The organism is Mesorhizobium sp. B1-1-7, from assembly GCF_006442705.1.
In the GTDB taxonomy this organism is placed as follows: domain Bacteria; phylum Pseudomonadota; class Alphaproteobacteria; order Rhizobiales; family Rhizobiaceae; genus Mesorhizobium; species Mesorhizobium opportunistum.
In genome coordinates this window covers 170384-227460 of the sequence record NZ_VFWQ01000003.1, presented here as the reverse complement: position 1 = coordinate 227460, position 57077 = coordinate 170384, and the positions used below count along the sequence as shown (strand labels likewise).

The window sequence follows — 57077 nt, the reverse complement described above, 5'->3', positions numbered from 1 at the left end:
GGCGCCGCTTTTTTTTGCGTTTGCTGGGTGGATGAAAAGGGGCTTTGCCCTGACGCTGCTCGAATCCGGCAGCGGGATACCTCTTTTTGCCCTCGGGAGGGGCCGAGCATGAATTGGTTTAGCTTTATCTAAATAAGTAATATCTTGTTAAGCAACATCGAACATATTTTGGCGAGGCTCAATCACGGGCACATGCTCCCAATCCCGCCTCGTCTTCTCCTGGGACCATCGAAAAAGGACCTCGCCGGATGTGGCGGAAAACAGCAGCGTGCCTAGCGATCCTGGCAATTACCGGCGGCGAGGCGCGCGCCACGACAACAACCGCTTCCATGGCCGTGCAGATGACGATCACCGCGTCCTGCACCATCAACAGCGCGTCAACCCTGAACTTCGGCTCGTCCGGCGTCATTGCGGCCAATGTCGACCAGACGTCCACGGTCCAGGTTCAGTGCACGAACACGACTCCATACAATGTTGGCCTGGACGCAGGCACCGGATCGGGCGCGACCGTCGCCGCCCGCAAGATGACCAATGGTGCCGCCACGATTTCCTATTCTCTCTATAGCGACAGCGGCAGAACGACCGTCTGGGGCAACACCATCGGGACAAATGCGGTTTCGGCGACCGGTTCCGGCGCCGCGCAAAACTTTACCGTCTATGGACGCGTGCCGGCGCAATCAACGCCTGCGCCAGCCGTCTATACAGACACCGTGACCGTCACGGTAACCTACTGAAGTCGGCCTCATTGACGGTCGACGCCATGGGGGTGGCAATGAATTGGGCAAGGCTGGCTTCGGCCCTGGCGGGGGCATTGCTGTTCGGCGCTGTGCAGGTCCGTGCGGAGTCGCTTCAAGTGCAGCCCGCTCTGGTCGATGTCGTCGCGCCGAGCGCGGCGTCGACCATTACGCTGCGCAATGAGGGGACAACGCCGACCAACGTGCAGATTCGTGTTTTTCGCTGGTCGCAGGTCAATGGCGAAGAATCCCTTCAGCCCACGGATGATGTGGTTGCCTCGCCTCCTGCCGTCACGCTCCTGCCGGGTACCGACTATGTTGCCCGCATCGTGCGAGTGGTCAAGCGACCGGTTGCGACCGAGGAGGCCTATCGCCTGCTCGTCGACGAGCTTCCAGACGCCAGTCGGGCCAAGACAGGCACGGTGAGGCTGCTGGTTCGCCACTCGATCCCAGTCTTCTTCGGTTCGCAGGCAAGAACGCCACCCAGCTTGGACTGGACGATATCGAGACAGGACGGCCGTTTGATCGTTTCAGCCCACAACAGGGGCGGTACCCGCTTGCGCATCTCCGCACTCTCGCTACGCGACGTCAGCGGGCACAAGATTTCATTCGGTGGGGGTTTGGTCGGCTATGCGCTCGGTCAGTCGACCATGCGGTGGGCGGCACCGGCCAGCGGGCGCAAATTCGCCACCAAGGGATCGGTCTCGATCTCGGGCCAAGGCAATGATGGCCCGATCAATGCCGTGGCGCCGGTTGTCGCCGCGCCGTGAATGCGGCTTGGCTCCTGACATTGTCGATATTGGTTGCGACGCTGATACAGTCCAATCGAGCGGACGGAGCAGCGCAGCAGCTTCAGCTCGAAGTCTTCATCAACGGCGCCGCCACCAACCAGATCGCGGCATTCGAGTCTTTCGACGGCCGGCATCTCGGCGCCGCTCCCGACGAACTGCACGCTTTGGGACTGGATCTCGGGAAGCAAGCCCGACCTCGGGAAGCCATCGTCATGCTCGACACCGTGCGGGGGCTGGGCTACCGCTACGAAGAGCGGGAGCAACGCATTTTTCTAACGATCAATGATGGCCTGCGCGGCATGATATCCTATGACGCCGCGCCCGGCCGGGAGGCTCCCCCTGACGTTCGAGCGGGGTTCGGCGGGGTTCTCAACTACAATCTGTTCGCGGCATCGCGGCAGGAGCCCGACGCCAGTGGCTTCGCCTTCAGCGGCGCTTCCACCACCCTCGATGCACGGGCCTTTTCGCCGGTCGGCACCTTCGGCCAATCGGCGATCCTGCGGCTGGAGGACAATGGCCGCGCCGATGCATTGAGGCTCGATACCGCCTACACTTATTCCGACCCGGCAACGCTAACCACGTACCAAGCTGGCGATGCGATTTCCGGCGGGTTCGCCTGGACCAGGCCGATCCGCATCGGCGGGCTTCAGGCGCGCCGCGACTTCGGCCTTCGCACCGATCTGATCACCCAGCCGCTTGTATCGGCGAGCGGCAGCGCGGCGGTGCCGTCGACGGTCGACGTCTATGTCAACGAGTCGAAGACCTATTCGCACCCCGTCGACACCGGACCGTTCCAGATCACCGACATCCCCGTCACCACCGGCGGTGGGCAGGCGGTTATCGTCTTGCGCGATGCGGCCGGCCGTGAAACGCGCACGAGCGTGCCATTCTACGCCTCGCCTAACCTACTGAGGCCGGGGCTCTTCGACTTCTCGCTGGAGGCAGGCCTGCCGAGGTTGGGATACGCGACGACGTCCGACGCCTATGCCGTCAACCAGCCAGTCCTGTCGGCAAGCCTGAGAAAGGGCATCTTCGACTGGCTGACGCTCGAAGCCCACGGGGAGGCCAGCAGCGGCCTGCTCAATGGCGGTCTCGGCATGGTGACGCGCACCGGTTCGCTCGGCGTCGCTTCCTTCGCGGTGGCCGGCAGCCATGGCGCGGCGGGCGGCGGGCTGCAGTCCTATGCCTCCTATGAGATCAGAATCGGGACCCTCAGTGTAAATGCCAGTTCGCAAATGACGTTCGGGTCCTATGACGATCTCGCCTCGGTGAGCGACCGGCTTCAAGACGGCGGAACGTCCGGCCACGCCTTCTTTAGGCTGCTGTCCTTCGACCCCATGGCCGTGGGTGCGTCGACCCGATCCAGGCCGCCGAAGATGGTCAACAGCATTTCCTTCGGAACGCCGCTGCCCTTCGACAGCGGCAGCATTAGCGCAAGCTACATCGATCTGACGCCGGCCTGCGGTGAAGGTTCCAGGATACTCACCGCTTCCTATTCGCGGGCGCTGCCATTCGGCTATCTCAACGCGACCGCCTTCGCCGCCCTTGGCGGGCGACGGAATGCCGGCCTCTTCGCCGGCCTGTCGATCCCGATCGGCGGCAATGTAATGGCTTCGACGGCCATTTCAGCCGACAAGCACGGTGTCGATGTGATTGCCGATGTTAGCAAACCGCTCGGCGAGGACCCGGGCAGCCTTGGCTGGCGGACGAGCTTCAGTCAGGACGGGTCCGCCGAGGGCTCCGCGGCAGTCTCCTATCGCTCCTCCCATGGGCATGCCGAGGCCGGCGTCGGCCGTTCAATCTCGGGCACAGCGGCGACAGCCCAGTTCGAGGGGGCAATCGCAACGATGGGTTCCGGCATTTTCCTGACAGACCGAATTGACGACAGTTTCGCCGTTGTCGAGACGGGTTTGCCGGGTGTCGGCGTGCTTTTCGAGAACCGGCCGGCCGGCGTCACCGACGCGAAAGGAAGGCTTCTGGTGCCGAGCCTGCGCTCCTATCAGCGCAACAAGATCGCCATCGACACGACCAATCTGCCCGTCGACGCCGACGTCACGACCACGCAGGATATCATCGCGCCAGCCGACCGGGCTGGCGTGCGGGTCGATTTCCGAGTTCGCACCGACGTCAGCGCCGCGGTCCTCGTCTTGTCGGGGCCGGACGGACAGCCGCTCGAGGTCGGGTCGCACGGCACGGTCAACGGCACGCAGGACTTCGTCATCGGTTACGACGGACGCGCTTATGTGAAAGCACTGGCGCGAAACAACACTGTCGTTGCCGAGACCGCCAAGGGTTCGTGCCGCGCATCATTCGGCTACATGACAAAAGCAAACGAGCAAGTGGTCATCCCGGTTGTCTGCCGCTGATCCCGGATCGGCTGTCTGTGGGTCATCAATACGTAACCGTCACGACGATTGTGTCGGTGTAGGCTCCGGGCGCGGGCGTCGTCTGCGCGGGCGCGCGGGCGTAGACGGTGTATGGTTGATCGAGCCCGGTGCCGGTGCCGCTAGCGGTGTTAATGCCGATCGTGGTTCCCCAGACACTGGCCCTGCCGCTGTCGCTGTAGAGCGAATAGGTCACGGTCTTTGCGCCGCTCGTCATCTTGCGGCTGGCAACCGTGGCACCGGAGCCGGCCCCGGCGCTCAGTCCGATATTGTACGGCGTCGTGTCGGTACAGCGAACGGTGACCGAACCGGTCGAATCGACATTGGATGCCAGCACTCCGACGGAGCCAAAGTTCACGTTGGTGGCCGAGACGTTGCAGTTCGCGTTGATTGTCGCGGTCCAGGTGGAGCCGCTGGACGTGGCTTGCCGGCTGCCTGTCGGACACGCCGAGGCGGTCTTGTAATCATAGCTGGCAGCCGGTGCGGTGGTCATGGTCCAGACATACGATCCGGGTCCAGCGGCGGCCTGGTTGGAGAATACTCTGCCGTAAACGGTCAACGCAGTGCCGGCGCTGCCCGAGGAACCCAAAGCAAGATCGTAGGTCGCCCCAATGGGATAGAGCCCGTAACTGGTCGTGGCCAGACCCCAGGACCCCCAGATCGTCGTTCGCGACGCGTCGCTGTAGAGCTCGTGGACCAATCGCTCGGACCCGGAAGCCAGCCGGCGGTTGCCGGCCGCGTTGGTCTGGCCAGGTGAAAGTTCGACGCAAAGGCGCACGGTCTGGTTGGCTGTCCCGGTGCAGTTGATCGAGAAGGTTGCCGTCGTGTCGTCAACGGCTCCGCTCAGAATGTCCAACACGCCGTACGATCCGTTGGCGGCCGTGACGGAGCAGCTCTGGGACCAAGCCCCTTGCAGGCTGCAAGCGAGGATCATTGTGACTAGCGCTGCTCGCAACTGAATTGTCCAGCGAAGCCAATGGTATCGCGAACGACGTATGAACCCTGATCCGCTGCCTTCCACCTTGGTCCGCTTATCAAGGTCCGAGGCCAATTCAAAAACGGGGCGTGTCGCAGCCATTTTGCCCGCTTATCCGGCCAGGAGCTGGCCAAAGCGATCGACTTCCTCGGTCGTCGTGGCAAAGCTGGTGACGAAGCGGTAGAGCAACTCGTCCTCGCCGATATGGCCGTCGAAACCATGCGGCTTGTGCCAGTCGTAGAAGGCGGCGCCCGCCGTCTGCAGCCTGTCGGCTTCGGTCTTCTTGATTACCGCGAACACCTCGTTGGCCTGCGGCAGCCAGGCGAGCTTCGCCGTTTCCGAATCCTCGATCGCCGCCGCGAGGCGCGCGGCCATGGCGTTGGCGTGCCGGGCCGTGTCGAGCCACAGCCCGTCCTTGAAATAGGCCTCGAATTGCGCCGCCACGAAGCGCGATTTCGAAAACAGTTGAGCCGCGCGCTTGCGCAGAAAGGCCAATTCCCTGGCGCGGTCGAGGTCGAACAGCACGATCGCCTCCGCGCACCAGCAGCCGTTCTTGGTGCCGCCGAAGGACAGGATGTCGACGCCGCGTTTCCAGGTCATTTCGGCCGGCGTCGTGTCGAGCGCGGCCAGCGCGTTGGCAAAGCGGGCGCCATCCATGTGCAACGGCACGGAATGTTGCTTGGCGATGGCCGCGATCGTCTCGATCTCTTGCAGGCCGTAAATGGTGCCGACCTCGGTCGACTGGGTGATCGAAACGGCCATCGGCCGGCCCCAATGGACGATCTCTGGCGCGAAGCGGCCGATGGTCCGTTCCAGATTGTGCGGGTCGATCTTGCCGAGGGGGCCGTCGACGGCATGAAGCCGCGAGCCGCCGGAAAAATATTCCGGCGCGCCGCATTCGTCTTCGATGACATGCGATTCGCGGTGGGCGAAGGAAATGCCGCCGGGCTTGTTGTAGGTGGTCAGCGACAGCGAGTTGGCGGCGGTGCCGGTTGCGACGAAGAACACCGCGACTTCGCGTTCGAAAATCTCGCTGAAGCTGGCGTAGACCGTCCGGTCGAGCGCGCCGTCACCATAGGCGGTGGAAAAGCCGCCGGCCGCGGCCGACAGGCCGGCGACGATATTGGGATGGGCGCCTGCCCAATTGTCGGAAGCGAAGAACATGTATCTGCCTGTGCTGGGGAAATCAGCGCGAAGTTGACCGGTTTCGCAAGCCGACCGCAAGGGCCAGACGCCGAAAAAACCACCGGCCCGATCAACTTGTCAGCGCGGCGGCTGGCGACCGAAGCTTACGTTTTCGGTCGACTTCGCGACATTTTCTGTCGTGTAAGGCCCAAGTTTTTTGTGAATCGGTCTTGTGTGCGCCGGGGAATTCTGCCATAAAAATTTAGGACAGTAGTGCTGTCTTATTTTGTCGCACAAAACAGGCTGGATTGGCGTAACATATGGGCCTCTCCGGCTGTTGCCGCGAGCGACAGGTGGACGGCCAGACACTGGCCTGTACGATACCAGATGCGGACCATGCGAAAAGCCGCATGATCCGGCAAGGATTTCGCAAGACGTGCCGCAAGGATCAGGGTGAGCAAGACGCTTGCCGAGGCAAATTAGCGACCGAAGAAATGGCCAGCGCCCGAAGGGCTGGGAACGGAGGATAGGACAATGACGGACATGACGCTTGCTGCGACGAACGGCCAGGCCGCGCAGACGAAAGCGGCTGCCGTCAAAACTGCGCCTCGATCCAACATCGGCCGAACCACCAATGGTTTTGCCGCTCAGGGCCTCTACGATCCGCGCAACGAGCATGACGCCTGCGGCGTCGGCTTCATCGTCAACATGAAGGGCGTGAAGTCGCACCAGATCGTCAAGGACGGCCTTGCCGTGCTCGAGAACCTGACGCATCGCGGCGCCGTCGGCGCCGATCCGCTGGTCGGCGACGGCGCCGGCGTGCTGGTGCAGCTTCCGGACCAATTCTTCCGTGAGGAGATGGCGGCCCAGGGCATCGAACTGCCGCCTTCTGGCCAATATGGCGTCGGGCACTGGTTCATGCCGCAGGACGCCGCCCTTCGCGCCCATATCGAAGAGATCATCGCCGAATCGGCGCAGTCCGAGGGACTGCCGCTCATCGGTTTCCGCGACGTGCCCGTCGACAATTCATCCCTGTCGAAGGCGGCCGACATCGTGGCGTCCGAGCCGTTCCATCGGCAGGTCTTCATTGGTCGCACCGCGGATATTCCCGACGACGAGGAGTACGAGGCCAGGCTTTACCTGCTGCGCAAGGTGATATCGGGCCGCATCTACGCCGAGAACGACAACAAGGACATCGGCGCCTATTGCGTGTCGCTGTCGGCGCGCACCATCGTCTACAAGGGCATGTTCCTGGCCTATCAGGTCGGCGCCTATTACAAGGACCTCAAGGACCCGCGCTTCGAGACCGCGCTGATCCTGGTCCACCAGCGCTTCTCGACCAACACCTTCCCATCGTGGAAGCTGGCGCATCCGTACCGCATGGTCGCCCACAATGGCGAGATCAACACGGTGCGCGGCAACAACAACTGGATGGCGGCCAGACAGGCTTCCGTCGATTCCGAGCTGTTCGGCAACAACATCTCGAAGCTGTGGCCGATCTCCTATGACGGCCAGTCCGACACCGCCTGCTTCGACAATGCGCTCGAATTCCTGTTCCAGGGCGGCTACAGCCTCAGCCACGCGATGATGATGCTGATCCCGGAAGCCTGGGCCGGCAACAAGCTCATGGGCGCCGATCGCAAGGCTTTCTACGAGTACCATGCAGCCCTTATGGAGCCATGGGACGGCCCGGCGGCGGTCGCCTTCACCGACGGCCGCCAGATCGGCGCCACGCTCGACCGCAACGGACTGCGCCCGGCACGCTATATCGTCACCGACGACGACCGCGTCATCATGGCCTCGGAAGCCGGCGTGCTGCCGGTGCCGGAGGAGAAGATCGTCAAGAAGTGGCGGCTGCAGCCCGGCCGCATGCTTCTGATCGACCTTGCCAAGGGCCGCATCGTTCCCGACGAGGAGATCAAGTCGGAGATCGCGACCAAGCATCCGTACAAGACCTGGCTTGCGAACACGCAGCTCATCCTCGAAGATCTGAAGCCGGTCGAGCCGCGCGCGTTGCGCAAGGATGTCAGCCTGCTCGATCGACAGCAGGCGTTCGGTTACACCCAGGAAGATACCAAGCTGTTGATGTCGCCGATGGCGACCACCGGCCAGGAAGCCGTGGGTTCGATGGGCACCGACACGCCGATCTCGGCAATGTCGGACAGGTCGAAGCTGCTCTACACCTATTTCAAGCAGAACTTCGCCCAGGTCACCAATCCGCCGATCGACCCGATCCGCGAGGAGCTGGTGATGAGCCTGGTGTCCTTCATCGGTCCCAGGCCGAACATCTTCGACCTGGTCGGCAATTCGCGCCGCAAGCGGCTCGAAGTGCGCCAGCCGATCCTGACCAATGGCGATCTGGAAAAGATCCGCTCGATCGGCCATACCGAAGACCGCTTCGACACCAAGACGATCGACATCACCTACGGATCGAGCGAGGGCGCTGCCGGCATGCAAGGCGCCATCGACAGGCTCTGTGAGCGAGCGGAGGCAGCGGTCGCCGGCGGCTACAACATCATCATCCTGTCCGACCGCCAGCTTGGCCCCGACCGGATCGCCATTCCGGCACTGCTGGCGACGGCAGCCGTGCATCACCACCTTATCCGCAAGGGGCTGCGCACCTCTGTCGGTCTCGTCGTGGAATCCGGCGAGCCGCGCGAAGTGCATCATTTCTGCTGCCTTGCCGGCTATGGCGCCGAGGCGATCAATCCCTATCTCGCCTTCGACACGCTGCTCGACATGCACAAGCGCGGCGAGCTGCCGGAGGAGGTCGACGCCTACGAGGTGGTGTCGCGCTACATCAAGTCGATCGGCAAGGGCATCCTCAAGGTGATGTCCAAGATGGGCATCTCGACTTACCAGTCCTATTGCGGCGCGCAGATTTTCGACGCGATCGGGCTGAAGTCCGACTTCGTGCAGCAATATTTCACCGGCACAGCGACGCTGATCGAAGGCGTTGGGCTGGACGAGGTCGCCGGCGAGACGGTCAGCCGTCACACGGACGGCTTCGGCAGCGACCCGGTGCTGCGCAACAGCCTGGATGTCGGTGGCGAATATCTGTTCCGCATGCGCGGCGAGGCGCATATGTGGTCGCCCGACGCGGTCGCCACCTTGCAGCATGCCGTGCGCCAGGGTTCGTGGGAGACGTTCAAGGACTATTCCGCGCAGATCGACAGCGAGACGGCGCGCGCCCAGGCCATTCGCGGCCTGTTCAAGATCAAGCTGGCCGAGGAGACCGGACGCAAGAAGGTCGCGCTCGACGACGTCATGTCGGCAGCCGATATCGTCAAGCGCTTCTCGACCGGGGCGATGTCGTTCGGTTCGATTTCGCGCGAAGCCCACACCACGCTGGCACGCGCCATGAACCAGATCGGCGGCAAGTCGAACACCGGCGAAGGCGGCGAAGAAGCCGACCGCTATCTGCCGCTGCCCGGTGGTGGCAAGAACCCGGAACGCTCGGCGATCAAGCAGGTCGCTTCCGGCCGGTTCGGCGTTACGGCGGAATATTTGGTCAATTCCGATGTCATGCAGATCAAGGTCGCGCAGGGTGCCAAGCCTGGCGAGGGCGGCCAGTTACCCGGCCACAAGGTCGACGCGACCATCGCCAAGGTCCGGCACTCGACGCCCGGCGTCGGCCTGATCTCGCCGCCGCCGCATCACGACATCTATTCGATCGAGGATCTGGCGCAGCTGATCTACGATTTGAAGAACGTCAATCCGGCGGCCGACGTGTCGGTCAAGCTGGTGTCGGAAGTCGGTGTCGGCACGGTTGCGGCGGGTGTCGCCAAGGCACGCGCCGACCATATCACCATCTCGGGCTATGATGGCGGCACCGGCGCCTCGCCGCTGACCTCGCTCAAGCACGCCGGTTCCCCGTGGGAAATGGGCCTGGCCGAGACGCATCAGACGCTGGTGCTGAACGGCTTGCGTTCGCGCGTGGCGCTGCAGGTCGATGGCGGCCTGCGCACCGGGCGCGACGTCATCATCGGCGCGCTGCTCGGCGCCGACGAGTTCGGCTTCTCGACCGCGCCCTTGATCGCGGCCGGCTGCATCATGATGCGCAAGTGCCACCTGAACACCTGTCCGGTCGGCGTCGCGACGCAGGATCCGGTGCTGCGCAAGCGCTTCAAGGGCACGCCCGAGCACGTCATCAACTTCTTCTTCTACGTCGCGGAAGAGGTGAGGGCGCTGCTCGCCGAAATGGGCTTCACCCATCTCGACCAGATCATCGGCGACACCGACCTTCTGGAAAAGCGCGACCTGATCGTGCACTGGAAGGCGCGCGGACTCGATTTCTCGAAGATGTTCTACAAGCCCGATGCCCCGCATGAGGCGGTGCATTGGACCGAGCGGCAGAAGCATCCCATCGACGATGTGCTCGACCGCAAGCTGATCGAATTGGCCAAGCCCGCGCTGGAGGCCAAGCAGCCGGTCCAGATCGAGGTCGACATCCGCAATGTCGACCGTTCGACGGGCGCCATGCTGTCGGGCGAAGTCGCCAAGCGCTTCAAGCACAAGGGGCTGCGCGAGGACACGATCCAGGTGAAGCTGACCGGCACCGCCGGCCAGTCGTTCGGCGCCTTCCTGGCGCGCGGCATCTCGTTCGAGCTTGTCGGCGCCGGCAACGACTATGTCGGCAAGGGGCTGTCGGGCGGCCGCATCGTCATCCGGCCACCGGCAGAAGCCAAGATCGTCGCGGCCGAATCCATCATCGTCGGCAACACGGTGCTCTATGGCGCAACAGAGGGCGAGGCTTATTTCGCCGGTGTTGCCGGTGAGCGCTTCGCCGTGCGCAATTCCGGTGTTGCCGCCGTCGTCGAAGGCGTCGGTGACCATGGCTGCGAGTACATGACCGGCGGCATCGTCGTCGTCATCGGCAAGACCGGCCGCAACTTCGCCGCCGGCATGTCGGGCGGCGTCGCCTATGTGCTGGACGAGGCGGGCGATTTCGCCGAACGCTGCAACATGGCCATGGTCGAGCTGGAACCGGTTCCGGAAGAAGACGATCTGATGGAAAAGCTGCTGCACCATGGCGGCGACCTCGATCACAAGGGCCGCGTCGACGTGTCCGGCGACATGACCAGCCACGACGAGGAACGGCTCTACCAGCTGATCTCGAACCATGTGCACTATACGGGTTCGGTGCGCGGCCGCGAGATCCTCGACGACTGGACGACGTTCCGGCCGAAATTCCGCAAGATCATGCCGGTCGAGTACCGCCGTGCGCTGATCGAGATGGAACGCATGCGCATGGGCGTTGCCGCCGAATAGATTTTGCAACGGCCGGGAGGCCCAGGCTTCCCGGCTTCATGTCACCGACAATTTGACCTCTTGCCGAAGGTTGCCATGGCTGCCTCAAGAGGTTAACGGGTGCGGCGAAAACCGCACCATCTGGACAGCAGGAACTGGACTATGGGCAAGGTAACAGGCTTTCTCGAAATCGACCGGCAGGTCCACAAGTACCAGCCGGCGTCCGACCGCATCCGGCATTTCCGCGAATTCACGCTGCCGATGTCGGACAAGGAGGTCGAGAAACAGGCCGCGCGCTGCATGGATTGTGGCATTCCGTTCTGCCACGGGCCGACGGGCTGCCCGATCCATAACCAGATCCCCGACTGGAACGACCTCGTTTACAACCGGGACTGGGACAACGCGATCCGCAACCTGCATTCGACCAACAATTTCCCGGAATTCACCGGCCGCATCTGCCCGGCGCCTTGCGAGGAAGCCTGCACGCTGAACCTCGAGGACATTCCGGTCGCCATCAAGACGGTGGAGCAGGCGATAGCCGACAAGGCCTATGAGACCGGCCATATCAGGCCCTATCCGCCGGAGAAGAAGACCGGCAAGCGGGTCGCCATCATCGGTTCCGGCCCCGCGGGCATGGCAGCAGCCCAGCAGCTTGGGCGCGCCGGCCACGACGTTCACGTCTACGAGCGCGAAAGCCGTCCAGGCGGGCTGATGCGCTACGGCATCCCCGACTTCAAGATCGAGAAGCACTATATCGACCGCCGCATCGAGCAGATGCAGGGCGAGGGCGTGACTTTCCATTGCGGCGTCAATGTCGGTGTCGACAAGCCTGTTGCCGAACTGCTCGCCGAACACGATGCCGTGCTCTATTGCGGCGGTTCGGAAACGCCGCGCGCGGCCGGGATTCCCGGCGACGATCTCGGCGGCGTGCATGACGCGATGCCCTATCTGGTGCAGCAGAACCGCCGCGTCGGCGGCGAGCCGATCCAGTCGGTGGCCTGGCCCTCGCATCCGATCATCGCCGGCGGCCAGCATGTCGTCGTCGTCGGTGGTGGCGATACGGCCTCCGACTGTGTCGGCACGGCTTTCCGCCAGGGCGCGGTGCGCGTCACCCAACTCGACATCCGCCCGCAGCCGCCGGAGAAGGAAGACAAGCTCGCGGTCTGGCCCTACTGGGCGACCAAGATGCGCACGTCGTCCTCGCAGGCCGAAGGCGCCGAGCGCGAGTTCCAGGTGGCGACGCTCGAGTTCATCGGCGAGGAGGGCCAGCTGACCGGCGTCAAATGCTGCGAAGTCGACGAGAAGCGCAAGCCGATCCCCGGCACCGACTTCGTCATTCGCGCCGACCTCGCCTTCATCGCCATCGGCTTTGCCGGGCCGGCGACGGCCGGCGTGGTGACGGAACTGGAGGGGGAGATGAAGGTCACCACCGACAGCCGCCGCTCCCGGAATGTCGAGGCCAATGATCGCGACTACAAGACCAGCGTCGACAGGCTCTACGCGGCGGGCGATGTACGCCGCGGCCAGTCGCTGGTGGTCTGGGCGATCCGCGAAGGCCGCCAGGCGGCGCGGTCGATCGACGAGGCCTTGATGGGAACGAGCGTACTGCCTCGTTAAGGCGCGATCGCCGTCGTCGTGTCAGCCGAGGCGGCCGCGGCGGCGGAGCTTGTCTTGGGCGGCCAGGAAAAATCGTCGGCACGGCCGGGTGAAGCCGCCGGCGCCTTGCCCTCGATCACCAGTCTTTCGCCGGGAAGAGCCGGATTGGCCTTTGCCGGCGGCGCGGCGCCGAGCAGTTCGGTGCCGCCGTCGAGCGCCGGATCGCTGAGCAGCATGGGCACGGTGCGGTCGATGACGATGGGTGCGGCGGCCGGCGCCGGGGCCTCGACAGGGGCGCCTGCCGGTGCGGCGGCCGGCGCCACGCTTCCGGGCGCGGCGAGACCGAGGATCTTCATCAGCGACTTTTCGGTGTAGAAGGCGAGCTTGCGCTTGCCAGCTTTCGAGACGTTGATGCCGTCATCGGCGCGCAGCCGCACCGGCTGGCCGTTCATGTCGGGGCCGCTGGTGATGAAGGCGCCATTCTCGTCGACGAAGCCATCCCAGACATCGACGAACTCGCCGCCGTTCTTCTCGGCCGCCGAGTGGTAGATGTCGTTGAAGGCCAGCATGTCGGAGGTCATCTTCGACACCCGGAAGGCCGGCATGCCGACCCAAAGGAACGGCACCTTGGTGCTGGCGATGGCTTTGCCGAGTTCATCGGTGCGGCGTTCGTATTCCTTGGTCCAGTTCTCGGACCGGGGTTGCTCGCGAACGTCCCCCACCATCATCTGCTGACGGTCGTTGGACCCCAGCATGACGACCACGGCGGTCGGTTTCTCGGTCTCGATCAGCGACTTGATCTGTTCGGGCCAATTGTAGACATCGTCGCGCACGAAACCGGACGAACCATTTGAGCGAACGACGATCCTGACGCCGGGATTCTCCGCGAAGGCGGTGTCCAGGCCTTCGGAGAGGCCGGTCGCCATGAAGTCGCCGACCACCAGGACGGTACGGGCATCCGGTGCCTTGTCGACCACCGGGATTTCCGGTTCCGCGGGCGGACGGGGCGCGCGCGGCTTTTTCGCCTTGGGTCTTGCCTTCTGGATGGTCGGCGGCGGCTCAAACCGCTCGCTGCGGCGCGGAAACAGAAGGTCGCGCAGCGACCAGCCACGATTTTGCTGCTGCTCCTGCGCCATGGCCGGCGCATGGAAGGCACTGGCAGCGCCTATCACCAGCAGGACGATCGCCAGAATCAGGATCGGCATGCGGCGAACAAGGATCGCGATACGCGCGGCCGAAACCAATCACTCCTCCTCCCCTTGCGCCCACCCACAAAACGAGCCGGTTTTGGGACCGGGCGCAAGTTCAAAGTGCCGTTGCGCCCGGTGGCTCCGCCAAAAACGCGCACGGCGCCACGGCCGGCCCTATTTTTGCCGGAGCCATTTGAGCACTTCCATGCTCGGATACCCGTCCTGGGTCAAGCCGACCTTCGCCTGATAGGCCATGATGGCGGTCTTCGATCCGTCGCCGATCTTGCCGTCGAACTTGCCGTCGTAAAGTCCATGTTGCGAAAGCCGCTTCTGCAGCTCCTGCCGTTCCTCGAAACTGAGCTTGGTGAAAGGCCGCTTCCAATCCTGCACAAGACCGCTGGAGCCGGCGATCTCGTCGGCGAGAAGGCCGACGGCAAGGGCATATTTGTCGGCGTTGTTGTAGGCCTTGATCACCGAGAAATTCCTGATCATCAGGAACGCCGGCCCGCCGCGGCCATCCGGCACTTTGAGCGTCGCCTTGTCGGTGAGGTTCTTGAACGGCTTGCCGCTGGCCCTGATGACGCCGAGCGCCTGCCATTGCGCCAGCGTTTTCGAGCCGGCCGGCAGTTTTCCCGCCGGCAAGGCGACTTCATAGCCCCAGGTCTTGCCGGCCTGCCAGCCATTCTTCTTCAGCAGATTGGCCGATGTCGCCAGCGCGTCGGGAATGGAATTCCAGATATCGCGCTTGCCACTGCCGTCCATGTCGACGGCATAATGCTGGTAGCTGGTGGGAATGAACTGGGTCTGGCCCATGGCGCCGGCCCAGGAGCCCATCAGGTGGCCTTCGTCGATGTCGCCGGTCTGCAGGATCTTCAGCGCCGCGACCAGCTGGGTGCGGGCATATTTGGACCGCTTCGGATCGCCATAGGCAAGCGTCGCCAGCGAACGCACGACATTGCGCATGATGTCGTCGCGCTTGAGGATTTCGCCATAGTTCGATTCCATCGACCAGATGGCCAGCAGAATGTAGCGGTCGACGCCGAACTTCGCCTCGATCCTGTCCAGCCACGGCTTCCATTTCTTGGCCATCTGTTGCCCGACGGCGACGGATTGGTCATGGACGCGGTTGTCGAAATAGTCCCAGGCGGGCGCGGTGAATTCGGGCTGGGTGCGGGCTTTTTCCAGCACCACCGGATCGGGTTCGTTGATACTCCTGAACGCCTGATCGTAGACAGAGCCGGCAACGCCGCCCGCCACGGCCGTGGCGCGGAAGCCGGCGACCCATTGCCGGAAACCGGCGTCGGCGAAGGCCGGCCCGGCAGGCATCAGCATAGCGAACGAGAGGCTGGCCGCCGTCATGACGCTGGTGAAACGTTTTGCGGCATTGCGAACGGACATCTCTTCCTCCTTCTCTGTCTCAGGAAAGACCATTCATCGCCGAACCGGGTTATGAATTAGTTTACCATAGGCAATGCCTGGAACGAAAAGACGTCTCGATGCTTTACGGATGGGAGTTTCCCCTCGGTCTTGCCAGTAATCCTCAAATCCGGCATGAAAATGTCGTCGGACGGGGATTGCGGAGCCAGCCATCAAATGGATAATTGGCGTATGAAGAGAGTTCGCAAGGCAGTTTTTCCAGTCGCTGGTCTCGGCACGCGGTTTCTCCCCGCCACCAAGGCTGTTCCCAAGGAAATGCTGACCGTCGTCGACCGGCCGGTCATCCAGTATGTGGTGGATGAGGCGCGCGAGGCGGGCATCGAACATTTCATCTTCGTCACAGGCCGCAACAAGGCGGTCATCGAGGATCATTTCGATATCCAGTTCGAGCTCTATGACACGCTCGCCCAGCGCGGCAAGGACGAGCAGCTTGCCCGGTTGCAGCGGCTGCAGCCGGCGCCGGGACAGACCAGCTTCACGCGCCAGCAGGTGCCGATGGGGCTTGGCCATGCCGTCTGGTGCGCGCGCGAACTGGTCGGCGACGAGCCATTCGCGCTGTTGTTGCCCGACATGATCATGCAGTCGGAAAAGAGCTGCATGAAGGAGATGGTCGATCTTTACGCCGAGACCGGCAACAACATCATCGCCGTGCAGGAGTGCGATCCGGCCGAAGCCCATAAATACGGCATTGTCGGCCGGGGCGAACCGACCCATCACGGCTTCCGCATCACCGAAATGGTCGAGAAGCCAAAGACGGGCACCGCGCCGTCGAACCTGTACATCAACGGCCGCTACATCCTGCAGCCCGAGATCTTCAAGATCCTCGAAGGGCAGGAGAAGGGCGCCGGCAACGAGATCCAGCTCACCGACGCGATGCTGAAGCTGGAGAAGCAGCAGGCCTTCTACGGCTACCACTATCAGGGCCGCACCTTCGACTGCGGCTCCCCGGAAGGCTTCGTCGAGGCCAATGTCGCCTTCGCGCTGTGGCGAAGCGACATGAACCACAGCATGGCCACCGTCATCCGTACGCTTCTCGACGAGATGAAGCCATCGGAGCGGCGCGGGGCAGCATTCTAGGCCCCACACTTTCGTCATCCTCGGGCGAAGCAGGAGCGTAGCGACGTCGCGGAGACCCGAGGATCCATTCCGTTACATGGACCCAGAGTGAAGCGGTCCGGAACGAGCCCACCACCGCAGAGGCGCTCATAAGTCGCGGCATGGATCCTGGGGTCTGCGCTGCGTCGCTTCGCTCCTTGCTACGCCCCAGGATGACGAAGTGTAGCCTTCACTGCTGCACCTTCACGCCGAGATAGATGCTGTTGGCGGTGTAGTCGCGGCCTGGCAAATTGCTGGTCAGCTTTTCGGTCCTCACCTTGCTGGTGAGCCCGGCATAGCGGTTCAGCCACCAGGTCAGCCCGGCCTCGGCGCTCAAAATCCTGTCGTGGCCGTCGATGCCGACATAGTTGCGCCAGTCGAGGCCCAGGGCCGCGTTGCCGGTGAGGTTGGCACGGATCTGCCGCTCGCCGGTCAAGCGGCCGGAATAGAGGATGTCGCCGCTTTCACCTGCGGTGGTCGTGGTCTCGACAGTGGTGCTGCCGGTCAGGCCGATCGTGGTGCCGCGCTCGGGCGACCATTTGAGGGCGGCGTTGACGGTTGCGCCTGAAATAGGCTCCAGGCTCTTGTCATCGATCGCTTCGCGCAGCCAGCCAGCGGAAAACTCACCCGACAGCTTCTCACCCATGTCGAGTTGCAGGCCGGCACGGGCGCCGAGCCGCGTCGAGGAGCGCTCGAAGCCTTCATTGTCGATGCGCTGATCATAGGTCCGGCGGCCAACCTCGATTTCGGTAAATGGGGTGAGGGCGGGGGAGATTTCGTAACCGGTGCGCAAAGTCGCCGTGTAGAGCGTGTTGTCCTGGTCCTTCTGCGACAGCGAGGTGCCGTCCGAAAGCTTGGCGTTGCCGTAGAAGTCGTGCGCAACCGCGCCGGTCAGCGTGTATTGCATCTTGCCGACCGCCTTTTCGACGGCAAGGCTGCCGTCGACGGTCTGCCGCAGCGGCTGGGTGCTGACGCCGGCGATGGCGTCCGGCGATGACGCCGATTCCGGCACGGCCTCGTAGCCGAGCTTGGCGATGGCGCGCAGCTCGTTGTCGAGATCGACATTGTACTGGCCTTCGATGCGGCCCTGCGCATTGTGAACGGGATAACCCGACACCGTCTCGCGGAACAGGCCATAGCCATCGATGACGGCGGAGTTCTCGCGCCAGTCTGAAGTGGCGGAAAAGCGCAGCGCCGTCTCCGACAGCAGCGCCGATTTGCCGGCACTGCTCGAATCGCCGTTCGACGTGGCGGTCAGGCCCTGTTCGATCGTCGGCCGGATGACGAAGGAACCCCATTTGACGCCGGGGGCGGCGAACGGGTCGTCCTCTGGCTTCTTCTTCTGGCCTTCGATGGCGTCGGTGCGCTCGGCACCGGGGTCGAGCTTTTGCTTGTCGGCGCTGTCGATGGTGCGGGCACGGCGGTTGGCTGTCTCCTCGCCCGTGTCCGTCGTATCGGCTGCATCCGTCGTGGAAACCGTCGTTGAAGCGGTGGTATCGGTGGACGTCGTTTTCTTCTTCTTTTTCGACTTGTCTGTCGACTTGTCGGAAGTCTTGGAGCCCGCCTTGGTCTTGTCCCGATCCGCCTGTCCGGCAGTCGATGGACGGCGGCGAGGCTTGGGCGGTGTCGAAGTATCGGCGGAGGTGTCGTCGCTCGACTGCGGCGGGTCGAAAATGCTGCCGGACGCGCTTGCGTCGTTGCTGTCCGTATCGTCAGGCACGGCGCCGGCGCTGGCCGGCAGATAGGTGTCGGCCTGTGCGTCCTGCACGGCGTTGGCCGGTGCCTGCTGGCCCGGTCTTGCCAAGGCAAGCTGCCGTGCCTTGCGCTGCTGGTCGGACAGGATCGCCGATTCGGACACCTCGCCGCGCAGTTCCGTCTCCTGGGCATGCAGCGGTGCCGGGCACAGCAAGGCAAACATGCTGGTCGCCAGCAGCAAGGCGCAGACCGCCTTGCCCTGTCGTCCTGTCGATTTTTCTGGCTGGACCCCGGACATCGCCACCACTGCTTGCGCGGCGCCTTGAGCGCCATACTTACCGAACCGTAAATGGGGATGGTTAACGGAGGGTTGAGACGGGCCCCTTGCCGGGTTCCGGACGCCGATTTCGAAAGGGAATCATACCGCCTTCGTTAAGCTTCCTGTTTTCATGCCTGTCGCTGGCCCATTCGTCCCGCAGCTCGGCCGATATCCGTGGGGCCATTTCTGTTGGACAGGCGGGCGGCAAAGCGCTAATCGCATCACCCATGCATGTGAAATCCCTCGATAAGAAGCCCCTGGACAGGCAGGCGTCGATCGCTTCGGCGCTGAGAACGGTGGCGACCGAACAGGCCGGGATCGCAGCCTTGGCCGAAGCGCTCGAGAACGGCCTGGCCGCACCTTTCGCCCAGGCCGTCGACATGATCTCGAAGATCGAAGGCCGGCTCATCGTCACCGGTGTCGGCAAAAGCGGCCATATCGGTTCGAAGATCGCGGCCACGCTTGCCTCGACCGGCACGCCGGCTTTCTTCGTCCATCCCGTCGAGGCCAACCATGGCGATCTCGGCATGATCGCCAGGGACGACGCCATCATCGCCATCTCATGGTCTGGCGAGAGCAAGGAGATGCTGGGCATCGTCGCCTATTCCAGGCGCTTCTCCATTCCGCTCATCGCCATCACCTCCGGCGAGACATCGGCGCTGGCGCGGGCCGCCGACGTCGTGCTGCTTTTGCCACGCACCCCGGAGGCCTGTCCGCACGGCCTGGCGCCGACGACGTCGACCCTGCTGCAACTGGTCATTGGCGACGCGCTGGCGATCGCGCTGCTCGAGGCGCGCGGCTTCACGCCGGACCATTTCCGCACTTTCCATCCAGGCGGCCAACTCGGCGCCAACCTGACCCTGGTCTCGGAGATCATGCGGGTCGGCGACCAGGTTCCGCTGGCTTCGCTCGGCACCAAGATGCCGGAAGCGGTGATGACGCTGTCGCAGAAGAAGGTCGGCTGCGTCCTGATCGTCGACGCCAACGGCGAACTGGCTGGGATCATCACCGATGGCGACGTTGCCCGCAACCTGCACCGTAACCTGGCCGACGTCATCGTCGACGAGGTGATGACCCGCACGCCCAAGACAGTCGACCCGCAGACGCTTGCCGGTACGGCGATCGCGCTGCTCAACGAGCACAATATCGGCGCCCTGGTGGTGACCAAGAACAACATGCCGCTGGGCGTGGTTCACTTCCACGACCTGCTTCGCATCGGCGCCGCCTAAGGTATCGATATTCAGGTGAGGCCGGCCTGCAAACGACGGCTTTCTGCGCTTCCGGCCTTCGCCGACCGAAGCACGCATGAGTGGCTGCGGCAATTGAGGCTACGGCCGGCATAGGCCGGTGCTCATGGACCCAAATGTCCGCTCCGCTCCAGTTCTCGAAAGCCATCGTTTTCGACGCGGCCTGACCTGAATCTCAATACCTTAGCGCAGTCTGAAGATTCAGACCCGCTCCACCGTGAGTTCCAGGTCGGTATCCGCCGCACTCGTGACACGGACCTGCGTGCCGGCCGGCAGATCCGGGCCGGAGACGCGCCACAGCGTATCGCCGAGCTTGATGCGGCCACGGCCGTCCTTGATCGGCTCGGCGAGCGTCGCCATCTTGCCGATCATCTGGGCGCCGCGACGATTGAGCAGCGGCTGGTCCGTCGGATCATGGCGCCCGCCGACCAGTTTCTTGCCGACATAGGCAGAGACCAGCGAAAGCGCGAGGAAAGCGAGTACCTGGACCTGCCAGGTCCAGATGGCCGCATCCCAGATCAGCAGCGACACCGCGCCGATGATGAGCGCCGCGATGCCGATCCACAGCATGAAGATGCCCGGCGCGATGATTTCCATCACCAGCAGGACGAAGCCCAGGACCATCCAGCTCCACGGGCCGAGTTCGGAAATGACACGGTCGATCATGGCCTACTCCCAACCGCAGATATCAATTGTCGCTTGGCTTGACGACGGGCGGGCGTGAAACCTGCCGCTGCGTGCCGGCCGGGCCATCGCCCTTGAACACTTCCCTGGCGATCTCGCCGATACCGCCGAGCGAACCGATCAGCGACGACGCCTCGAAAGGCATCAGGACGATCTTGCTGTTGGTGGCCGAGCCGATCTTGCCCAGTGCCTCGGTGTATTTCTGGGCGACGAAGTAGTTCAGCGCCTGCACGTCGCCCTTGGAAATGGCTTCCGACACCACCTGGGTGGCGCGGGCTTCCGCTTCGGCCGAGCGTTCTCGCGCCTCGGCGTCGCGGAAGGCGGCTTCCTTGCGGCCCTCGGCTTCGAGGATCTGCGACTGCTTGAGGCCTTCGGCGGCGAGAATCTGCGCCCGCTTGTTGCGCTCGGCGGTCATCTGGCGGCCCATCGATTCGATCAGGTTGGCCGGCGGGTTGATGTCCTTGATCTCGACGCGGGTGATCTTGATGCCCCACGGATGCGCCGCCTCGTCGACGACACGCAGCAAGCGCTCGTTGATGGCGTCGCGATTGGACAACAGTTCGTCGAGGTCCATCGAACCCATGACGGTACGGATGTTGGTCATCGTCAGGTTGAGGATCGCGTTCTGCAGGCCGGCAACCTGGTAGGCGGCCTGTGCCGCGTTGAGGATCTGATAGAAAGCGATGCCGTCGACACCGACAATGGCATTGTCGCGGGTGATGATCTCCTGGCTCGGAACGTCGAGCACCTGCTCCATCATGTTCAGCTTGGCGCCGATGCGGTCGACAAACGGCGTGATGATGTTGAGGCCCGGGCTCAGTGTTCTGGTGTAACGGCCAAAACGTTCGACGGTATAGTTGTAGCCTTGCGGAATTGTCTTGATACCTTTGAACAGCACCAGCACGACAAGCGCGACCAGAACGACGACCGCAATATCGAAACCACTGAAATCCATTTGGCTCTCCCTCAGAGGCAAGCCGCGCGAGCCATTCCCGCGCAGCCGGCTTCAGCAAAGACTTAAGTGTGTTTCAGCAATGTTACAATCAGGTGATGAGGGATTGTTTGCGGGTCTGCAGCTAGCGGTTGAAGGCAAACAGGCCTGCATCCGTGTCGTCGAAGCCGCCGATGGAGGCTGAGACGATCTCCGAGGCAATCCGCGAGAAGGTGATGCCGTTGCCGCCGTAGCCCATCACCGCATGGATGCGCGGGTGCCTCGGAATGGCGCCGATATAGGGCAGGCCCGTGGTCGTGGTGCCGAAGGAACCGGTCCAGGCAAATTCAGGCCTGACGTCGAGACGTGGAAACAGCCGGCTAAGTTTTGCGGCGATGCGCGCGCTCTTGTCGGCGATCAGTTCGTCGCGGCGTGCCTCGTCGATGAAGTCCTCGTCCTCGCCGCCGCAGATGACCCTGCCGTCGGCTGTCGCCCTGGCGTAGAGATAGGGCTCGGATGCTTCCCAGATGAAAGCTGCCTGCGGCCAGAGCTTTCGCGGCTGCGGGCGTGTCGCTATGGCCCAGGTCGAGATGATCCGGTGAGCGGCCGCCGGCACGATGTCGACCAGTTCATAGCCGGTGGCCAGAACAACATGCCGCGCCGTGATCGTCGGGCCACCCTTGGTCGCCACGACCACCGCGTCGGCATTATCCTCGATCGTTGTTGCCTCGACGGGGGCGTGGAAACGTGCCTTGCGCTCCAACGCCTTCAACAGCAGCCCGGCGGTCAGCTTGCGCGGGTCGAGCGCGATATTGCCGTGGCTGAGGATGGCGCCGCCGCGCTCGATGCCGTAGCGCTCGGCCAGCGGCTGCGGAGTGAGATAGGTTGCGGCGATACCCGCTTGCCGGCGCGCTTCGGTTTCGTCCCGCAGTTCCGAAGCGCTGAGCATGGTGCCGGCCAGATAGAGCGATTGGGTACGGCACAGGCGGCAGCCGATGGCCAGGTCCTGGATACGACCGGCCAGATTGGAAATGGCGAGCCGCGAGCGTCTCCAGGCCTGCTGCGCTTTGGACTCGCCGATCATCTTGATCAACACTGAAAGCGGCTGGTCGAGTTCGAATTCGACCAGTGCCGTGGTCGCGGCGGTCGAGCCTTTCACCGGTCCGCGCCGGTCGATGCAGATCACGGAATGGCCGTCCGCCGTCAGTACTTCGGCCATCATGGCGCCGCTGACCCCCATGCCGACGATCAGCACATCGGCCTTGGCGTCACGGCTCAGCGCGGTCGTCGGCACCGCAGGCGCCCGATAGGCGGACCAGACGGGCCGGCCAGTTCTCAGGTCGAGTTGGCGGGGCATCGAACGCTCCGGAAGGTGCGCCTCAACGCCCCGGAGTGGCCGTTGTTCCGAGGTCAGGCCCAGCCGGAGAGTTCGCGCCGCGCCATCGCCTCGATCACCGCCATGCCCTCGGCGCTGTCGTTGAGACAAGGGATGTGGGCGAAGTTCTTGCCGCCAGCATGATGGAAGGTTTCGGCGGCCTCGCGACCAATCTCGTCCAGTGTCTCGATGCAGTCGACGGAAAAGCCGGGATTGACGATGGCGATCGACTTCACGCCGTCCTTGCCCAGTTTCTCCACCGTCTTGTCGGTATAGGGCTGCAGCCATTCCTGCGCGCCGAAGCGCGACTGGAAGGTGATGATCAGTTTCTTGTCATCCCAGCCGAGCCGTTCGCGCAGCAGGCGTGTCGTCTTCTGGCAGTGGCAATGATAGGGATCGCCCTTCTCGAAATAGGGCTTCGGGATGCCGTGATAGGAGGTGATGACAACCTCGGGTTCGAAATCGAGCGTCGCCAGATGCTGTTCGATCGAACGCGCCAGCGCCTCGATGTAGACCGGCTCGTCATGGTAGGACGGCACGCTGCGCACCGCAGGCGCGCGACGCATCTTCATCAAGGCGCGAAACAGCTGGTCATTGGCGGTCGCGGTGGTGGTCGCCGAATATTGAGGATAGAGCGGGAATGAAAGAATGCGATCGCAGCCTTGCGCGACCAGCCTCTCTACGACGCTAGCCGTCGACGGATTTCCGTAACGCATCGCCCAATCGACCACGACATTGGGCAGGTCGCGCAATGCCTCGGCCAGTTTCTCGCTCTGAGCGCGCGTATAGGTGCGTAGCGGCGATTCGTTCTTCTCCCGGTTCCAGATCCTGGCGTAGTTGGCGCCCGACTTCTTCGGCCGCATGGTGAGCACTAGGCCATAGAGGATCGGATACCAGATCGCCTTGTTGAGCTCGATGACACGCGGATCGGACAGGAATTCCCTGAGATAGCGCCACATTGGCTTGAAATCGGTACCGTCCGGCGTGCCGAGATTGACCAGTACGACGCCCACCTTGCCCGTCTTGACCGGCAGGTGGCCGGCAGGCAACGGGCCGATGGCTTTCGCGGCCTTGGCATCGACGAAGGTGGAAAGCGTCATAAGAGTTCTCCAGGAGACGCGAACCTAACCATCTTGCGCGCGCTTTCAATGCAGCGTCTGGCCGCACCTTAGCCTGAAAACACAAAACCCGCCGGGTTTCCCAGGCAGGCTTGGTGCTGGAAGAGGTAAAGTGAGGCTACTTCGCCGGGATGGTCAGCGATGCGCCGGGCATAAGCCGGTGCGGCTTCTGACCCTTGTTGGCATCATAGATGAGCTTCCACTTGGTCGCGTCGCCATAAGCCTTCTTTGCCAGGTCCCAGTAGGTGTCGCCGGCAACGATCACATGATTGCCCGTGGCCGGCGCGGCCTCGGCGGGTTTTGCCGGCTCGGCGGGCGCGGGGGCTGCCGGGGCGGGTGCTGCCGGTGCAGGAGCCGTCTCGGCCGGTTCAGCAGGTGCCGCCTCTGTCGATATGGCCGGCGGCTTGTTGGCGATATCGCCGGAGTTGGCGGGCAGTTCAGGCATTGCCGGCGCCGCGTCCGCGGGCTTTGCCGGTTCAGCCGGCTTGGCGGCTTCGGCCGGCGTTGGCTTCGCCGGTTCGGCGGGCTTTGCCGGTTCGGCGGGCTTTGCCGGTTCTGCCGCCGGTGCCGCCGCGACGGTCGCGGCAATCTCGGTGATGCGGCCGTCGAGCTTGGGCGTGTAGGGCCGATGCGCGCCGAGATAGTCGGCAACCACCTGTTCGAGGCCGGGGCCGTAGTCGTAGGCCTTCTTGGCCTTTTCGGCGAAGACCTTGTAGCCGTCGCCACCCTGGCGGACATAATTGTTGGTGGCGACCAGATAGTCCTTGTCGGGATTGATCGGCGCCCAGGCGCCGTTCTCCATCACTTCGACCGACTTGACCCGGCCGGCATTGGGCGCGACCGACTTGTCGAAGGAATATTTCAGGCCGGCGACCTGCGGGAAGCGGCCGGCGCCGTCCTCGATCTGGCTGAGGCCGCTTTCGAGGCCGACGACCAGGTCCTTGCCGGAGATCTGGAAGGTCGCCAGCGTGTTCTGGAACGGCAGCACCGTCAGCACCTCACCCATGGTGACGGTGCCCTTGTCGATCGAGGCGCGCAGGCCGCCGCCATTGGAGATCACGATCTCGACGCCCTGTCCCTTGACGCGGTCGAGGATGGCGTCGGAGACGAGGTTGCCCATCGCGCATTCATGGACGCGGCAGCTCTCGCGGCTGCCGTCGATCACGTCGGTGGTCTCGGCGACTTCCTTGTTCTTCAAGGCCTCGATCGGCGCTCCAAGCTCCTTGATGCGGGCGAGCACGGCAGGATCCGGCGTGATCGACTTGTCGAGGTAGATCGGATCGCCGCTCGCCGATTTGACGACGCCATTGTCGTCGAACACGACCTTGAACTCGCCGAGATATTTCGAATAGGACGCCGCCTGCACGACCGGCACCTTGTAGCCGTCGGGATTGTCCGCCATCGTCGGATAGGGGCCTGCCGCCTTCGGATCGGTATTCGACAAAAGCGTATGGCTGTGGCCGCCGACGACCACGTCGATGCCCGGGATCTTGGCGATGACGTCGCGCTCCCGGTTGTAGCCGATATGGGTCACGGCGATGATCTTGTTGACGCCTTGTGCCTTCAGCTTCTCGACCTCCGCGGTGATCGACTTGACGTCGTCCGCGATGGCGATGTTGGGCCCGGGGGAGGCGAGTTCGGGCGTGTCGTTGGTGACGGCGCCGACAATGCCGATCTTCTGGCCGCCGATCTCCACGACGATCGACGGCTTGATCTTGCCCGCTGCGCCGGACTTGTCGTTGGGCACGACATTGGCACTGACGACCGGAAACTTCGCCTTGTCGAGGTAAGGCACCAGCGCGCTCTCGCCGTCGTCGAATTCGTGGTTGCCGAGCGTCACAGCGTCGGGTTTTATCTGATTGAGGAATTCCTCTTCCACGGCGCCCTTGTAGGTGGTGTAGAACAGCGATCCCTGGAAGCTGTCGCCTGCATTGAGCAGCAGTATGTTCTGGCCTTCGAGCTTCTTGCGTTCCTGGGCGATCGCGGTGATCAGCCGGCCGGCGCCGCCAATGCATTCGCCCTTGGTCTCCTCATCGGCCGAACAGGTCGATTCATATTTGTTGTTGCCTTCGATACGGCTGTGCCAATCGTTGAAATGCAAAATGTTCAGTGTGTAGTCGGCAAAGGATGCGCCGGCCGACAGGCCAAGCGTCGATGCGGACAGGGCGGCAATGGCGGTAAGCTTTTTCATCTTCGTCTCCCGGCAGGCTGATCCGAGGCGTTTAACGCCCTTGCTTGACTGGCACATAACAGCCAGCATTTTGGCCATGTTCCCATCGCGTTTCGGCTGACGCAAGCGGAAATGCCGGCTGTATTTTCCGGCGAAAAACCCGGGGTGTTTTCTGGCGCAAAAAAGGGACCGCGGCTTGTTGACCGCCGTCCCTTGTGGGGCGCTATGAGGCGAACGCCCGCTCGTTCAGGTGCGTCGCGTCAGCACGAAGTTCTGGCCGGACGAACTGGTGCAGTTCAGTTGGCTGGTCGACACCAGCAGGCAGTTGAAGCTGACACCGGTCTGGCGGATCAGCGATGTGCCGTTGATCTGCACCGATGTGGCGCCGGTCATCGTGTAGCTGCCATCCGCCAGCTTCTGGCCGGTGTCGGTGGCCACAGTCGTGAATTTCCCGGCGGTGAAGGTCGACAGTCCGGTGCCCTTGGCGTCGATCCAGGAGCCTTCGACGCCTTTCGGCGAGGTTGCCATCGGCGGCTCGCCGGGACCGCTGGTGGCACAGGCAGCAAGCATCGAGGCCATGGCACCCGCCATGCCCATCGAAAGAACTTTGCGTGCAATAGTCATATGAAATCCTCTCCAAACGCATCGGCCCAAAAATCGGGTTCGATTTTGGAAAGCGCGATGCGAACGCCCAAAATGCTAGAGTGTGCCTTGTGCGCTCAACGGACGCACAAAGCTGTCTAGGCCGCATCCCTTCAATCGCCCGATTTCCGGGCGATTGCAAGGTAATGGGGCATGCTATCGGACGAGGATGTTGCGGAATTGCCACGGGTCACTGCGGTCGAGGTCCTCCGGGAACAGGCCTGGACGCCTGTCGAGCGGGGTCCAGTCGGTGTAGTAACCCTTGACCGGTCCGAGATAGGGCGACTGCACGTCGAGGCAGCGCCTGTAGTCCATTTCGTCGGCCTCGACGATGCCGGCGTCCGGATTTTCCAGAGCCCAGACCATGCCGGCGAGAACCGCCGAGGTGACCTGCATGCCGGTGGCGTTCTGATAGGGCGCCAGCTTGCGCGCCTCGGCCAGCGAAAGCTGGGAGCCGTACCAGTAGGCATTCTTGTCATGGCCGTAGAGCAGGACGCCGAGCTCGTCGACGCCGTCGACCAGTTCGTTCTCGTCGAGCACGTGGTGCACCGGCTGAGGCTTGCCGGCAGCGCCGAACATCTCGTCCAGCGACAGCATCGCGTCGTTGCAGGGATGGTAGGCATAGTGGCAGGTCGGGCGGTACTGGACCTTGCCCTTCTTGGAATGCACGGTGAAGAAATCGGCGATCGAGATGGCCTCGTTGTGCGTCACCAGCAGGCCGTACTGGGCGCCCGGCGTCGGGCACCATGAGCGCACGCGCGTGTTGGCGCCCGGCTGCTCCAGATAGATGGCGGCCTTGGAGCCATGCTTGTGCTTCTTGCCGTTCTTCGGCATCCATTTTTCGTGCGTGCCCCAGCCAAGTTCGGCCGGCTGCAAGCCTTCGGAGATGAAGCCTTCGACCGACCAGGTGTTCCAGAACACATCCATCGGCTTCGGCTTCTTGGTGCGCTGCGTGTCGCGCTCGGCGATGTGGATGCCCTTGACGCCGGCCTTCTTCATAAGCTTGGCCCAGCCTTCGCGGTCTTCCTGCGCTGGCTCCGAGAATTCCAGGCCAAGATCGGTGGCGAGATTGACCAGCGCCTGCTTGACGAACCACGAGACCATGCCGGGATTGGCACCGCATGTGGAGACCGCGGTGGCGCCGCCGGGCTTGTCGTGCTTTTCCTTGATCAGGGCTTCGCGCAGCGCATAGTTGGTGCGGCTGGCATTGTCGGCCTTGGTGTCGAAATAGAAGCCGAGCCAGGGCTCGACGACAGTGTCGATGTAGAGCACGCCGAGCTTGCGGCAGAGCCGCATCAAGTCGACCGAGCCGGTATCGACCGACAGGTTGACGCAAAAGCCCTGGCCGCCGCCATTGGTCAGAAGCGGCGTCAGGAGCTTCTTGTAATTCTTCTCGGTCACCGCTTCCTGGACGAAGGCGATGCCGCGCTCGTCGAGCAGCTTGCGGTCGGTGTCGCGCGGGTCGAGGACCGTCATGCGCGACTTGTCGAACTTGAAATGGCGCTCGATCAGCGGCAGCGTTCCCCGTCCGATCGATCCAAAGCCGATCATCACCACAGGGCCGGTGATCTCACCGTAAACGGGCCAGTTTTCAGTCGCCATTTTATCGAGCACTCCTCAAAAAACACTCCAGAACAGCCGCTTGGCCGCGGCGCGACAAACCATAGATCATTGTCACAATAAAGGGAAAAGCGGCGAAACGCTTGGGAGCGCCGCCGTGGAGGTGCTCGGCGATGCCACCGGGAGGCCATGGCCTGCCGGTGGCGGATGTTGAGCCGGCGTCGTATCAGCGAGCGCCGCCGGACGCGTTGATGCGTTCGCCGGTCAGCCACGCCGCCTCGTCCGAGGCGAGGAAGGCCACGGTCGGGGCGATGTCGTCCGGCTTGCCGAAGCGCTGGCCAAGGGGGACGCCAGCGATCAGCATATTGCCGAAATCGGTGCCAACCATGCCTTCGGTCATTTCTGTATGGGTATAGCCGGGCGCCACGATGTTGACACGGATGTTGCGGGCTCCGAGTTCTCTCGACAGGCTAAGCGTCAGCGTATCGATCGCCGCTTTGCTGGCGGAATAGAGGCTGGTGTTTGGCACTGGGTTCCAGCTCGAGATCGTGCCGATGTTGACGATGCTGCCGCCGGTCTCGGGGAAGTGGCGCATGGCCGCCTTCGTGGTCAGGATCGTGCCCAGTACGTTGGTGTCGAAGAGCCGCCGATAATCCGCCTCACTGGCTTCCTCGAAAGTGCCGAAGCTGGCGGTCGCGGCATTGTTGATCAGAATGCTTGGCTTGCCAAATGCGATCTCGGCGGCCTCGAACATCTTCTCGACTTCGGCGGCATCGGCCACGTCGCCCCGGACCGCAGTAGCCTTGCCACCGGCGGCGACGATCTCCTCGACCGTGCGTTCCGCAGCCTCACGGCTGGAGGCGTAGTTGACGATGACGGCGGCGCCTTCCGCCGCCAGTCGTTTGGCGATGCCCGCACCGATGCCTCGCGCGGCACCGGTGACGATGGCGACCTTGTTGTTGAGCTTGCCCATTTTGGTTCTCCGAATGGATGGATGGATTTGACAACCGCCCAATTGGCCATTCCTGAGTGGGTCAGGTAGAGTGAACAAAAACATATTACTAATTCCAAGGTGGAATAGATGGACAGGCTCATGGTGATGAACACCTTTATAAGAGTCATCGAAACCGGCTCGTTCTCGGCGGCCGCGCGGCATTTGCGCGTCGGGCAGCCAGCCGTCTCGAAGGCCATCGCTCAGCTCGAGGAGCGGCTCGGCGTTCGCCTGCTGTCGCGCACCACCCGAGGTCTCTCGCCGACCGATGCGGGCTTCAGCTTCTATGAAGGCGCGAAGCGCGCGGTCGATGAGGCCGACGAAGCAGAGAACGCGGCGCGTGGCACTGCGGCGGCGCTTACCGGGTTGCTGCGCATCGGTACGTCGGTAACCTTCGGCCGCCTGCATGTCGTGCCGAGGCTGAAAGCCTTCCTGGACGCTCATCCGAGGCTCGACGTCGAGGTGGCGATGGACGACAGGAACGTCGACCTCGTCGAGGAAGGGGTAGATGTCATGCTGCGTCTGGGTGAAAGCTTCGCCCCTGCTCATATCGGGCGCAAGATCGCCACCTGTCGTCGTCTCGTGGTGGCGGCACCCTCGTACCTAGCACGCGAGGGCGAACCCATCGCGCCGGATGAGCTGTCGCGGCACGAGGCGATCCTTTTCGTCCGAGCAGGCACTTCCAATCGCTGGACGTTCCGGCGAGGCGCCGAAGAGATTTCGCTTGCCGGCCAAGGGCGGCTGCGCGTGACTTCCGCCGAAGGGATACGTGAGGCAGTACTTGCCGGCATCGGCTTCACGGTCGGCTCCGAATGGATGTTCGATGCAGAACTGCGCAGCGGTGCGGTGCGGCCGATCCTGGTCGACTGGGCGCTGCCGCCTGTTGAATTGTGGGCGCTGTTTCCGGCCGGACGCAAGGCCAGCGTCAGGGCAAGGACCTTCGTCGATTTCCTGGCGGGCAGCCTGTAGGCGGCTTCAGCCGGCCATTGTCTTCAATCGTTCGATCAGCCGGTCGCGATCCGATGTCAGGCCCTTGTAGTCGAGCTGGGCGAGGTCGAGCGCTTCGAGTTGGGCGGCGAAAGACAGCGCCAGCGTCGCCCGGTCCGGGTGCCGCGCCAGTACGGCGAGCGGGTCGAGGTGGATGCGGACGGTGAACAGGATATCGCCCGACACGGGAAGCTTGCGCAGCGTCTGCCGCTCGACACGGATGAAGGCGTGCGCGTTGACGTCACCGTCTGGGAAGCGTGTCGGCCGGTTCGTGGCGCGGTCGATGCGCTCGACATTGGACAGCGGATGGTAGAGTGCATTGTCGGCCTGGATCGACCAGTTGAAACGCACGACCGCTTGGCCCTGCAGGCCGTCGAACATGCGGTTGATCAAGTCGGCCGGACGTGTGCCCGGACCAAAGCCCGGCACCGGGGCGTGGATCTGCTGCAGCGGCTTGCCGAACTTCTCCAGGAGCGACCAGGACGAGGGAAAGCACAGCGAACCCGCGGCGAGCCGCCAGCCGCTGTCGTCGCGGCGCATCAGGATCAGGTCTTCCTGGACCAGCAGCGATGCCGCGACGAGCGGCGCGTCGGCAAGATCCGGAGGCAAGGCAGGGCGGTTCACAGCGCCCATCACCTCGATACCCGCATCGGTGCGGCCATGGCTGTTTGGAAATCGCTCCGGCAGATAGGCGCCGAGCAAGTCGAGCACTTCCTGCTGTGCGTCCCACGTGCCGTCCTCCTCGACGAAAACCCGCTCCGGGATTTCGGCATAGAGCCGGCGCTTCTCGGCGAGGTAGGGCAGAAGATGGCCGTCGACCTCGATCCAATCCGCCGGATCGAGCGGCTTCAGCCCGATGGTGAAGAGTTTCGACGAGCCGTCATAGGGCGTGTGGGTGGGCAAGGAGGTCATGGTTCAGATCAATTTTGCCGGGATCAGTCCGCGCAGCGAATTGCCGACGAACAACGCCTTGGCGGATTTCAACTCGTCCAAGCTGTAGATCGCTTCCCGGGCGCGGCCTTCGTCCAGAAGCTCGGCGCGCAATACGCCAGGCAGCAAGCCGCAGTCGAGTCGGGGCGTTGCCAGCACGCCGTCGCCGAAATCGGCGAAGACATTGGTGATCGTGCCTTCGCAGATTTCGCCACGCTCATTGGCCAGGAGCACTTCGTCGGCCTGGGTGACGAGATATTCGGAGCGGGCATGCGTGTAGAGCTGTCGCCGGCTGGTCTTGTGGCGCAGCAGCATATTGCCTGAATCGAGCTTTGTCCGCGCCAACCGCAGCACCCAGACTTTGTCGGCGGCGAGCGGTTCATAAGGTTGCGCGGAGGCGCTCGCCTCGCCACGGCGCGACAGAGCGAGCCGCGTGCGCATGGCGATAGGGGAGCCGCCGGCCGCGCTGCTCAGGGCCTCGCCGATCCTGTCCGGATCATGGCTGAAGCCCAGTTCCGCCGCCGAGCCATAGAGGCGCGCAAGGTGGCGATCGAAGCGCAGGAAACCGCTCTCCGGCTGCCACCGCATGGTCTCGATCAGCTCGAAATCGGCGGCGTCCCCGTCGCGAAGCGGGCCTTGAGCAGACACTCCTGATACTCCTCTTGCGCCGTCGAATCGAAGACGATGCCGCCACCGACATTGTAGACGGCCTCGCCGCTGGAAAAGAGCGATATGGTACGGATCGCCACCGAAAAGCGCATCGTGCCGCCGGGTGCGATCCAGCCGATGGCGCCGCAATAGACGTCGCGGGGCGTGCTTTCCAGATCGTGCAGGATTTCCATGGCGCGGATCTTCGGCGCGCCGGTGATCGAACCGCAGGGAAACAGCGCCGCGAAGATCTGGCGGATCGAGAGCCCGGGCAGCAGTTTCGCCCTGACGTCGCTCACCATCTGGTGGACGGTCGGATAGCTCTCGATGCGGAACAGCGCCGGCACGTCCAGCGTGCCGACCTCGCTGATCAGCGAGATGTCGTTGCGCAGAAGGTCGACGATCATCCGGTTCTCGGCCTGGTTCTTCTCGTCGTTGCGCAGGAAGTTTCTCTGCCGTTCGTCCTCGGCTTTGGTCGCGCCGCGCGGTGCGGTGCCCTTCATCGGATGCGTCTCGATCATGCCGCTGGCGTCGATCTCGAAGAACAGTTCGGGCGAGCGCGACAGCACGACGGGGTCACCGAGCGCGACCAGCGCGCCATACTTCACCGGCTGGCGTTCGGTCAGCGCATCGAAGGCGGCAAGCGGGTCGCCCGACCATTGCGCCTGCACCGGAAAGGTCAGGTTGCCCTGGTAGCAATCGCCTTGCCTGATGTGCTGGTGCAGCCGTGCGAAGCGCTTCTCGTAGTCCTCGAACGACCATGCCGCCCTTGCATCGAAGATTGGGCCATTGGTCGGCGCGGCGCGCTGAGGCACCGCTTCTTCGACCGGGGCATCGAAGACGCCGAGGCAGACCAGCGGCGCGCGGCGTCCGCTTGGCAGCAAGGGAACCAGCTTCGGCTCGAGCAGGTAGCCCGCCTCGTAGGAGAAATAGCCGGCCAGCCACCTGCCGGCATCATGCGCGGCCTGCGCGGCCTCCAGCGCCGGCAAGAAGTCCTTTGCCGCATGCGCCACGATGATATCGGCCGGCCGGTCGAAAACGAGCTGGCGCGCGCTTTCGTCGTTGCGGAAAATGGCGGCGGGCAGGGACATGGGACTCTGGTGCTGCGGTCAATGAAGCCGTTGACCGCTCTATATGGGGGGCCGTTCGCGCGCAATCGAGGGAACGGCACGCTGCCACTCAAAGCCGACCTCTGTTGGGCCGACCCTGCTGGGCCGACCTCTGCTGGCCTTGTCCGCCAAAAACAAACCGGCGGCGCCTTGGCGCCGCCGGCTAATCGCTGTTTCTCTCGCTCAAGTGTTGCTGGCGGTTCCGGCTGTCGGGAACTGCTTGGCGAATTCCTTTTCGTTGCCGGCGGCGAGCAGCTTGGCCTGCTCGATCCAGCGTTCGCGCTCGATGCGGCCGTCGAAGTTCATCACGTCCTCGATGCGCTTGATGTCGGCGGCGGTCCAGGCGGCGATCTGGGCGAAGGAGGTCACGCCTTGCGCCTTGAGAAGTTTCTCGTTGACCGGGCCGATACCGATCAGCCGGCGCAGATTGTCGGGTTTGCCGGATGCGGGCTTTGCCGCGGCCGGCGTGGCCTTCTTCGTTGCTGCGGCCTTGGGAGCGGCCGCGCTCTTGGTTGCCGAGCCAGCGGCCGCGGATTTGCTCGCAGCGGGTTTGGCTGGTGCCTTGGCCGCTGCCGGCTTTGCCGCGGCCGGTTTGGCTGGTGCGGCCTTGGCCGCTGCCGGAGCAGATTTGGCCGTGGCCGGCGTCGACATCAGGGCGGCCGACGGTTGACTTGCGGCCTTTGCCGCGCCGGCTCCGGCGGAAGCCTGCGCGTCACGCAGCTGGCGCTCGAGATCCGAGCGGGTCTTGCCGCAGGCATTCAGTTCACCCGTCAGGCGGTCGCTGTCGGCACGCAGCCTGTCGCGCTCGCTGCGGGTGCGGTCGAGATCGCCGCGCAAGCTGTCGAGCTCACCACGCAGACGTCCCCAGATGAACCAGCCAACCAACACACCCACAAGGAACGCCAGGAGCATGTAGAAAAAAGTGCCCATTGTCTCTCTCCAGTCAGATCCGTCTGCCGCGGTATGGATTCATGACCTTCGGCGAAGGACTACTCGATGGTGATTCCGCGGCGCGCGGAACAGCCGGCTTCGGTCGAGCTGTCGGCGATCGGCTTGCAGCCATGCCAACGGCCGGTGTCGCGTTCGCCAGAGCGCCACGGTCGGCCGAGATTTTTCCTCGCCGATCCGCGTGCGCTCCGGCTGAGCTTGGAGCGAAGGCTACCATAGGGCTTGCGGAAAGCTATCGGAAAACTTGCCGTCGAGAGTTGTTGAAGAACAGATATTTAGCGCAGGAATGGTGCTGTCCCACATGCATTCCGGCTAAACTGTTCCGTGCCGGCGCGAGACGTCAACCGTCGAGCGCTTCCAGCTCGTCGATGAGGCCGCCGATCACGCCGAGCCCGATCTGCCAGAAGGCCGGATCGGTGGCGTCGAGACCGAACGGCGCCAGAAGTTCGGAGTGATGCTTGGTGCCGCCGGCGCGCAGCATCTCGAAATATTTGTCCTGGAAGCCGCGCTCGGCGTTCTGGTAGACGGCATAGAGCGAGTTCACCAGGCAGTCGCCGAAAGCATACGCGTAGACGTAGAAGGGCGAATGGATGAAGTGCGGGATGTAAGTCCAGAACACTTCATAACCCTCGCGCAATTTGATCGCGGGTCCCAGGCTTTCCGCCTGCACCTCGAGCCAGAACTGGCCGAGCCGGTCGGATGTCAGTTCTCCGTTGCGGCGCTCGGCATGCACCTTGCGCTCGAATTCGTAGAAGGCGATCTGGCGCACCACCGTGTTGATCATGTCCTCGACCTTCTGGGCGAGCATGGCCTTGCGCTCGCGCCTGTCGGTGGTCTGCTCGAGCAACGAGCGGAAGGTCAGCATCTCGCCGAAGACGGAGGCCGTCTCGGCCAGCGTCAGCGGTGTCGAGGCCATCAGCGCGCCCTGGCCAGCGGCCAGCACCTGGTGCACGCCGTGACCAAGTTCATGCGCCAGCGTCATCACGTCGCGCGGCTTGCCCATGTAGTTGAGCAGCACATAGGGGTGAGCCGACGGCACGGTCGGGTGGGCGAAGGCGCCGGGCGACTTGCCCGGGCGCACCGGCGCATCGATCCAGTTGCGGTCGAAGAAGGTCCGGGCGATCTCGGCCATATCGGGTGAGAAACGCTGATAGGCCGACAACACGGTGTTCCTGGCCTCGTCCCAGCCGATCACCGCTTGCGGCGTCTCCGGCAGCGGTGCGTTGCGATCCCAGTGGTTCATCACCTCCATGCCAAGCCACCGCGCCTTCATCTGGTAATAGCGGTGCGACAGGCGCGGATAGGCCTCGCGTACGGCGGTGGCGAGCGCATCGACCACGCTGCGCTCGACCCGGTTGGCGAGGTGGCGTGAATCGGCGATGTCCTCGAAGCCGCGCCAGCGGTCCGAGATTTCCTTGTCCTTGGCCAGCGTGTTGGTGATCAGGGTGAAGGTGCGCAAATTCTTGCGGAAAGTCGCGGCCAGCGCCTCGGAGGCCCGACGCCGGACTTCACCATCAGCATCCTGCAGGCGGTTGAGTGCCGGCTCCAGCGTCAGTTCCTCGCCATCGACATCGAAGCGAAGGTCGGTCATCGTTTCGTCGAACAAGCGGTTCCAGGCGCCGCGTCCGGTGATCGACTTCTCATGGAAAAGCTGCTCGACGCGGTCCTCGAGCTGATAGGGCTTGTCCATCCTGAGGTCGAGCACCCAGGGCCGGTAGTGGCCGAAAGCGGGGTCGCCGGCCAGCGCGCCCTCGATCGCCGCGTCGTCGATCAGGTTCAATTCGAGCGCGAAGAACAGAAGATGCGCACTGGCGTCGGTCATCTTCTCCTGGATGTCGCCATAGAGCTTGGCGCGCTGCGGGTCGGCCGTGTTGCCGGCATAGACCAGGCCGGCATAGGAGACGATGCGGCCGATCAGTTCCTCCAGCGCCTCGTAGGCGACCAGCGCCTCGCCCAGCCGGCCGGCGCTGCCGCGCTCGGCTTCGGCGGCCAGCGTGCCCTTCCAACGGGCCTCGAAGGCGATCGCATCGGCGGCGGCCCTGGCGATGTCACGCTTCAGCTCCGGCGCGTCCATGCCGGTGTAAAGGTCGGCAAGGTTCCATTCCGGCAGATCGCCAAGCCCGGCCGCGCCCTGACCGGACGCTGGCGCCGCAAGCCGCCGACCAAACATCATGCGCATCGACAATACCTTCTGTGAATCAACGGGTCAGAATCTGGGGTCAGAATCAAAGGGAATGGAGAAGCCGGTCAAATCCTAAGGAATTCGTTCACCGGGTTTTTTGAAACCTTATTTAGAACCCTGTGCCAAGATGATCCATGGGGATTTCGGGCGCGGGCAACTCAAGACAGTCATGACAGGTTCCATACTCATAGTCGATGACGATCCCGTGCAGCGCCGGCTGCTCGAGGCGGCGGTGACGCGGTTCGGCCATACGGCAATCGTCGCCGACGGCGGTGCCGCGGGTCTCGAAGTGCTCGACGGGCCTGGCACTCGCGACGTCTCCGTCGTCATCCTCGACCTGGTCATGCCCGGCCTCGACGGCATCGGTGTGCTGAAGGCGATGCGCGAGCGTGACATCAGCGTGCCGGTCATCGTGCAGACCGCCCAGGGCGGCATCGAAACCGTGGTTTCGGCGATGCGCCATGGCGCGTTCGATTTCGTCGTCAAGCCGGCTTCGCCCGACAGGCTGCAGGCCGCGATCGCCAATGCGCTCAAGGTCGAGGCGGTCGAGGGCGAGGTCAAGCGCACGTCGCGCAAGCGCGGCGGGCTGCTGACCTTCAAGGACATGATCACGCACAGTCCGGCCATGGACAGGGTGATACGCCTTGGCCAGAAAGCGGCGGCTTCCAATATCCCGATCCTGATCGAAGGCGAATCCGGTGTCGGCAAGGAACTGGTGGCGCGCGCCATCCAGGGCAGCGGCGACCGTCGTTCGAAACCCTTCGTCACCGTCAATTGCGGCGCCATTCCCGACAATCTGGTCGAATCCATCCTGTTCGGCCACGAGAAGGGCTCGTTCACCGGCGCCACCGACAAGCACACCGGCAAGTTCGTCGAAGCGCATTCGGGCACGCTGTTCCTCGACGAGATCGGCGACCTGCCGCTCGACGTGCAGGTCAAGCTGCTGCGCGCCGTGCAGGACGGCGAGGTCGATCCGGTCGGCGGCCGCGCCACCGTCAGGGTCGACATCAGGCTGATCTCGGCCACGCACCGCAACCTCCTGCAGCAGGTCAAGGACGGCAAGTTCCGCGAGGATCTGTTCTATCGGCTGAACGTCTATCCGATCTTCGTGCCGCCGCTGCGCGACCGCCGCGACGACATCCCGCACCTGGTCAGACATTTCATGGAGAAAGTGGCGCCCGCCGACCCGCGCCATCGTCTTACGGGCATTTCGGCGGCGGCGCTTGCCGTGCTGCAGGCCTATGATTGGCCAGGCAACATCAGGCAATTGGAGAACGCGGTCTTCCGCGCCTCGGTGTTGTGCGAAGGCGATGTGCTGACGGTCGACGACTTCCCGCAAATCCGGGCGCAGGTGGAAGGCACCGTCAATCTCGGAACCGATGGCGATCAGGAAGCAGACGGTCTTGCGCCGCCACCGCTGGAGCCCCGCGATGAGGATGTCGTGCCCGGCGATGCTGTCGCGGCTAGCGTCCACGACCAGGCTGTCAGGACGCAGCCTCGCTTCGGCACGTTGAAGGCGCTCGACGAACGCGGCAATGTGCGGGCGCTGGCCGATGTCGAACTCGAGATGATCAAGCTCGCCATCGATCACTACAACGGCCAGATGAGCGAAGTCGCCCGCCGCCTCGGCATCGGCCGCTCGACGCTTTACCGCAAGCTCAAGGAATACGGCATCGATCCGGAAACCGGGCGTATCGACCGCCTCGCCTCCTGAGCGGCGCAAGGCCGGGACCAGCTTGCCCTGTCATGGTGCGATCCTTGCACCTGCCCCGGCCGGATTATGGCGGGCTGACGGCGGTGCTCGACAGGTGGCGATCACGCATTAAGGCTAGTGGTAACAGATCGTGTTTCAGCCAAGGGCGGAAACGTGATCTAAACCAGCGGTTTACCAAGAAACCCTGCGAACAATTTTTGACGGGATATCGCCATGGTGTTACCGCATTTCGGCTTCAATAAGCGATGATTAACCATTAGGATCGATATTCGGATGTGAAAACGACACATCCGTTTGGGCAAATCCGGGGACAAACGGCAGCCTGCAAGGCCTTTTGATTTGAACAGAATCGAACGACTCACAAACGGGCGTCATCATCATTTGCGCGTCTGGCCGAGATGGCTGGCAGCGATGATTGTCGCATTTGGTTTTGTTGCCGCGGCCGCCACGGGCGCCCAGGCCGAAGTTCGTTCGCTGAAGCTCTATCACCTCCACACCCACGAGAAGGCCGAGATCGTCTACAAGCGCAATGGCCGCTACATTCCCGAGGGTCTGAGGAAGATCAACATCATCCTGCGCGACTGGCGGCGCAACGAGCCGACCAAGATGGACCCGCGCCTGCTGGACCTGGTCTGGGAGGCATATCGGGAAAGCGGCGCCACCGACTACATCCAGGTGGTCTGCGGCTATCGCTCGCCGGCGACCAACTCGATGCTGCGCAGCCGCAGCCGGGGCGTCGCCGAGAAGAGCCAGCACATGCTTGGCAAGGCCATGGACTTCTACATTCCCGGCGTGCCGCTGAAGAAGCTGCGTAACATCGGCCTCAAGATGCAGGGTGGTGGCGTCGGCTATTACCCGTCCTCCGGTTCGCCGTTCGTCCACATGGACGTCGGCAATGTACGCCATTGGCCCGGCATCAGCCGCCAGGAACTGGTCGGCCTGTTCCCCAATGGCAAGACGCTGCATGTGCCGAGCGACGGCCGGCCTCTGCCAGGCTATGAACAGGCGCTCGCTTCATACAAGGCGCGCAGGGGCTCCGGCACACCCAACATCGAACTGGCCAGCGCCGGCGGCAGCAGCAAGAAGTCCGGCGGGTTCCTCTCGGCGTTCTTTGGCGGCGGCGACGATGAAGCCGACGACAGCGCCGATGTCGAAACCGCTTCGGCCGCGCCCGCGCCCAAGCCGAGAAACGTGAAGCCGCTGGCCACTGCCAAGAGCAGCAACCTGCCGGGTATCGCCATCGTCGCGCCCGAGAATGCGCAGCGCGCCGAAATTCCGCAGGTCGCCGACGAGCAGGCTCCGGAGCCGCAGACGGACACGCCGGAGACGATCATCGCGGCGCTGCCTGCCAAGGAGATTCCGCTGCCCGACTTCGCACCGCGGCCGAAGGCTGATGTCGGCGTGCAGCAGCCTGAGAATGTTCCGTTCGCCACGGCGGATGCGACGGCCACCACCGAACAGGCGGTGGCGACCGCGCAGGCGCCGGCGAACATGCCTTTCGGCAAGGCCGACCCCGCGGCGCTGGCGGCTGCCGCCGCGGCCGATCCGGCGCAGGTTGCCGTCAACAACATCCCATTGCCGACCTGGCGTCCCGAACACTCGTTGCCGGCTGATCTTGCACCGCCACCCAGCAAGGATGTGCTGATGGCGCTGGCCGAGACGGCTGATCAGGACAAGTCCGCCACGGATGCGTTCTCGGTGCTGCCGACGGCGCGGCCGGCACCGGTCAAGCCGGATGCGGTCAAGGCCGTGCTCGACGAAGCCAATGCCCAGATCGCCAATGCCCAGGTTGTCAATGCCCCGGCCGCTAATGCCCCGGTCGCCAATGCACAGGTCGGCGGCGGTGACGAATACCAGCTTGCCTCGCTGTCCCAGGAACCGCGCTCGGCCTTCAACGATCCGTCCGCCGTCGATGCGGCATCGCCTCGCCAGGCCGTTGCCGCCCGTCCGGCCGGTTCCGATCCGGCAGCCGCGATCGGCGCCGGGGTGAAGACGACCCGCAAGGAAGCCAGGGCCACCGCCCGCGACCAGAAGCCCGGCCCCAGGGCCGTTGTGGTTGCAGCCGCGCCTCAGGCCGCCCGCTGGGCGCTGACCAGCGGCGAGACTGTCGCCGCCGTTTCGAGCGCGACGACGGCACCGGGCTACGCCTACAATATCGTGCATACCCCGCCGAGCGAGGTCTATACGGCCGGCTTCCAGTCGGGCGACCCGGTGGCCGATCCCAATCGCTTCACCGGCAACGCCGTCAAGTTCATGTCGGTCGCCCGCTTCCAGACGAAGTAACCGACCAGCCAATCGCAAAGCCGCGCTGGGCAGCCTGCGCGGCTTTTTGCTGTTCAATATTACCCATTCGATGCCTGAAAGGCTCGCCGGTCATCACCGTCGGGAGCCAGATCACGCGAGACTGAACTTCTCGTGAGATCGGAACGATGGACCCATTTCCAGATTACTATCGGCGCGTTCCAACCTGGGGATACTCATGAAGAAGATTCTACTGGCATCAGTTCTGGCACTGGCGGCAGCATCCGCTGCGATTGCTCCTTCGCAAGCCGAAACCGTGATCATCAAGAACGGCAAGCATCACTGCAGGACCAAGGTGGTCACGCATTGGGTTCACCACCATAGGGTGGTCGACAAGGTCAGGGTCTGCAATTGATCCAGGACCGGTAGGATCCGGTGAATTGGCCCGATCGGCGAGAGTCGACCGGGCTTTTCATATGCCGGCTGACGCGGCTCTTGCACTGGTCGGAGCCGACCTGTCGGGAAGTCACCGCGAGCTTTCGTCCCCCCAAACCGTGGTCACTTCTGGGCGGCGGCATCAATCGATTTCCAGCGTAGCAGCTTCGCCCTCGGCCAGAAGCCGCGCGGCGTCACGCGCCGGCGGCAGTCCGAAATGGCGCGCATATTCCCGGCTGAACTGGGATGCGCTTTCATAGCCGACGGCAAAGGCGACGCGCGTGGCGTTGCCCGACTCGGCGATCAGCAGATGACGCGCCTCCAGCAGACGGACCTGCTTCTGATACTGGATCGGGCTCATGGCGGTTGCCGCCTTGAAGTGGCGGTGAAACGAAGCGTTGCTCATATGCGCGAGCTCGGCCAATTCCGTCACGTCGATAGGCTCGTTGTAGTGCGATCGTATCCAGGCGGTGGCGCGGCGAATCTGTGACAAGCGGCCGTCAGCGCGCGCGAGATGGCGAAGCTTCGCGCCTTGCGGACCCTGCAACAGGCGGAATGCGATCTCGCGTTCGAACATGGGCGCGAGCACGGGAATCTCGGCAGGCCGGTCGAGCAGCCGCAGCATGCGGCGCCATGCATCGAGCAGTTCGTCATCGGCCCGGTTGGTCACGAAGCTGTCGCCGTCGAGCGCCGGCTTGTGGTCGATGATCAGGGCGGCGATCAGCTCGATATCGAGGGCGAAGGCGACGGCTACGTAGGGACGGGCGCTGCTCGCCTCGATGAGCTGGCTGGTGGCGGGCGTCTCCACCGCATAGACGAAATAGCTGCCGGCGCCATAGCGAAGCGTGTGGTCGCCGATCAGCACCGTTTTCGTCCCCTGCAGCACGAACAGCGCCGTCGGTTGGCAAAGCTCGGGCAGCGGCGGGGTCGCAACCTCGCTGCGGCCGATGGAAACACGCGGGATGGCTGTCTTTGTGCGCCTCCCATGCGCATGGCGGCCGGCGATCGCGATCAATTCCTGCAGGGCTTCTTCCATGTCTTCAGCATTGCCGATCCATGCGGACTGCGCAACCGGTTGAGAGGATTAGGCAAGAGGACGCGAGTATCCGGCGCGCGAAACCGGCCGACGCAGGTCATTTCTAGGTTCACCGAGAAGGAGACACGGATATGACGACGAAAGTGAATGCGCTGGTCACCGGCGCCAACAAGGGTATCGGCCTCGAGACCGCTCGCCGGCTGGCGGCCATGGGGTTCAAGGTCTGGCTCGGCGCCCGCGATGCCGAGCGCGGCGAGGCCGCGGCAAAGATGTTGCGCAACGAAGGGCTCGACGTCGAATGGCTCGAACTCGACGTCGCCAGCGACGACAGCGTAAAGGCCGCGACCAAAACCTTGACGGCGCGGATATCCAGCCTTGATGCGCTGGTCAACAATGCCGGCATTGCCCCCGGCTATGTTGATGCGCTGGGGCCGGACGGCCGCTACGAACGGCCGCCGAGCCGCGAGAGTGTCGCCGACATGAAGGCCACCTATGACGTCAACGTCTTCGGTCCGGTTCGCGTCACTCAGGCATTCCTGCCGCTCCTCCTGGCATCGCCCGCCGCCCGCATCGTTATGGTCAGCAGCTATCTCGGCTCGATCGCGCGCGCCGCAGCCAACAGCCAATCGCCCAATGTCATGGGCTATGGCAGCTCGAAAACAGCGCTCAATGCCATCACCGTGGCCTTCGCCCGGGAGCTTTCGACGCTCGGTATCATGGTGAACGCTGCCGCTCCCGGCTACACCGCGACGGACCTCAATGCGCACAAGGGCGGCCGCACGGTGCAGCAGGCTGCCGGGATCATCGTGCAGCTGGCGACGCTGAAGGCCGGCAGCCCCACCGGCGGCTATTTCGATGAGAATGGTCCGTTGCCCTGGTGAGCGATGGCTATTTCCGAAGCTGGCTGGCGGCGCTTGCGAGGGCTTCGATCTCGTCCCACTTGCCGGCCTTGACCATCTCGTCGGGCGCGACCCAGGAACCGCCGACGCAGATCACGTTCGGCAGGCTGAGGTAGTCGGCCGCGTTCTTGCCGGTGATGCCGCCAGTCGGGCAGAATTTGACATCGGCCAGTGGCGAGGCGAAGGCTTTCAAGGAGGCGATGCCGCCCGACTGCTCGGCAGGGAAGAACTTCAGGAAGCGCAGCCCGGCCTCGCGCGCGGCCATGATCTCGCCGGGCGTGATGGCGCCGGGCAGCAGCGGAACGTCGCTGTCGGCGGCCGCCGCCAGAAGCTCGCGGGTGATGCCGGGGCTGACGATGAAGCGCGAACCGGCGCTAGCTGCCTCGTCGAACTGCCTGCTGTCCAGAATGGTGCCGGCGCCGACAATGGCTTCCTCGACCTCGGCGGCGACTCGCCGGATCGCTTCGAGCGCATCGGCGGTTCTGAGCGTGATCTCGATCGCCGGCAGGCCGCCACGCGCCAGCGCACGGGCGAGCGGCACCGCGCTGGCGACATCGGTGATCTTCAGCACCGGAATGACCGGCTGGCCGTTCAGAAGCGACAGGAGTTTCTCGGTCTTGCTGGGCATCTGTCTCTCCATGTAAAGGGCTATTTCAACCGATTAGCAGACGGGTGTTTGCCTGTCCACGAACCGGGTCGCGTCGCGATGTCACGCGCCATCGGACAGCTTACGGTCTCTTTCCCGACAAGGCCATGACAGGCAACCGAAACAGGCCGCCGAGCCCGTTTTGCCTTGAATCGCCTTTTACGAGCGTCTAGTTGCTCTGGCAATGACACCGTCCGCGCCATCCCAACCCGTCCGAGTCGCCGCGCTCTACCGGTTTGCCCGGCTCGACGCCTTCGAGGCATTGCGTGCGCCGCTTGCCGCCTTCTGTTGCGGACGCGGCATCAAGGGCACACTGCTCCTGGCGCATGAAGGTATCAACGGTACCGTCGCGGGCAGCGAAGCAGCGATCGCCGAACTCATCGACCATATCGAGGCCGTCGAGGGCTTGGCGGGCCTGGAGGTCAAGTACAGCGAAGCTGCGGAAATGCCGTTCCACCGCATGAAGGTGCGGCTGAAGCGCGAGATCGTCACCATGGGCGTCGGGGACATCGACCCGGCGACAAGTGCGGGCACCTATGTCGCGCCGACCGACTGGAACGCCCTGATTTCGCAGCCCGACACGATCGTCATCGACACGCGCAACGCCTATGAGGTGTCGATCGGCACCTTCAAGGGGGCGATCGACCCGGCGACCGCGAGCTTTCGCGAGTTTCCGGCCTGGGTGGAAGCGCACCGGGCGGAGCTCGAAGGCCGCAAGGTGGCGATGTTCTGCACCGGCGGCATCCGCTGCGAGAAAGCGACCGCCTATGTCAGGTCGCTCGGCTTCGAGGATGTGTTCCACCTCAAGGGCGGCATCCTCAGATATCTCGAGGAGGTTCCGGCCGAACAAAGTCTGTGGCAGGGCGAGTGCTTCGTCTTCGACGAGCGCGTTTCGGTGTCGCATGGCCTGGCCGAGGGGGACGCCGAACTCTGCCGCGCCTGCCGCCATCCGCTGACGGAAAGCGAGCGGTCGTCGCCGAAATTTGCCGCCGGTATCTCTTGCCCGCATTGCTTCGATGCCCGCTCGGAGGAAGACCGCAAGCGCTACGCCGAGCGCCAGCGCCAGGTCGAACTCGCACAAGCGCGGGGCAAGGGCCCGCATATCGGCTCCTGATCCCGGCATCTGGCCGCTGCCAAGCGGCTACCTGTCATTGCAATGCCAGGCTTCGGGACCTACGTCTTCGACGTTCGAAACCTGCCCGTTCAGCCGGGCAAATCCTGGAGGCATTGATGTTCGATCCCAAGAAGCTTCTCGACGATCTGCTCGGCTCGCAAATTCCCGGCACCAGCGGCACCGTCCGCGACAAGGCGGGCCAGGCCGTGCAGATGGCCAAGGACAATCCGCTGGCAGCCGGCGCGCTGGCGGCGGTGCTGCTTGGAACCGGCGCCGGGCGCCAGGTGACAGGCACCGCGGTGAAGCTCGGTGGATTGGCTGCCATCGGCGGCCTCGCCTACAAGGCCTACCAGAACTACAAGGCCGGCAACGCACCGGAGCAGGCGCCCGCCGCCGGTGAACCGGAATTGCTGCCGCCGCCCAAGGACACCGCCTTCCACCCGTCGCAGGCGCCACAGGGCGAGGATGAGTTCACGCTGACGCTGGTTCGCGCGATGATCTCGGCGGCCAAGGCCGACGGCCATGTCGACGAGGAGGAACGCAAGAAGATCGCCGGCAAGCTCAGCCTTTCGGGGATCGGCTCCGACGCCGAGAAATTCCTGATGGCGGAGCTGGAAAGCCCGCTCGATCTCGACACGTTGGTGGCGGGTGCCAAGACCGACGCGCAGAAGCTCGAGCTCTACACGGCGTCGCGCCTGACCATAGACCCGGACACGCGCGCCGAGCGCGGCTATCTCGATCTGCTCGCCGGCCGGCTTGGCCTGCCGGATGCACTGGTCGACCATGTCGAGGCGACGGTTTCGGCGGCCAAGGTGCCGGCCGCCAAGGCGGGCACCTCGCCCAATCCGCGCTGGTAGCCCATATCGGCACAGGCGTGCTTAACCTGCGTTTACCCTTCGTTAACTCAGGAAGCGCATGATTCTACACAGTCGGATCGGCTTTCCTCCTCCCAAGTCCGGTTCAGATCAGGGCGGTCGCCAATGACCGCCCTTTTTGTCGGCCCGGACGAGGCCGCTTCCGCGCACCGGATTCCACTTTTCGGGAACGTGATCTGGCCGCTCCGCTTGCCATCGCTGCCGTCATTTGCGATGCCTTCTGTTCTGAAGCCAGATCCTGAAAATCAAGCGGGCACGCGCGGCGCTGCCGGAGGACAACTGCCATGACCGAGAAAACCGCCATCGTCACCGGCGCCGGCACCGGCATCGGCAAGAGCGTCGCCACGGCATTGCTCAAGGCCGGCTGGAACACGGTGTTCTGCGGGCGCCGCAAGGCGGTGCTGGACGCCGCGGTCGCCGAGGCCGGACCCTCGGATGCCAAGGCGCTGGTGGTTGCCTGCGACATCAGCAAGGCCGGCGAGGTCGATGATCTTTTCGAGACGGTGGCGGAGGCCTTTGGCCGCGTCGACCTGCTCTTCAACAATGCCGGCATGGGCTACAAGTCGACGCCGATCGACGAGATCCCGGTCGAGGTGTGGAACGATGTCGTCGGTGTCAACCTCACCGGTTCGTTCCTGTGCGCGCGTGCCGCCTTTGGCGCCATGCGCAAGCAGCGGCCGATGGGTGGCCGCATCATCAACAACGGTTCGGTGTCGGCCTATGCGCCGCGCCCGGGCTCGGTGCCCTACACGGCGACCAAGCACGCCATCACCGGACTGACCAAGACGCTGGCGCTCGACGGCCGCCCCTATGACATCGCCTGCGGCCAGATCGACATCGGCAATGCGCTGACCGACATGGCGCAGCCGATGACCGTCGGCGTGCCGCAGGCCAACGGCTCCATCGCCGCCGAGGCCGTGATGGATGTCCAGCATGTTGCCGACGCGGTCGTCCACATGGCCAGCCTGCCGCTCGACGCCAATGTGCTGTTCATGACGGTGATGGCGACCAAGATGCCGTTCGTGGGGCGTGGCTAGTCTGAGAAACCAGGTTCCCCTTTTAAGGGATCATGCTCCCTACCCCTGAGGCGGTGTCTCCAACGGAACGCCGGGCAGATAGAGCGGAACGGGGCGGATCTCGTAGACGGCGGTCGGGTTGACGCGTCTGAACTCGCGCGCGATGGCGATGGCGTCATCCCGCGTCGGGCAATCGACGACATAGAGGCCGAGAAGCTGTTCCTTGGTTTCGGCGAAGGGGCCATCGACGATCATGCCGTCGCGCAAGGTGCAGGCCGATTGTGTCGCGCCAAGCCGGGCCGACGGGCCAAGGCTGCCGTCGGCATAGAGCCCTTCATGAATCTTGAGCAAATCAGTCATCAGCGCCGCATCTTCCTGTGGCGTCAGCGCCTTGATTGCGTCTTCCACATGATAGGCAAGGATTGCATAGAACATTCGGATATCACCCCACTTCGATCCTGATCCGAGGACCGTAGCCGTTCCCGACATGCACGCCCAGTCTTGGCCGTGCGCCTCCGGACGGCTCATGACACCGTCCGGGAGAGGGCAGCAGGCCGCTTTGAAGCTCACTTCGCCAGGAAGGCTCCAATCCGCTCCAGCGCCCGCAAAATATTCTCCTCGGAGTTGGCGTAGGAGAGCCTGACATAGCCTTCCCCGAGAATGCCGAAATCGGGGCCGCCGATCAGCGCCACGCCGGCGTCGTCGAGCAGGGCGGAAGCCAGCTTCTTTGCCTTCCAGCCTGTCTTCGAGACATTGGGGAAGGCGTAGAAGGCGCCCTTGGGGGTAATACAGGAAATGTTGGGCAAGGCGTTCAGGCCCTCGACCACGATCTTCCTGCGGCGGTCGAAGGCGCGCATCATCTTGTCGACGTCGTCCTGCGGACCGTCGATGGCGGCGATGCCGGCGAACTGGCTCGGCGCATTGACGCACGACCAGCAATTGACCGCCAGCTTGCGCACCTTGTCGTAGAGGTGAGCGCCCTTGTCGCCATTCGGCCAGATCGACCAGCCCATGCGCCAGCCGGTCATCGCCCAGGTCTTGGACCAGCCGTTGAGCACGATCAGCCGGTCGCGGATCTCGGGGAAGCCAAGCAGCGAGCAATGTGTCCCGCCGTCATAAGTCATGACGTCGTAGATCTCGTCGGAAAGGATGGCGACGTCTGGGTGCTTCTCCAGGCCCTTGACCAGCTTCTCGATCTCGGCACGCGGCGTGACGCCGCCGGTCGGGTTGGCCGGCGAGTTGAGGATCAAGAGCCTGGTCCTGGAGGTGATCAGCGCCAGCGTTTCCTCGGCGGAGAAGGCAAAGCCGTTCTCCTCGCGCATCGGCACGGGAATGGGTGCTGCACCGGTGAACTCGATCATCGAGCGGTAGATGGGAAAGCCGGGGTCCGGGTAGAGGACCTCGGCGCCGGGCTCGCCGAACATCAGGATGGCGGCGAACATGGTCGGCTTGCCGCCGGGCAGGATCATCACGGTCTCGGGCGAGACCTCTACGCCGGTGGTGGTCAGCGTGCGGCGCACCACAGCCTCGCGCGTCGCCAGAAGCCCGTTTGCCGGCGTGTAGCCGTGGTGGCCGTCGCGCAGCGCCTTGATGGCGGCCTCGACGATGTGCTGCGGCGTCTTGAAGTCGGGCTGGCCGATGCCGAGATTGACGATGTCGCGGCCTTGGCTTGCCAGTGCGGTTGCCCTCGCGAGCACCGCGAACGCATTTTCCTCGCCGAGACGGTCGAAGGCCGAAATCGTGTGGAGCATTTTTCCCGTCCGTGTGGTTCTTACTGTTGGGTCGCGTTTTTGTGAGCCTTGGCCCGCAAAAGTCAAACGGATTGGAGTTTTTGGTGTCGGAAAATCTCAAAGACTGGCAACCGCGTCCGCGACCCGAGCGCAAGCCCATCGACGGTCGATACGTCCGGCTTGAACCGCTGAGCGCCGCAAGGCACGGTGATGGGCTCTACGAAGCGTCCTCGGTGTCCGATGTCGACGGCCGCTTTGCCTGGCTGCCTGATTATCCGCCGGAAACCCGTGCCGCCTTCCAGCCATGGCTGGACAAGGTCGAGGCCAGCGAGGATCCGCTGTTCTTCGCCGTCATCGACAAGGCCAGCGGCAAGGTCGCCGGGCGCCAGACGCTGATGCGCATCGATCCGGCCTACGGCGTCATCGAGATCGGCAACATCTATTGGGGACCGCTCATTTCGCGCAAGCCGGCAGCCACGGAAGCGCAGTTCCTGTTCATGAAATACATCTTCGACGGGCTCGGCTATCGCCGTTATGAATGGAAGTGCAACAACCGCAACGAACCGTCGAAGCGGGCGGCGGAACGGTTCGGCTTCAAATTCGAGGGCATTTTCCGCCAGCATCTCATCGTCAAGGGTGAAAACCGCGACACCGCATGGTATTCGATCATCGACAAGGAATGGCCGGCGTTGCGCAAGGCTTATGAAGCGTGGCTCGACCCGGCCAATTTCGATGGCGACGGCCAGCAGAAGCGACGGCTCGAGGATTGTCGCGCTGAATTCGGCGCCTAGGAGTTCTTATTTTGGCCCATTCCCACGACCATAGCGGCCATGATCACGGTGGGGCCGGCCATGTGCATGGCTCGACCGACAAGAAGCGCGTGCTGATCGCGGCCGGCCTGACGGCAGGGTTCATGGTGGCGGAGGCACTCGGCGGCCTCTTCACCGGCTCGCTGGCGCTGCTGGCCGATGCCGGGCACATGCTCGCCGACGCGATCGCGCTGGGCCTTGCCTGGTATGCCTTCCATCTTGCGGGACGGCCCGCGACCGGCCAGCTCACCTACGGCTTCGGCCGGGTCAAGACGCTGGTCGCCTACACCAACGGTATCGCCATCTTCGTCATCGCGCTGTGGATCATCTACGAGGCGTGGGAGCGACTGCAGACGCCGGCGCCGGTGCTGGGCGGACCGATGCTGGTTGTGGCGATCCTCGGCCTGCTGGTCAATCTCGGCTCCTTCTTCGTGCTGCATGGCGGCGACCGCGAAAGCCTGAACATGCGTGGCGCCATCCTGCATGTGCTTGGCGACCTGCTCGGCTCGGCCGCGGCGATCGTGGCCGCACTGGTGATCCTGGCGACCGGCTGGACGCCGATCGACCCGATCCTGTCGGTGCTGGTCTCGCTGCTGATCCTGTCGACGGCCTGGTCGCTGATGCGCGCCGCGGCCCATGTGCTGCTCGAAGGCGTGCCGCCCAGCCTCGACCGGGACCTGATCGCCCGGGATATCGAGGCAACGGTCAGGGGCGTGCGGGAGGTGCACCATATGCATATCTGGTCGCTCGATGGCGCCAGCAACATGGCGACGCTGCATGCCTGCCTCAATGACGGCGTCGATGCGTATCAGGCGGTCAGCGCCGTCAAGAAGCGGCTTGCCAGCGCGCACGGCATCAGCCATGCCACCGTGGAGTCGGAATTCGGAAAGTGCACCGACGAGGGCGACGACCACCATCACGAGCACGAGCACGATGCTGTCCCGCATCACGGCCACTATCACTAGGTCCTGTCGATGACCATCGATCGAACCTGCCTCAGGAGTTCTCCAGCTTTGAAAACCCAGCCCGACGACCGCCGCCCCGGTGCGGCATGATGGACCGCGACACGCGCAATGCGGCCATCGCAGCGGTCTGGATCATGCTTCTGTTCGGCATTGCCGCCTTCTACCTGCCGACCATGATGCTGGCACTCGGCAGCTTTTCGACCGTGCTGGCCGGTATCTTCGGCACCCTCTTCGTGCTGGCGTTTTTCCTAGTGTTCTGGCTGCGCGCGCGCAGCCAGCGCAAAAATCAGGGCAAGTAAGGGATTTTGACATGCGCATTCTGATCACGGGCGCCGCGGGCATGGTCGGCCGCAAGCTGATCGCCCGGCTGGCAAAGGACGGCACGCTGCGGGCCGAGAAGATCACTGCGCTCGATCTGCACGACATCGTGCCGCCGCAGGCGCCGGCGATGGACGGTGTCAGCATCAACACCCACACCGGCGATCTCGCCGAGGCGGGCGCCGCCGAGGGCCTGGTCAAGTCGCGACCCGACGTTGTGTTCCATCTTGCAGGTATCGTGTCGGGCGAGGCGGAAGCCAATTTCGATCTCGGCTACCGCGTCAATCTCGATGGCACGCGCGCCGTGTTCGACGCCATCCGGCTGGCCGGTTTTGCGCCGCGCGTCGTCTTCACCTCGTCGATCGCGGTGTTCGGCGCGCCGTTCCCCGATGTCATTCCCGACGACTTCCATCCGACGCCGCTGACCTCCTACGGGACCCAGAAGCAGATGAGCGAAGCGCTGCTGGCCGATTACACGAGGCGCGGCTTCTTCGACGGCATCGGCATCCGGCTGCCGACCATCTGCGTGCGGCCCGGCAAGCCGAACAAGGCGGCCTCCGGCTTCTTCTCCGGCATCATCCGCGAGCCGCTGAACGGCCAGGAGGCGATCCTGCCGGTGCCGCGCTCGGTCGTGCACACCCATGCCAGCCCGCGCTCGGCCGTCAACTTCCTGATCCATGCGGCGGGGATCGACGGCGCCGCCGTCGGGCCGCGCCGCAACCTGACGATGCCTGGCGTCGCCGTCACCGTCGGCGAGCAGATCGAGGCGCTGGAGCGCATTGCAGGGCCGAAGGTGGTGAAGCTGATCCGCGAGGTTCCGGACGAGACGATCTGGGCGATCGTCAAGGGCTGGCCGACTCGGTTCGAGGCGAAGCGGTCACGGGAGCTCGGCTTCAGCGCCGAAAAGAGCTTTGATGAGATTATTCGCGCCCATATCGAGGATGAGCTAGGCGGCAAGCTTCCCGACTAGGAGTTCGTGCAGCCCATCCGTTCGAGCAGGCCTAGGCGCTACCGGTCAGGCTTGCCGACAGCAGCAGCAGTCCGAACAGGAAGACGAAGGCGGCGCCGCCGATCTCGACGATCGAATGGATGCGGTTGCCCATGCGGCCGTCGCCGGCGAAATACACCGCCCAGTTCTTGGCAGTCACGGCAAGCGTTGCCAGTGCCGAGACGGTGATGGCGGTGCCGATCGACATTGCCAGCACCGACAGCAGGCCGCCGAGCCAGAGCCCGTTGAGCAGGGCGAAGCTGAGCACGATCAACGCGCCGGAGCAGGGGCGGATGCCGACGGCGGCCACCGCCGACCACGCCGTGCGCCAGTCGAAGCGGTCGCCAGAGAGCAGCGCCGGATCGGGTGCGTGCGAGTGGCCGCAGGTTTCGCAGACCTCACCCGCAGCGTGATCGTGATGGGCATGCGCGCCATGGTCATGATGGTGGTCATGCGCGCCATGGTCGTGATGATCGTGCGAATGGTCATGCGCATGGCCGTGATCGTCATGCACATGGAGAGCGTGCGAATGGGCATGCGCCGAATGGCTGTGGGCGGCATGCGAATGGCCGGCGTGGGAGTGACCCGCGTGAGAGTGACCCGCATGAGAATGGCCACCATGAGAATGCCCGGCATGAGCCGCCGACAGGCTGTAGGCGGGACCTTTGCCAAACAGGCGCAGGACGGAAGGGCCGAGCTTGCGCCACAGCAGCCAGGCGCCGAACAGGGTGACCAGCGCAAAGCTCATGACCTCCATGAACCAGGCCGCGTCCGTCATCGAGATGGTGGTGCCGCGCAGGACGAAATAGGCAAGCAGCATGACCACAATGGCCGTCAGCCCCTGGAGTAGGGCTGAGACGAAGGACAACAGGATGCCGCGCCGCAGCGCCACTTCATTGGCCACCATGTAGGACGAGATGACGGCCTTGCCGTGGCCAGGGCCGGCGGCATGGAAGATGCCATAGGCGAAGGACAGGCCGATAAGGATCCAGATCTTGCTGTTGTCCTGGCGCATCGCCTTCATGGCTGTCGCCAGCGCGCGGTAGAATTCCTGCTGGCGCAGATTGATCCACATCAGGATGTGGGCGAACGGACCGGTGGTCGGCGCCATGCCGTCGTTGACGCCGATGCCGAGCGAGGACTGGGCATGCGCGGCGTTGGCGAAATGCATGGCGGCAAAGGTGAGGGCCAACAGGCCGAATACCAAACGCAGGGACGGTTTCGTCACCGGCTTCATCCTTCTGGCTGACAGGTCAGTTCGAGCTTGGTGGCAAAGATCTTGCTCATGTCGGTGCCCGTCGGGTCGTTGAAGAAGGCATCCGTCAGCGTCTTCTGGTTTTCCTTGATCGCCTCATCCGGGTCTGGACGGATCACCTTGCTGGTGCAGTTCGACGGCAGGCCTTCAACCGTGATGTTGGAATCTTCGGTGAAGTCGATCGCGGTGTAGAAGGTCGGGTCGTAGACGCCGATATCGATCGTGCCGGTCAGCTTGATCGGGACCTTGGGTTCGGACTCGAACAGGATGATCAACTGGTCGTTGTCGAAATTGGCCATCAGATGCGGCGGCGGCACCATCGTCACGTCCTTGCCGTTCTGGGTGACGAGCTGGAAATAGTTGAACTCGGCCAGCGAGGCATGAACCGTGTCGGCGACCTCCTTCAGCTCCTTGTCGTCAAGCTTCAGATCGGAGTTCTTGTCGAACTCCATCATCACCGTACTCGAAAACAGGTCGTCGAAACGCCACAGATGGCGCAGCGCCTTCACGGTTTGGTGATCCGGGCCGAGGATCACGTCGAGGCGCGCCTCGGCGAAGACGTGCGGGTGCACGTAAGCCGGTCCCGTGGTGGCAAAGGTCGCCGTCAAGGCCGAAGCCAGCATGATTGCGTGCCGTTTCAGGTGCATTACCGGTCGCGATTCCATTGGCCTCGGAGAGATGTCGAGAGTGACCAGAAAGGGGGCGAAATTGGGACCGTGGGGCGGTTAAAACCGGCTAGGCGATCTCGCGTGTCCTGAACCACTGCACCAGGAAGTCGACGAAGACGCGGACCTTGGCCGGCAGATAGCGGCGGTGCGGGTAGACAGCGAAGATGCCGCCGCCGGACAGGATGCGGTCATCGAGCGCCGTCACCAGCAGGCCGCTCTTCAAATCGGGCGCGGCGATGAAATCCGGCAGGATGCAGAATCCGAGCCCCGATATGGCGGCGGCGCGCGCCGCCATCGGGCTGTTGACCTCGATCGGGCCCGACACCGCGACGCTCAGCTGGTCGTTGTTGTCACCCTTGAACGGCCAGTTGTTCAACCCGCGGCCATTGGTGTCGACGATGCAAGGCATGTGGCCGAGATCCTGCGGTCGCGTCGGCATGCCATGCTTGGCGATCAACTCTGGAGAGGCGCAAAGTTTAACCGAAAACGGCGCCAGCCGCCTGGCGATCAGCGACGAATTCTCCAGGCGCGAGATGCGCACCGCGAGGTCGAAGCCTTCCTCGACCAGGTCGACGAAGCGGTCGTCGAGCTGGATGTCGAGCACGATGTCGGGGTGCTGCTTGGCGAAGTCGATCAGCGACTGGCCGATCGGCGCGTCGGCGAAGGTGCGCGGCGCCGACACCTTGATGCGGCCACGCACGTCGCCGGATGATTCGCGCACGGCGTCGGCGAGGCTGTCGACCTCGCGCACGATCTCGGAGGCGCGCCGGTAATAGGTGTGGCCGGCCTCGGTCATCGAGAACTGGCGCGTGGTGCGGTTGAGGAGCAACGCGCCGAGCTCGTCCTCCAGCTCTCGCACATATTTCGACAGCAGCGCCTTGGAGCGGCCGATCTTGCGCGCCGCCGCCGAAAAGCCTTCGGCCTCGACGACGTCGATGAAGGCGCGCATGCGGGTCAGTGTGTCCATTGTCAGGCCTTTGCTGCGTCGAGAAGTTTTCGGCCGAGCCGTATCAGGGCAATGTCGCTGCCGGAAGGGCCAAGCAGCGACAGGCCGAACGGAGCGCCGGCGACCGAGCCGATCGGCAAGGTGATCTGTGGAAAGCCGGAGAGCCCGGCAAGACACAGAAGATGCAGCGCCCGCTCGCGATAGGCCTGGAATTGCTCCGGCGTCGAGTCGACATAGGGCGCCGGGCCCGGCACCGTCGGCAGGACAAGGAAGCCGTCCTTGCCGAGCAGGGCACCGAGTTCGCCGCGAAAGGTCAGCCTTCGCACCTCCTCAGCCTGCGCCGTCCGCTCGTCGACGGCGCGGCCGAAGCCGAATCGCTCCTCGACGCCGGGGCCTAGGTCGCGCTCGCCGCTGATGATCCATTCGCCATGCACGCCCCAGGCTTCCTTGGCCTGGAGGCGGCGAAAGCACCAGTAGAGTTCATCCGGCGACGAACTGAAGGGCATCGTCGGCGTCGCCGGCGCGCCGAGAACCGCGCTCGCCAACCTCTTCATTTCGGCATATTCGGCAAGTGCCGGGCGGGCGACCATCTCGTCCAGCCAGCCGAGCGCCAGCGGGCGGTCCAGATGGTGATGGTGCGGGTCGCGGCCGAGCAGCAGCTTGCCGACGGTCTCGTAGGTCTCGATGTCGTCGGCGAACCAGCCGAAAGTGTCGAAGCTCGGCGCCAGCTTCATGGTGCCGTCGAGCGAAATGCGGCCATGCGTGGTGCGCAGCCCGATCAGCCCGCAAAAGCTCGCCGGCGCGCGGATCGAGCCGCCAGTGTCGGATCCCGTGGCGATGTCGGCGAGCTTGCCCGCCACAGCCGCAGCCGATCCCGACGACGAGCCGCCGGTGACGCGGTCGGGCGCGGCCGGGTTCACCGGAAACGAAAAATGCGAATTCTGCCCGAACAGCGCGAAGGCAAGCTCGTCGGTCTGCGTCTTGCCGACGAAGCGCGCGCCGGCATCGAGAATCATCTGTACGGCTGGCGCCGTGCGCGAGGCGGCAGGGCTATCGGCGAATTTCCTGGGATTGCCACAGCCGCTGCGATAGCCGGCAACGTCGTAGATGTCCTTTACGGCCAGTCGCAGGCCGGCCAGCGGGCCAAGCTCGGCATGCGCCACCGGCATCTGGCGAAGATCGAGAAAGGCATTGAGAGGGCCATGCGTGCCTGTCATCGTTCGCTATCCGGATACGGTTGAACCAACATTGTTCGATGCCAGAAATTTTACAACCTTGGATACGATTTTTATTGATTGTGAAACTCTTCGCTCTTATATCGCGCTTGCCCAAAGTCGCACGTGCCTGTGGGTGTCCGCCGATCCTCGAATGGTGAGGGAAATCGGTAAGGTAACTGGAGCTAACCCCTCCAGTCGGTTTAGCGGCCAACCGCCAGACCGAGGACACCTTGAAGCAACGACGGTGCGGGCCTTTCTGGTTCTCTGCCGGTTGTCCAAAGACCGGGGTTACTGAAGAGGCACACCATCATTGCCGGCAGTGCGGAACGGGGTTCTCCCAATCCAAGCCAAGGCAGACAAAGCGAACCGAAGCCGGGCAAGGCTAAGGTTCATCGCCGCGAGACGGCGTTTCATGGTTCCGGGGTCTCCACCGGCTGGTTCCATGATTTTCCGTCCCGCCTTTGTCCACCGCGTGTTCGCGAGGCCGAAAACCCGCGTCCGCACCCTTGTGCGCGCCGAAAGGCGTGATGGAGATACCCGATGGCCACTCAGCGCATCCTCGACTTCCTCGCCACCCGACGTCCGACCGGCCCTTGCCTCGTCGTCGACCTCGATGTCGTTCGCGACAATTTCCGCGCCTTCGAGAAGGCGCTGCCCGATTCCAGGATCTACTATGCGGTGAAAGCAAACCCGGCGCCGGAAATCCTGCGTCTCCTTGCTGCGATGGGCTCGTCCTTCGACACCGCTTCCGTTGCCGAAGTCGAGATGGCGATGGACGCCGGTGCGCCGGCGGACCGCATCTCCTTCGGCAACACCATCAAGAAGGAGCGTGACATCGCACGCGCCTACCAGCTCGGCATCCGCCTGTTCGCGGTCGATTGCGTCGAGGAGGTCGAGAAGGTCGCCCGTGTCGCTCCAGGCTCGCGCGTGTTCTGCCGCGTGCTGACCGACGGCGAGGGCGCCGAATGGCCGCTGTCGCGCAAGTTCGGCTGCGTGCCGGCGATGGCCGTCGACGTGCTGCGCCATGCCAAGGGCCTCGGCCTCGACGCCTATGGCGTCTCGTTCCATGTCGGCTCGCAGCAGACCGACCTGACCGCCTGGGACCGCGCGCTTCGCGACGCCAAGACGGTTTTCGCGACACTCGCCGAGGAAGGCATCGTCTTGAAGATGGTCAACATGGGCGGCGGCTTCCCGACGCGCTACCTGCGCGACGTGCCGGCGGCCCAGGCCTATGGCCAGGCGATCTTCTCGGCGCTGCGCAAGCACTTCGGCAACGCGATCCCGGAGACCATCATCGAGCCGGGCCGCGGCATGGTGGGCAATGCCGGCGTCATCAAGTCGGAAGTCGTGCTGATCTCGAAGAAAGCCGATAACGACAATGTGCGCTGGGTGTTCCTCGACATCGGCAAGTTCGGCGGCCTGGCCGAGACGATGGACGAGGCGATCCGTTACCCGATCGTCACCCGTCATGACGGCACGGAGACCGCGCCTTGCGTGCTCGCCGGCCCGACCTGCGATTCGGCCGACGTGATGTACGAGAAGACGCCCTATCCGCTGCCCTTGTCGCTGACCATCGGCGACGAGGTGCTGATCGAAGGCACCGGCGCCTACACGACAACCTACTCGGCGGTCGCGTTCAACGGCTTCGAGCCTCTCCGATCCTACGTGATCTGACGGCGCTTCCTCGGCGCATTTTCGGACGGCGAACCGGACACGATTTCGCCTGAAAATGCGCTGAGAGAGCCGATCGGATCATCCCAGGTGGGCGCATGTCGCCCACCCGGGCTCGCCTGTGGAACAGATCTCCGCTCGCCAGGGATTGCGGAAATGGAAATGTCAGTTGAACTCGTAGCTCATGCGCCGGCCTTCATGATGGTCGCGGAAACCGTTGCCGACGTCGCGGCGCGCGAAGCCTTGCTCGATCGTGCCATGGGGCCGAAGCGCAAGGCCAAATCATCGGAGAAGCTGCGGCGCGGCCGCCGGCCTTCGGAAGGCCTGGCCTTCGTCGCCCGCGATGCCTCGGGCGGCGTTGCCGGCACGGTGCGGCTGTGGGATGTCAGGCTGGGCGAGGGCGGTGCTGCCGCACTGCTG

Annotated in this window: 48 protein-coding genes (1 of these 48 cut by a window edge); 22 read left to right on the top strand and 26 right to left on the bottom strand. The window is 63.9% G+C overall.

Annotated features, from left to right (window positions below; genetic code table 11):
* The first annotated feature begins 248 nt into the window (after positions 1-248).
* Genes FJ978_RS05820 through FJ978_RS05810 form a run of 3 tightly spaced genes read left to right on the top strand, consistent with a single transcriptional unit; the run spans position 249 to position 3891 of the window.
* Positions 249-734, top strand: coding sequence for a spore coat U domain-containing protein (locus tag FJ978_RS05820; RefSeq protein ID WP_140570914.1), 486 nt, complete (start codon positions 249-251; stop codon positions 732-734).
* A gap of 38 nt (positions 735-772) precedes the next feature.
* Positions 773-1504 (top strand): fimbria/pilus periplasmic chaperone, encoded by a 732-nt coding sequence (locus FJ978_RS05815; RefSeq protein WP_140570912.1) that lies wholly within the window; start codon positions 773-775, stop codon positions 1502-1504.
* 20 nt (positions 1505-1524) lie between these two features.
* Positions 1525-3891 (top strand): fimbria/pilus outer membrane usher protein, encoded by a 2367-nt coding sequence (locus FJ978_RS05810; protein WP_140570910.1) that lies wholly within the window; start codon positions 1525-1527, stop codon positions 3889-3891.
* Positions 3892-3916: 25 nt separating this feature from the next.
* Here FJ978_RS05810 and FJ978_RS05805 read toward each other — a convergent pair whose 3' ends face one another.
* Together FJ978_RS05805 and FJ978_RS05800 are read right to left on the bottom strand one after the other, a co-directional pair.
* A complete protein-coding gene (locus tag FJ978_RS05805) occupies positions 3917-4843 on the bottom strand; it encodes a spore coat protein U domain-containing protein (RefSeq protein ID WP_181176699.1) in 927 nt (308 codons plus the stop codon).
* Positions 4844-4996: 153 nt separating this feature from the next.
* Positions 4997-6049, bottom strand: coding sequence for a low specificity L-threonine aldolase (locus FJ978_RS05800; protein ID WP_140570906.1), 1053 nt, complete (start codon positions 6047-6049; stop codon positions 4997-4999).
* Between the two features lie 495 nt (positions 6050-6544).
* Here FJ978_RS05800 and gltB point away from each other — a divergent pair, with 495 nt between their 5' ends.
* A complete protein-coding gene (gene gltB, locus FJ978_RS05795) occupies positions 6545-11281 on the top strand; it encodes a glutamate synthase large subunit (RefSeq protein WP_140570904.1) in 4737 nt (1578 codons plus the stop codon).
* Positions 11282-11422: 141 nt separating this feature from the next.
* On the top strand, positions 11423-12877 hold the full coding sequence (locus tag FJ978_RS05790; protein WP_013893131.1) for a glutamate synthase subunit beta: 1455 nt from the start codon (positions 11423-11425) through the stop codon (positions 12875-12877).
* Here FJ978_RS05790 and FJ978_RS05785 read toward each other — a convergent pair.
* Complete coding sequence (locus tag FJ978_RS05785) at positions 12874-14100, bottom strand: DUF459 domain-containing protein (RefSeq protein WP_140570902.1); 1227 nt, start codon at positions 14098-14100, stop codon at positions 12874-12876. The two genes, FJ978_RS05790 and FJ978_RS05785, sit on opposite strands and share 4 nt — an antisense overlap.
* A 120-nt stretch (positions 14101-14220) precedes the next feature.
* On the bottom strand, positions 14221-15444 hold the full coding sequence (locus FJ978_RS05780) for a lytic murein transglycosylase (protein ID WP_140570900.1): 1224 nt from the start codon (positions 15442-15444) through the stop codon (positions 14221-14223).
* Positions 15445-15654: 210 nt separating this feature from the next.
* Here FJ978_RS05780 and galU point away from each other — a divergent pair, with 210 nt between their 5' ends.
* The gene (gene galU / locus FJ978_RS05775) at positions 15655-16560 is read left to right on the top strand and encodes a UTP--glucose-1-phosphate uridylyltransferase GalU (protein ID WP_013893134.1); all 906 of its coding nucleotides are present in this window, start codon (positions 15655-15657) and stop codon (positions 16558-16560) included.
* Positions 16561-16768: 208 nt separating this feature from the next.
* Here galU and FJ978_RS05770 read toward each other — a convergent pair whose 3' ends face one another.
* Positions 16769-18571, bottom strand: a complete 1803-nt coding sequence (locus tag FJ978_RS05770) for an outer membrane beta-barrel protein (protein WP_181180375.1) — start codon at positions 18569-18571, stop codon at positions 16769-16771.
* A 248-nt stretch (positions 18572-18819) separates the two neighbouring features.
* Here FJ978_RS05770 and FJ978_RS05765 point away from each other — a divergent pair, with 248 nt between their 5' ends.
* Positions 18820-19821 carry a KpsF/GutQ family sugar-phosphate isomerase gene (locus FJ978_RS05765; RefSeq protein WP_140570898.1) on the top strand — a complete coding sequence of 334 codons (1002 nt, stop codon included), beginning with the start codon at positions 18820-18822 and terminating at the stop codon, positions 19819-19821.
* Positions 19822-20040: 219 nt separating this feature from the next.
* Here the strand turns inward: FJ978_RS05765 and FJ978_RS05760 are convergent, their stop codons facing one another.
* The 8 genes from FJ978_RS05760 to FJ978_RS05725 form a co-directional block, all read right to left on the bottom strand.
* Entirely contained in the window at positions 20041-20505 is a 465-nt protein-coding gene (locus FJ978_RS05760) for an NfeD family protein (RefSeq protein WP_013893137.1), read from the bottom strand.
* Between the two features lie 22 nt (positions 20506-20527).
* Positions 20528-21478: an SPFH domain-containing protein gene (locus tag FJ978_RS05755; RefSeq protein ID WP_140570896.1), complete on the bottom strand. Its 951-nt coding sequence runs from the start codon at positions 21476-21478 to the stop codon at positions 20528-20530.
* A gap of 121 nt (positions 21479-21599) precedes the next feature.
* The gene (locus tag FJ978_RS05750; RefSeq protein ID WP_140570894.1) at positions 21600-22811 is read right to left on the bottom strand and encodes an FAD-binding oxidoreductase; all 1212 of its coding nucleotides are present in this window, start codon (positions 22809-22811) and stop codon (positions 21600-21602) included.
* 53 nt (positions 22812-22864) lie between these two features.
* On the bottom strand, positions 22865-23929 hold the full coding sequence (gene hemH / locus FJ978_RS05745; protein ID WP_140570892.1) for a ferrochelatase: 1065 nt from the start codon (positions 23927-23929) through the stop codon (positions 22865-22867).
* Between the two features lie 136 nt (positions 23930-24065).
* Positions 24066-26138 carry a bifunctional UDP-sugar hydrolase/5'-nucleotidase gene (locus FJ978_RS05740; RefSeq protein ID WP_140570890.1) on the bottom strand — a complete coding sequence of 691 codons (2073 nt, stop codon included), beginning with the start codon at positions 26136-26138 and terminating at the stop codon, positions 24066-24068.
* Between the two features lie 225 nt (positions 26139-26363).
* A complete protein-coding gene (locus FJ978_RS05735) occupies positions 26364-26741 on the bottom strand; it encodes a hypothetical protein (protein ID WP_140570888.1) in 378 nt (125 codons plus the stop codon).
* Between the two features lie 174 nt (positions 26742-26915).
* Positions 26916-28361 carry a homospermidine synthase gene (locus FJ978_RS05730; RefSeq protein WP_140570886.1) on the bottom strand — a complete coding sequence of 482 codons (1446 nt, stop codon included), beginning with the start codon at positions 28359-28361 and terminating at the stop codon, positions 26916-26918.
* Positions 28362-28545: 184 nt separating this feature from the next.
* Positions 28546-29292 carry a glucose 1-dehydrogenase gene (locus FJ978_RS05725; RefSeq protein ID WP_140570884.1) on the bottom strand — a complete coding sequence of 249 codons (747 nt, stop codon included), beginning with the start codon at positions 29290-29292 and terminating at the stop codon, positions 28546-28548.
* Positions 29293-29400: 108 nt separating this feature from the next.
* Between FJ978_RS05725 and FJ978_RS05720 the strand changes: the two genes are divergently transcribed.
* Positions 29401-30279, top strand: coding sequence for a LysR family transcriptional regulator (locus FJ978_RS05720; protein WP_140570882.1), 879 nt, complete (start codon positions 29401-29403; stop codon positions 30277-30279).
* Positions 30280-30285: 6 nt separating this feature from the next.
* Here the strand turns inward: FJ978_RS05720 and FJ978_RS05715 are convergent, their stop codons facing one another.
* The 5 genes from FJ978_RS05715 to FJ978_RS05695 form a co-directional block, all read right to left on the bottom strand.
* Positions 30286-31209: a DUF3445 domain-containing protein gene (locus FJ978_RS05715; RefSeq protein ID WP_140570880.1), complete on the bottom strand. Its 924-nt coding sequence runs from the start codon at positions 31207-31209 to the stop codon at positions 30286-30288.
* Between the two features lie 3 nt (positions 31210-31212).
* Positions 31213-31875 (bottom strand): aminotransferase class IV family protein, encoded by a 663-nt coding sequence (locus tag FJ978_RS05710; RefSeq protein WP_140570878.1) that lies wholly within the window; start codon positions 31873-31875, stop codon positions 31213-31215.
* Complete coding sequence (locus tag FJ978_RS05705; protein ID WP_140570876.1) at positions 31824-32966, bottom strand: aminodeoxychorismate synthase component I; 1143 nt, start codon at positions 32964-32966, stop codon at positions 31824-31826. The genes FJ978_RS05710 and FJ978_RS05705 overlap by 52 nt, the downstream gene beginning before the upstream one ends.
* Before the next feature lie 201 nt (positions 32967-33167).
* Entirely contained in the window at positions 33168-33914 is a 747-nt protein-coding gene (locus FJ978_RS05700) for a proton-conducting membrane transporter (RefSeq protein WP_140570874.1), read from the bottom strand.
* A gap of 358 nt (positions 33915-34272) precedes the next feature.
* Entirely contained in the window at positions 34273-36111 is a 1839-nt protein-coding gene (locus FJ978_RS05695; protein WP_013893150.1) for a M3 family oligoendopeptidase, read from the bottom strand.
* Positions 36112-36283: 172 nt separating this feature from the next.
* On the opposite strand from FJ978_RS05695, the gene FJ978_RS05690 reads away from it, so the two are divergent.
* The 3 genes from FJ978_RS05690 (at position 36284) to FJ978_RS05680 (ending at position 40484) form a co-directional block, all read left to right on the top strand.
* Positions 36284-37828, top strand: a complete 1545-nt coding sequence (locus FJ978_RS05690; RefSeq protein WP_140570872.1) for a sigma-54 dependent transcriptional regulator — start codon at positions 36284-36286, stop codon at positions 37826-37828.
* 411 nt (positions 37829-38239) lie between these two features.
* Positions 38240-40111, top strand: a complete 1872-nt coding sequence (locus tag FJ978_RS05685) for a DUF882 domain-containing protein (RefSeq protein ID WP_181176701.1) — start codon at positions 38240-38242, stop codon at positions 40109-40111.
* Positions 40112-40307: 196 nt separating this feature from the next.
* The gene (locus FJ978_RS05680; protein ID WP_013893153.1) at positions 40308-40484 is read left to right on the top strand and encodes a hypothetical protein; all 177 of its coding nucleotides are present in this window, start codon (positions 40308-40310) and stop codon (positions 40482-40484) included.
* A 162-nt stretch (positions 40485-40646) separates the two neighbouring features.
* On the opposite strand, the gene FJ978_RS05675 is transcribed toward FJ978_RS05680, so the two are convergent.
* Entirely contained in the window at positions 40647-41540 is an 894-nt protein-coding gene (locus tag FJ978_RS05675; protein WP_140570868.1) for an AraC family transcriptional regulator, read from the bottom strand.
* A gap of 131 nt (positions 41541-41671) precedes the next feature.
* Here FJ978_RS05675 and FJ978_RS05670 point away from each other — a divergent pair, with 131 nt between their 5' ends.
* Positions 41672-42421, top strand: coding sequence for an SDR family oxidoreductase (locus FJ978_RS05670; protein ID WP_140570866.1), 750 nt, complete (start codon positions 41672-41674; stop codon positions 42419-42421).
* Positions 42422-42428: 7 nt separating this feature from the next.
* Here the strand turns inward: FJ978_RS05670 and FJ978_RS05665 are convergent, their stop codons facing one another.
* On the bottom strand, positions 42429-43067 hold the full coding sequence (locus FJ978_RS05665) for a 2-dehydro-3-deoxy-phosphogluconate aldolase (protein WP_013893156.1): 639 nt from the start codon (positions 43065-43067) through the stop codon (positions 42429-42431).
* A 202-nt stretch (positions 43068-43269) separates the two neighbouring features.
* Here FJ978_RS05665 and FJ978_RS05660 point away from each other — a divergent pair, with 202 nt between their 5' ends.
* From FJ978_RS05660 to FJ978_RS05645, 4 genes are all read left to right on the top strand, one after another.
* Complete coding sequence (locus FJ978_RS05660) at positions 43270-44199, top strand: rhodanese-related sulfurtransferase (protein ID WP_013893157.1); 930 nt, start codon at positions 43270-43272, stop codon at positions 44197-44199.
* Between the two features lie 116 nt (positions 44200-44315).
* The gene (locus FJ978_RS05655) at positions 44316-45056 is read left to right on the top strand and encodes a tellurite resistance TerB family protein (protein WP_013893158.1); all 741 of its coding nucleotides are present in this window, start codon (positions 44316-44318) and stop codon (positions 45054-45056) included.
* Between the two features lie 123 nt (positions 45057-45179).
* Positions 45180-45362, top strand: a complete 183-nt coding sequence (locus FJ978_RS05650; RefSeq protein ID WP_140570864.1) for a hypothetical protein — start codon at positions 45180-45182, stop codon at positions 45360-45362.
* On the top strand, positions 45359-46111 hold the full coding sequence (locus FJ978_RS05645; protein WP_140570862.1) for an SDR family oxidoreductase: 753 nt from the start codon (positions 45359-45361) through the stop codon (positions 46109-46111). Before FJ978_RS05650 ends, FJ978_RS05645 begins: the two co-directional genes overlap by 4 nt.
* A 39-nt stretch (positions 46112-46150) precedes the next feature.
* On the opposite strand, the gene FJ978_RS05640 is transcribed toward FJ978_RS05645, so the two are convergent.
* Together FJ978_RS05640 and FJ978_RS05635 are read right to left on the bottom strand one after the other, a co-directional pair.
* On the bottom strand, positions 46151-46525 hold the full coding sequence (locus FJ978_RS05640) for a YciI family protein (RefSeq protein ID WP_140570860.1): 375 nt from the start codon (positions 46523-46525) through the stop codon (positions 46151-46153).
* Between the two features lie 131 nt (positions 46526-46656).
* Entirely contained in the window at positions 46657-47841 is a 1185-nt protein-coding gene (locus FJ978_RS05635) for a pyridoxal phosphate-dependent aminotransferase (RefSeq protein WP_140570858.1), read from the bottom strand.
* An 83-nt stretch (positions 47842-47924) separates the two neighbouring features.
* Between FJ978_RS05635 and FJ978_RS05630 the strand changes: the two genes are divergently transcribed.
* The 4 genes from FJ978_RS05630 (at position 47925) to denD (ending at position 50882) form a co-directional block, all read left to right on the top strand.
* Positions 47925-48611: a GNAT family protein gene (locus FJ978_RS05630; RefSeq protein ID WP_140570856.1), complete on the top strand. Its 687-nt coding sequence runs from the start codon at positions 47925-47927 to the stop codon at positions 48609-48611.
* Between the two features lie 11 nt (positions 48612-48622).
* Positions 48623-49594 carry a cation diffusion facilitator family transporter gene (locus FJ978_RS05625; RefSeq protein WP_140570854.1) on the top strand — a complete coding sequence of 324 codons (972 nt, stop codon included), beginning with the start codon at positions 48623-48625 and terminating at the stop codon, positions 49592-49594.
* A gap of 86 nt (positions 49595-49680) precedes the next feature.
* Positions 49681-49893, top strand: coding sequence for a hypothetical protein (locus FJ978_RS05620; RefSeq protein WP_013893164.1), 213 nt, complete (start codon positions 49681-49683; stop codon positions 49891-49893).
* An 11-nt stretch (positions 49894-49904) separates the two neighbouring features.
* Positions 49905-50882: a D-erythronate dehydrogenase gene (gene denD / locus FJ978_RS05615; RefSeq protein WP_140570852.1), complete on the top strand. Its 978-nt coding sequence runs from the start codon at positions 49905-49907 to the stop codon at positions 50880-50882.
* 31 nt (positions 50883-50913) lie between these two features.
* Here denD and FJ978_RS05610 read toward each other — a convergent pair whose 3' ends face one another.
* From FJ978_RS05610 to FJ978_RS05595, 4 genes are all read right to left on the bottom strand, one after another.
* Positions 50914-52137, bottom strand: a complete 1224-nt coding sequence (locus tag FJ978_RS05610; RefSeq protein ID WP_140570850.1) for a nickel/cobalt transporter — start codon at positions 52135-52137, stop codon at positions 50914-50916.
* On the bottom strand, positions 52134-52802 hold the full coding sequence (locus FJ978_RS05605) for a DUF1007 family protein (RefSeq protein WP_140570848.1): 669 nt from the start codon (positions 52800-52802) through the stop codon (positions 52134-52136). Before FJ978_RS05605 ends, FJ978_RS05610 begins: the two co-directional genes overlap by 4 nt.
* A gap of 88 nt (positions 52803-52890) precedes the next feature.
* Positions 52891-53790, bottom strand: coding sequence for a LysR family transcriptional regulator (locus FJ978_RS05600; protein WP_013893168.1), 900 nt, complete (start codon positions 53788-53790; stop codon positions 52891-52893).
* Between the two features lie 2 nt (positions 53791-53792).
* Positions 53793-54986 carry an amidase gene (locus FJ978_RS05595; protein ID WP_140570846.1) on the bottom strand — a complete coding sequence of 398 codons (1194 nt, stop codon included), beginning with the start codon at positions 54984-54986 and terminating at the stop codon, positions 53793-53795.
* Between the two features lie 540 nt (positions 54987-55526).
* Between FJ978_RS05595 and odc2 the strand changes: the two genes are divergently transcribed.
* The gene (odc2, locus tag FJ978_RS05590) at positions 55527-56660 is read left to right on the top strand and encodes an ornithine/lysine decarboxylase (RefSeq protein WP_013893170.1); all 1134 of its coding nucleotides are present in this window, start codon (positions 55527-55529) and stop codon (positions 56658-56660) included.
* A gap of 153 nt (positions 56661-56813) precedes the next feature.
* On the top strand, positions 56814-57077 hold the beginning of the coding sequence (locus tag FJ978_RS05585) for an N-acetyltransferase (RefSeq protein WP_140570844.1). It continues 306 nt past the right edge of the window; only the first 264 of its 570 coding nucleotides appear in the window; its start codon is at positions 56814-56816; its stop codon lies off the right edge, out of view.

Excerpts from the sequence above, each read along its gene's own strand:
- FJ978_RS05755 (WP_140570896.1), bottom strand. The coding sequence starts at position 21,478 with ATGGATTTCAGTGGTTTCGATATTGCGGTCGTCGTTCTGGTCGCGCTT.
- FJ978_RS05715 (WP_140570880.1), bottom strand. The coding sequence starts at position 31,209 with ATGACCTCCTTGCCCACCCACACGCCCTATGACGGCTCGTCGAAACTC.
- FJ978_RS05720 (WP_140570882.1), top strand. The coding sequence starts at position 29,401 with ATGGACAGGCTCATGGTGATGAACACCTTTATAAGAGTCATCGAAACC.
- FJ978_RS05655 (WP_013893158.1), top strand. The coding sequence starts at position 44,316 with ATGTTCGATCCCAAGAAGCTTCTCGACGATCTGCTCGGCTCGCAAATT.
- FJ978_RS05675 (WP_140570868.1), bottom strand. The coding sequence starts at position 41,540 with ATGGAAGAAGCCCTGCAGGAATTGATCGCGATCGCCGGCCGCCATGCG.
- hemH (WP_140570892.1), bottom strand. The coding sequence starts at position 23,929 with ATGACGCTTTCCACCTTCGTCGATGCCAAGGCCGCGAAAGCCATCGGC.
- FJ978_RS05605 (WP_140570848.1), bottom strand. The coding sequence starts at position 52,802 with ATGCACCTGAAACGGCACGCAATCATGCTGGCTTCGGCCTTGACGGCG.
- FJ978_RS05690 (WP_140570872.1), top strand. The coding sequence starts at position 36,284 with ATGACAGGTTCCATACTCATAGTCGATGACGATCCCGTGCAGCGCCGG.
- FJ978_RS05735 (WP_140570888.1), bottom strand. The coding sequence starts at position 26,741 with ATGACTATTGCACGCAAAGTTCTTTCGATGGGCATGGCGGGTGCCATG.
- FJ978_RS05665 (WP_013893156.1), bottom strand. The coding sequence starts at position 43,067 with ATGCCCAGCAAGACCGAGAAACTCCTGTCGCTTCTGAACGGCCAGCCG.
- FJ978_RS05805 (WP_181176699.1), bottom strand. The coding sequence starts at position 4,843 with ATGATCCTCGCTTGCAGCCTGCAAGGGGCTTGGTCCCAGAGCTGCTCC.
- FJ978_RS05770 (WP_181180375.1), bottom strand. The coding sequence starts at position 18,571 with ATGTCCGGGGTCCAGCCAGAAAAATCGACAGGACGACAGGGCAAGGCG.
- FJ978_RS05640 (WP_140570860.1), bottom strand. The coding sequence starts at position 46,525 with ATGTTCTATGCAATCCTTGCCTATCATGTGGAAGACGCAATCAAGGCG.
- FJ978_RS05725 (WP_140570884.1), bottom strand. The coding sequence starts at position 29,292 with ATGGGCAAGCTCAACAACAAGGTCGCCATCGTCACCGGTGCCGCGCGA.
- FJ978_RS05660 (WP_013893157.1), top strand. The coding sequence starts at position 43,270 with ATGACACCGTCCGCGCCATCCCAACCCGTCCGAGTCGCCGCGCTCTAC.
- gltB (WP_140570904.1), top strand. The coding sequence starts at position 6,545 with ATGACGGACATGACGCTTGCTGCGACGAACGGCCAGGCCGCGCAGACG.
- denD (WP_140570852.1), top strand. The coding sequence starts at position 49,905 with ATGCGCATTCTGATCACGGGCGCCGCGGGCATGGTCGGCCGCAAGCTG.
- FJ978_RS05595 (WP_140570846.1), bottom strand. The coding sequence starts at position 54,986 with ATGACAGGCACGCATGGCCCTCTCAATGCCTTTCTCGATCTTCGCCAG.
- FJ978_RS05815 (WP_140570912.1), top strand. The coding sequence starts at position 773 with ATGAATTGGGCAAGGCTGGCTTCGGCCCTGGCGGGGGCATTGCTGTTC.
- FJ978_RS05750 (WP_140570894.1), bottom strand. The coding sequence starts at position 22,811 with ATGCCCCGCCAACTCGACCTGAGAACTGGCCGGCCCGTCTGGTCCGCC.
- FJ978_RS05610 (WP_140570850.1), bottom strand. The coding sequence starts at position 52,137 with ATGAAGCCGGTGACGAAACCGTCCCTGCGTTTGGTATTCGGCCTGTTG.
- FJ978_RS05650 (WP_140570864.1), top strand. The coding sequence starts at position 45,180 with ATGACCGCCCTTTTTGTCGGCCCGGACGAGGCCGCTTCCGCGCACCGG.
- FJ978_RS05695 (WP_013893150.1), bottom strand. The coding sequence starts at position 36,111 with ATGCGCATGATGTTTGGTCGGCGGCTTGCGGCGCCAGCGTCCGGTCAG.
- FJ978_RS05645 (WP_140570862.1), top strand. The coding sequence starts at position 45,359 with ATGACCGAGAAAACCGCCATCGTCACCGGCGCCGGCACCGGCATCGGC.
- FJ978_RS05680 (WP_013893153.1), top strand. The coding sequence starts at position 40,308 with ATGAAGAAGATTCTACTGGCATCAGTTCTGGCACTGGCGGCAGCATCC.
- FJ978_RS05730 (WP_140570886.1), bottom strand. The coding sequence starts at position 28,361 with ATGGCGACTGAAAACTGGCCCGTTTACGGTGAGATCACCGGCCCTGTG.
- FJ978_RS05620 (WP_013893164.1), top strand. The coding sequence starts at position 49,681 with ATGATGGACCGCGACACGCGCAATGCGGCCATCGCAGCGGTCTGGATC.
- FJ978_RS05780 (WP_140570900.1), bottom strand. The coding sequence starts at position 15,444 with ATGTCCGTTCGCAATGCCGCAAAACGTTTCACCAGCGTCATGACGGCG.
- odc2 (WP_013893170.1), top strand. The coding sequence starts at position 55,527 with ATGGCCACTCAGCGCATCCTCGACTTCCTCGCCACCCGACGTCCGACC.
- galU (WP_013893134.1), top strand. The coding sequence starts at position 15,655 with ATGAAGAGAGTTCGCAAGGCAGTTTTTCCAGTCGCTGGTCTCGGCACG.
- FJ978_RS05705 (WP_140570876.1), bottom strand. The coding sequence starts at position 32,966 with ATGTCCCTGCCCGCCGCCATTTTCCGCAACGACGAAAGCGCGCGCCAG.
- FJ978_RS05670 (WP_140570866.1), top strand. The coding sequence starts at position 41,672 with ATGACGACGAAAGTGAATGCGCTGGTCACCGGCGCCAACAAGGGTATC.
- FJ978_RS05700 (WP_140570874.1), bottom strand. The coding sequence starts at position 33,914 with ATGGGCACTTTTTTCTACATGCTCCTGGCGTTCCTTGTGGGTGTGTTG.
- FJ978_RS05635 (WP_140570858.1), bottom strand. The coding sequence starts at position 47,841 with ATGCTCCACACGATTTCGGCCTTCGACCGTCTCGGCGAGGAAAATGCG.
- FJ978_RS05685 (WP_181176701.1), top strand. The coding sequence starts at position 38,240 with ATGATTGTCGCATTTGGTTTTGTTGCCGCGGCCGCCACGGGCGCCCAG.
- FJ978_RS05765 (WP_140570898.1), top strand. The coding sequence starts at position 18,820 with ATGCATGTGAAATCCCTCGATAAGAAGCCCCTGGACAGGCAGGCGTCG.
- FJ978_RS05760 (WP_013893137.1), bottom strand. The coding sequence starts at position 20,505 with ATGATCGACCGTGTCATTTCCGAACTCGGCCCGTGGAGCTGGATGGTC.
- FJ978_RS05820 (WP_140570914.1), top strand. The coding sequence starts at position 249 with ATGTGGCGGAAAACAGCAGCGTGCCTAGCGATCCTGGCAATTACCGGC.
- FJ978_RS05740 (WP_140570890.1), bottom strand. The coding sequence starts at position 26,138 with ATGAAAAAGCTTACCGCCATTGCCGCCCTGTCCGCATCGACGCTTGGC.
- FJ978_RS05790 (WP_013893131.1), top strand. The coding sequence starts at position 11,423 with ATGGGCAAGGTAACAGGCTTTCTCGAAATCGACCGGCAGGTCCACAAG.
- FJ978_RS05600 (WP_013893168.1), bottom strand. The coding sequence starts at position 53,790 with ATGGACACACTGACCCGCATGCGCGCCTTCATCGACGTCGTCGAGGCC.
- FJ978_RS05800 (WP_140570906.1), bottom strand. The coding sequence starts at position 6,049 with ATGTTCTTCGCTTCCGACAATTGGGCAGGCGCCCATCCCAATATCGTC.